Annotated in this window: 56 protein-coding genes (1 of these 56 running past the window's edge); 27 read left to right on the top strand and 29 right to left on the bottom strand. The window is 37.7% G+C overall.

All coding sequences use genetic code 11. The features are described from left to right. The 7 genes in view from EHE21_RS00280 to EHE21_RS00250 are tightly spaced (at most 25 nt apart) and all read left to right on the top strand, a layout consistent with a single transcriptional unit that may run on beyond the window. Positions 1-470, top strand: the end of a protein-coding gene (locus EHE21_RS00280) for a nucleotide sugar dehydrogenase (RefSeq protein ID WP_194951573.1). The gene continues 697 nt to the left of window position 1, outside the view; 470 of the gene's 1,167 nt are visible here — the last part of the coding sequence; the start codon falls outside the window, past its left edge; it ends in the stop codon at positions 468-470. Between the two features lie 25 nt (positions 471-495). Next, positions 496-1,506: an NAD-dependent epimerase gene (locus EHE21_RS00275; RefSeq protein WP_194951572.1), complete on the top strand. Its 1,011-nt coding sequence runs from the start codon at positions 496-498 to the stop codon at positions 1,504-1,506. 3 nt (positions 1,507-1,509) lie between these two features. Beyond that, entirely contained in the window at positions 1,510-2,010 is a 501-nt protein-coding gene (gene trmL / locus EHE21_RS00270; protein WP_194951571.1) for a tRNA (uridine(34)/cytosine(34)/5-carboxymethylaminomethyluridine(34)-2'-O)-methyltransferase TrmL, read from the top strand. 5 nt (positions 2,011-2,015) lie between these two features. Continuing rightward, a complete protein-coding gene (locus tag EHE21_RS00265; protein ID WP_201161569.1) occupies positions 2,016-2,480 on the top strand; it encodes an acyltransferase in 465 nt (154 codons plus the stop codon). Positions 2,481-2,487: 7 nt separating this feature from the next. Next, positions 2,488-3,714 (top strand): oligosaccharide flippase family protein, encoded by a 1,227-nt coding sequence (locus tag EHE21_RS00260; RefSeq protein ID WP_194951569.1) that lies wholly within the window; start codon positions 2,488-2,490, stop codon positions 3,712-3,714. After that, on the top strand, positions 3,711-4,808 hold the full coding sequence (locus tag EHE21_RS00255; RefSeq protein ID WP_194951568.1) for a glycosyltransferase: 1,098 nt from the start codon (positions 3,711-3,713) through the stop codon (positions 4,806-4,808). The genes EHE21_RS00260 and EHE21_RS00255 overlap by 4 nt, the downstream gene beginning before the upstream one ends. Before the next feature lie 5 nt (positions 4,809-4,813). Further along, positions 4,814-5,764, top strand: a complete 951-nt coding sequence (locus EHE21_RS00250) for a glycosyltransferase (protein WP_194951567.1) — start codon at positions 4,814-4,816, stop codon at positions 5,762-5,764. A 157-nt stretch (positions 5,765-5,921) separates the two neighbouring features. Here EHE21_RS00250 and EHE21_RS00245 read toward each other — a convergent pair whose 3' ends face one another. From EHE21_RS00245 to EHE21_RS00225, 5 genes are all read right to left on the bottom strand, one after another. Further along, the gene (locus tag EHE21_RS00245; RefSeq protein WP_194951566.1) at positions 5,922-6,479 is read right to left on the bottom strand and encodes a serine acetyltransferase; all 558 of its coding nucleotides are present in this window, start codon (positions 6,477-6,479) and stop codon (positions 5,922-5,924) included. After that, complete coding sequence (gene cysE / locus EHE21_RS00240) at positions 6,479-7,300, bottom strand: serine O-acetyltransferase (RefSeq protein ID WP_088494105.1); 822 nt, start codon at positions 7,298-7,300, stop codon at positions 6,479-6,481. Before cysE ends, EHE21_RS00245 begins: the two co-directional genes overlap by 1 nt. Before the next feature lie 90 nt (positions 7,301-7,390). Next, entirely contained in the window at positions 7,391-8,407 is a 1,017-nt protein-coding gene (gene gpsA / locus EHE21_RS00235) for an NAD(P)H-dependent glycerol-3-phosphate dehydrogenase (protein ID WP_194951565.1), read from the bottom strand. Next, entirely contained in the window at positions 8,407-8,877 is a 471-nt protein-coding gene (gene secB / locus EHE21_RS00230; RefSeq protein ID WP_006534205.1) for a protein-export chaperone SecB, read from the bottom strand. Before secB ends, gpsA begins: the two co-directional genes overlap by 1 nt. Before the next feature lie 69 nt (positions 8,878-8,946). Next, the gene (locus EHE21_RS00225) at positions 8,947-9,384 is read right to left on the bottom strand and encodes a rhodanese-like domain-containing protein (RefSeq protein WP_023583406.1); all 438 of its coding nucleotides are present in this window, start codon (positions 9,382-9,384) and stop codon (positions 8,947-8,949) included. A gap of 359 nt (positions 9,385-9,743) precedes the next feature. On the opposite strand from EHE21_RS00225, the gene rimO reads away from it, so the two are divergent. The 3 genes from rimO to EHE21_RS00210 all read left to right on the top strand — a co-directional run bounded on the left by rimO (position 9,744) and on the right by EHE21_RS00210 (position 13,548). Then, entirely contained in the window at positions 9,744-11,072 is a 1,329-nt protein-coding gene (rimO, locus tag EHE21_RS00220) for a 30S ribosomal protein S12 methylthiotransferase RimO (protein WP_088494108.1), read from the top strand. A 215-nt stretch (positions 11,073-11,287) separates the two neighbouring features. Continuing rightward, a complete protein-coding gene (gene envC / locus EHE21_RS00215; protein ID WP_194951564.1) occupies positions 11,288-12,580 on the top strand; it encodes a murein hydrolase activator EnvC in 1,293 nt (430 codons plus the stop codon). A gap of 53 nt (positions 12,581-12,633) precedes the next feature. Next, positions 12,634-13,548 (top strand): divergent polysaccharide deacetylase family protein, encoded by a 915-nt coding sequence (locus EHE21_RS00210; protein ID WP_228766793.1) that lies wholly within the window; start codon positions 12,634-12,636, stop codon positions 13,546-13,548. A 50-nt stretch (positions 13,549-13,598) separates the two neighbouring features. Here EHE21_RS00210 and tdh read toward each other — a convergent pair whose 3' ends face one another. Next, complete coding sequence (tdh, locus tag EHE21_RS00205; RefSeq protein WP_075674078.1) at positions 13,599-14,624, bottom strand: L-threonine 3-dehydrogenase; 1,026 nt, start codon at positions 14,622-14,624, stop codon at positions 13,599-13,601. 9 nt (positions 14,625-14,633) lie between these two features. Continuing rightward, on the bottom strand, positions 14,634-15,833 hold the full coding sequence (locus EHE21_RS00200; protein WP_194951562.1) for a glycine C-acetyltransferase: 1,200 nt from the start codon (positions 15,831-15,833) through the stop codon (positions 14,634-14,636). Positions 15,834-16,103: 270 nt separating this feature from the next. Between EHE21_RS00200 and rfaD the strand changes: the two genes are divergently transcribed. The 4 genes from rfaD to EHE21_RS00180 all read left to right on the top strand — a co-directional run bounded on the left by rfaD (position 16,104) and on the right by EHE21_RS00180 (position 20,086). Continuing rightward, a complete protein-coding gene (rfaD, locus tag EHE21_RS00195) occupies positions 16,104-17,042 on the top strand; it encodes an ADP-glyceromanno-heptose 6-epimerase (protein WP_194951561.1) in 939 nt (312 codons plus the stop codon). Positions 17,043-17,051: 9 nt separating this feature from the next. Then, positions 17,052-18,104, top strand: a complete 1,053-nt coding sequence (gene rfaF, locus EHE21_RS00190; RefSeq protein ID WP_194951560.1) for an ADP-heptose--LPS heptosyltransferase RfaF — start codon at positions 17,052-17,054, stop codon at positions 18,102-18,104. After that, a complete protein-coding gene (gene rfaC, locus EHE21_RS00185) occupies positions 18,101-19,057 on the top strand; it encodes a lipopolysaccharide heptosyltransferase RfaC (RefSeq protein ID WP_194951559.1) in 957 nt (318 codons plus the stop codon). The genes rfaF and rfaC overlap by 4 nt, the downstream gene beginning before the upstream one ends. A gap of 123 nt (positions 19,058-19,180) precedes the next feature. Next, positions 19,181-20,086, top strand: coding sequence for a glycosyltransferase family 2 protein (locus tag EHE21_RS00180; RefSeq protein WP_194951558.1), 906 nt, complete (start codon positions 19,181-19,183; stop codon positions 20,084-20,086). Positions 20,087-20,520: 434 nt separating this feature from the next. Here the strand turns inward: EHE21_RS00180 and EHE21_RS00175 are convergent, their stop codons facing one another. The 5 genes from EHE21_RS00175 to rfaQ are packed head-to-tail and all read right to left on the bottom strand — an operon-like array spanning position 20,521 to position 25,701. Then, a complete protein-coding gene (locus EHE21_RS00175) occupies positions 20,521-21,396 on the bottom strand; it encodes an antimicrobial resistance protein Mig-14 (protein ID WP_228766718.1) in 876 nt (291 codons plus the stop codon). Positions 21,397-21,407: 11 nt separating this feature from the next. Beyond that, positions 21,408-22,373 (bottom strand): polysaccharide deacetylase family protein, encoded by a 966-nt coding sequence (locus EHE21_RS00170; RefSeq protein WP_194951556.1) that lies wholly within the window; start codon positions 22,371-22,373, stop codon positions 21,408-21,410. A gap of 39 nt (positions 22,374-22,412) precedes the next feature. After that, entirely contained in the window at positions 22,413-23,513 is a 1,101-nt protein-coding gene (locus tag EHE21_RS00165) for a glycosyltransferase (RefSeq protein ID WP_194951555.1), read from the bottom strand. Continuing rightward, positions 23,510-24,640: a glycosyltransferase family 4 protein gene (locus EHE21_RS00160; protein ID WP_194951554.1), complete on the bottom strand. Its 1,131-nt coding sequence runs from the start codon at positions 24,638-24,640 to the stop codon at positions 23,510-23,512. The genes EHE21_RS00165 and EHE21_RS00160 overlap by 4 nt, the downstream gene beginning before the upstream one ends. Then, a complete protein-coding gene (rfaQ, locus tag EHE21_RS00155) occupies positions 24,637-25,701 on the bottom strand; it encodes a putative lipopolysaccharide heptosyltransferase III (RefSeq protein ID WP_194951553.1) in 1,065 nt (354 codons plus the stop codon). Before rfaQ ends, EHE21_RS00160 begins: the two co-directional genes overlap by 4 nt. 201 nt (positions 25,702-25,902) lie before the next feature. Between rfaQ and waaA the strand changes: the two genes are divergently transcribed. From waaA to coaD, 3 genes are read left to right on the top strand one after another with little or no spacing between them, the layout of a single operon-like run. After that, positions 25,903-27,180 carry a lipid IV(A) 3-deoxy-D-manno-octulosonic acid transferase gene (gene waaA / locus EHE21_RS00150; protein WP_075673244.1) on the top strand — a complete coding sequence of 426 codons (1,278 nt, stop codon included), beginning with the start codon at positions 25,903-25,905 and terminating at the stop codon, positions 27,178-27,180. Continuing rightward, positions 27,180-27,959, top strand: coding sequence for a glycosyltransferase family 2 protein (locus EHE21_RS00145; protein WP_194951552.1), 780 nt, complete (start codon positions 27,180-27,182; stop codon positions 27,957-27,959). Before waaA ends, EHE21_RS00145 begins: the two co-directional genes overlap by 1 nt. Continuing rightward, positions 27,949-28,434: a pantetheine-phosphate adenylyltransferase gene (gene coaD / locus EHE21_RS00140; RefSeq protein WP_194951551.1), complete on the top strand. Its 486-nt coding sequence runs from the start codon at positions 27,949-27,951 to the stop codon at positions 28,432-28,434. The genes EHE21_RS00145 and coaD overlap by 11 nt, the downstream gene beginning before the upstream one ends. Here coaD and mutM read toward each other — a convergent pair. Continuing rightward, a complete protein-coding gene (mutM, locus tag EHE21_RS00135) occupies positions 28,431-29,255 on the bottom strand; it encodes a bifunctional DNA-formamidopyrimidine glycosylase/DNA-(apurinic or apyrimidinic site) lyase (protein ID WP_194951550.1) in 825 nt (274 codons plus the stop codon). The genes coaD and mutM overlap by 4 nt on opposite strands. A 98-nt stretch (positions 29,256-29,353) precedes the next feature. Here mutM and rfaL point away from each other — a divergent pair, with 98 nt between their 5' ends. Continuing rightward, on the top strand, positions 29,354-30,610 hold the full coding sequence (rfaL, locus tag EHE21_RS00130; protein WP_194951549.1) for an O-antigen ligase RfaL: 1,257 nt from the start codon (positions 29,354-29,356) through the stop codon (positions 30,608-30,610). 1 nt (position 30,611) lies between these two features. Here rfaL and EHE21_RS00125 read toward each other — a convergent pair whose 3' ends face one another. The 7 genes from EHE21_RS00125 to radC form a co-directional block, all read right to left on the bottom strand. Continuing rightward, positions 30,612-31,781, bottom strand: a complete 1,170-nt coding sequence (locus EHE21_RS00125) for a glycosyltransferase family 4 protein (protein WP_194952563.1) — start codon at positions 31,779-31,781, stop codon at positions 30,612-30,614. Continuing rightward, on the bottom strand, positions 31,781-32,884 hold the full coding sequence (locus tag EHE21_RS00120) for a glycosyltransferase family 4 protein (RefSeq protein ID WP_194951548.1): 1,104 nt from the start codon (positions 32,882-32,884) through the stop codon (positions 31,781-31,783). The genes EHE21_RS00125 and EHE21_RS00120 overlap by 1 nt, the downstream gene beginning before the upstream one ends. 3 nt (positions 32,885-32,887) lie before the next feature. Further along, positions 32,888-33,889, bottom strand: a complete 1,002-nt coding sequence (locus tag EHE21_RS00115; protein ID WP_194951547.1) for a glycosyltransferase family 9 protein — start codon at positions 33,887-33,889, stop codon at positions 32,888-32,890. 138 nt (positions 33,890-34,027) lie between these two features. Beyond that, a complete protein-coding gene (locus EHE21_RS00110; protein ID WP_194951546.1) occupies positions 34,028-35,155 on the bottom strand; it encodes a glycosyltransferase family 4 protein in 1,128 nt (375 codons plus the stop codon). A gap of 149 nt (positions 35,156-35,304) precedes the next feature. Continuing rightward, entirely contained in the window at positions 35,305-35,472 is a 168-nt protein-coding gene (rpmG, locus tag EHE21_RS00105; protein WP_006534250.1) for a 50S ribosomal protein L33, read from the bottom strand. Between the two features lie 11 nt (positions 35,473-35,483). Continuing rightward, the gene (gene rpmB, locus EHE21_RS00100; RefSeq protein WP_036914542.1) at positions 35,484-35,720 is read right to left on the bottom strand and encodes a 50S ribosomal protein L28; all 237 of its coding nucleotides are present in this window, start codon (positions 35,718-35,720) and stop codon (positions 35,484-35,486) included. Between the two features lie 247 nt (positions 35,721-35,967). Beyond that, positions 35,968-36,639: a RadC family protein gene (radC, locus tag EHE21_RS00095; RefSeq protein WP_194951545.1), complete on the bottom strand. Its 672-nt coding sequence runs from the start codon at positions 36,637-36,639 to the stop codon at positions 35,968-35,970. A gap of 302 nt (positions 36,640-36,941) precedes the next feature. Here radC and coaBC point away from each other — a divergent pair, with 302 nt between their 5' ends. The 3 genes from coaBC (at position 36,942) to slmA (ending at position 39,310) form a co-directional block, all read left to right on the top strand. After that, complete coding sequence (gene coaBC, locus EHE21_RS00090) at positions 36,942-38,153, top strand: bifunctional phosphopantothenoylcysteine decarboxylase/phosphopantothenate--cysteine ligase CoaBC (protein ID WP_194951544.1); 1,212 nt, start codon at positions 36,942-36,944, stop codon at positions 38,151-38,153. Then, on the top strand, positions 38,137-38,595 hold the full coding sequence (gene dut / locus EHE21_RS00085) for a dUTP diphosphatase (protein ID WP_006534255.1): 459 nt from the start codon (positions 38,137-38,139) through the stop codon (positions 38,593-38,595). The genes coaBC and dut overlap by 17 nt, the downstream gene beginning before the upstream one ends. A 112-nt stretch (positions 38,596-38,707) precedes the next feature. After that, positions 38,708-39,310, top strand: a complete 603-nt coding sequence (slmA, locus tag EHE21_RS00080) for a nucleoid occlusion factor SlmA (RefSeq protein WP_075673256.1) — start codon at positions 38,708-38,710, stop codon at positions 39,308-39,310. A gap of 308 nt (positions 39,311-39,618) precedes the next feature. Here the strand turns inward: slmA and pyrE are convergent, their stop codons facing one another. Together pyrE and rph are read right to left on the bottom strand one after the other, a co-directional pair. After that, positions 39,619-40,263 (bottom strand): orotate phosphoribosyltransferase, encoded by a 645-nt coding sequence (gene pyrE / locus EHE21_RS00075; protein ID WP_088494131.1) that lies wholly within the window; start codon positions 40,261-40,263, stop codon positions 39,619-39,621. Between the two features lie 80 nt (positions 40,264-40,343). Next, entirely contained in the window at positions 40,344-41,060 is a 717-nt protein-coding gene (gene rph, locus EHE21_RS00070; protein WP_069366895.1) for a ribonuclease PH, read from the bottom strand. A gap of 125 nt (positions 41,061-41,185) precedes the next feature. Between rph and EHE21_RS00065 the strand changes: the two genes are divergently transcribed. Further along, positions 41,186-42,049, top strand: coding sequence for a YicC/YloC family endoribonuclease (locus tag EHE21_RS00065; protein WP_075673259.1), 864 nt, complete (start codon positions 41,186-41,188; stop codon positions 42,047-42,049). A gap of 102 nt (positions 42,050-42,151) precedes the next feature. On the opposite strand, the gene murQ is transcribed toward EHE21_RS00065, so the two are convergent. After that, positions 42,152-43,051 (bottom strand): N-acetylmuramic acid 6-phosphate etherase, encoded by a 900-nt coding sequence (gene murQ / locus EHE21_RS00060; RefSeq protein ID WP_194951543.1) that lies wholly within the window; start codon positions 43,049-43,051, stop codon positions 42,152-42,154. 108 nt (positions 43,052-43,159) lie between these two features. On the opposite strand from murQ, the gene EHE21_RS00055 reads away from it, so the two are divergent. Further along, on the top strand, positions 43,160-43,897 hold the full coding sequence (locus EHE21_RS00055) for a tetratricopeptide repeat protein (protein WP_194951542.1): 738 nt from the start codon (positions 43,160-43,162) through the stop codon (positions 43,895-43,897). Positions 43,898-43,987: 90 nt separating this feature from the next. Here EHE21_RS00055 and EHE21_RS00050 read toward each other — a convergent pair whose 3' ends face one another. Then, complete coding sequence (locus EHE21_RS00050) at positions 43,988-44,446, bottom strand: GNAT family N-acetyltransferase (protein WP_088495978.1); 459 nt, start codon at positions 44,444-44,446, stop codon at positions 43,988-43,990. A 127-nt stretch (positions 44,447-44,573) separates the two neighbouring features. Between EHE21_RS00050 and EHE21_RS00045 the strand changes: the two genes are divergently transcribed. Then, the gene (locus EHE21_RS00045; RefSeq protein WP_194951541.1) at positions 44,574-46,061 is read left to right on the top strand and encodes a PLP-dependent aminotransferase family protein; all 1,488 of its coding nucleotides are present in this window, start codon (positions 44,574-44,576) and stop codon (positions 46,059-46,061) included. Positions 46,062-46,116: 55 nt separating this feature from the next. Here the strand turns inward: EHE21_RS00045 and EHE21_RS00040 are convergent, their stop codons facing one another. After that, positions 46,117-46,686, bottom strand: coding sequence for a class I SAM-dependent methyltransferase (locus EHE21_RS00040; protein ID WP_194951540.1), 570 nt, complete (start codon positions 46,684-46,686; stop codon positions 46,117-46,119). A gap of 473 nt (positions 46,687-47,159) precedes the next feature. Between EHE21_RS00040 and asd the strand changes: the two genes are divergently transcribed. The 3 genes from asd to pepT all read left to right on the top strand — a co-directional run bounded on the left by asd (position 47,160) and on the right by pepT (position 51,552). Then, positions 47,160-48,266 carry an aspartate-semialdehyde dehydrogenase gene (gene asd / locus EHE21_RS00035; protein WP_088494138.1) on the top strand — a complete coding sequence of 369 codons (1,107 nt, stop codon included), beginning with the start codon at positions 47,160-47,162 and terminating at the stop codon, positions 48,264-48,266. A gap of 461 nt (positions 48,267-48,727) precedes the next feature. Then, complete coding sequence (locus EHE21_RS00030) at positions 48,728-50,275, top strand: AbgT family transporter (protein WP_194951539.1); 1,548 nt, start codon at positions 48,728-48,730, stop codon at positions 50,273-50,275. Positions 50,276-50,316: 41 nt separating this feature from the next. Continuing rightward, positions 50,317-51,552: a peptidase T gene (gene pepT, locus EHE21_RS00025; protein ID WP_165121981.1), complete on the top strand. Its 1,236-nt coding sequence runs from the start codon at positions 50,317-50,319 to the stop codon at positions 51,550-51,552. Between the two features lie 75 nt (positions 51,553-51,627). On the opposite strand, the gene gyrB is transcribed toward pepT, so the two are convergent. The 4 genes from gyrB to dnaA are packed head-to-tail and all read right to left on the bottom strand — an operon-like array spanning position 51,628 to position 57,671. Next, positions 51,628-54,042: a DNA topoisomerase (ATP-hydrolyzing) subunit B gene (gene gyrB / locus EHE21_RS00020; RefSeq protein WP_194951538.1), complete on the bottom strand. Its 2,415-nt coding sequence runs from the start codon at positions 54,040-54,042 to the stop codon at positions 51,628-51,630. Positions 54,043-54,062: 20 nt separating this feature from the next. Then, positions 54,063-55,151 carry a DNA replication/repair protein RecF gene (gene recF, locus EHE21_RS00015; protein WP_194951537.1) on the bottom strand — a complete coding sequence of 363 codons (1,089 nt, stop codon included), beginning with the start codon at positions 55,149-55,151 and terminating at the stop codon, positions 54,063-54,065. An 11-nt stretch (positions 55,152-55,162) separates the two neighbouring features. After that, positions 55,163-56,266, bottom strand: coding sequence for a DNA polymerase III subunit beta (dnaN, locus tag EHE21_RS00010; RefSeq protein ID WP_088494143.1), 1,104 nt, complete (start codon positions 56,264-56,266; stop codon positions 55,163-55,165). Between the two features lie 4 nt (positions 56,267-56,270). After that, complete coding sequence (dnaA, locus tag EHE21_RS00005) at positions 56,271-57,671, bottom strand: chromosomal replication initiator protein DnaA (RefSeq protein ID WP_098941507.1); 1,401 nt, start codon at positions 57,669-57,671, stop codon at positions 56,271-56,273.

Genomic DNA, 57,671 nt, shown 5'->3' with positions numbered 1-57,671 from the left:
GTTTAGATCCTCGTATCGGCAACCATTATAATAATCCATCGTTTGGTTATGGTGGTTACTGTCTACCAAAAGACACCAAACAACTGTTAGCAAACTACGACTCTGTTCCTAATAATATTATTAGTGCCATCGTTGAAGCTAACCGCACTCGTAAAGATTTTATTGCCGACTCAATTATCGCTAGAACACCAAAAATTGTAGGTGTTTACCGTTTAATTATGAAGTCTGGTTCTGATAATTTCCGCTCTTCTTCTATCCAAGGCATTATGAAACGTATTAAGGCCAAAGGTATTGAAGTGGTGATTTATGAGCCTGAAATGCAAGAAGAAACCTTCTTTAATTCAAAATTAGTTCGTGATTTAAATGAATTTAAATCAATCTCTGATGTTATTATTACCAATAGAATGTCATCAGTGCTAAACGACGTTGAAGAAAAAGTTTATACTCGAGACCTATTTGGTAACGATTAATTAATAAATACGGGTTAATTACGTAATGAAATATTTAGTCACTGGCGCTGCAGGATTTATTGGTTTTCATCTAATAAAAAAACTAATCCAACAAGGTGAAACTGTTGTTGGTATAGATAATCTCAATGATTATTATGATGTCTCCTTAAAAGAATCTAGGCTTAACATTCTGAATAAACTACACAATTTCTCATTTTCTCTTATTGATTTAGCAGATAGAGAGAAAATGGCTCATCTATTTGCAACTGAGAAATTTGATAAAGTTATTCATTTAGCTGCACAAGCTGGGGTTAGATATTCACTAATTAACCCATTTTCTTACGCTGATAGCAATTTAACTGGCTTTCTGACAATCTTAGAAGGTTGTCGTCACAATAATATTAAGCATCTTGTTTATGCTTCTTCTAGTTCTGTTTATGGCTTAAATGATGAATTGCCATTTTCACCTCATGATCAAGCTAATCACCCTGTTTCTTTATATGCGGCAACGAAAAAAGCTAATGAATTAATGGCTCATAGCTATTCTCATTTATATGGTATACCAACAACTGGATTACGCTTTTTTACCGTTTATGGTCCTTGGGGTCGTCCTGATATGGCATTATTTAAATTTACTAAAGCCATTATCAACAATGAGCCAATTGATATTTATAATAATGGCCAAATGAAACGTGACTTTACTTATGTTGAAGATATCGTGGAAGGTGTTGCTCGTATTGCAAATGTAATACCGACGCCACAACAAGATTGGAAAGTAAGTATAGGAACTCCGGCTAACAGTTCTGCACCTTATAAGGTTTATAATATTGGTAATGGTTCTCCAGTTAATTTAATGGATTACATTAGTGCATTAGAAACTCACTTAGGAAAAACTGCAGATAAAAACATGTTACCAATGCAACCTGGTGATGTTTACACCACATGGGCAGATACTGAGGATTTATTTAAAGCAACTGGCTATAAACCTCAAACAAGTGTAGATGAAGGTGTAAAACAGTTCGTTGATTGGTATAAAAGCTATTATCAAGTTAAATAAACCATGCTCAATATCGTCTTATTTGAACCCGAAATTCCACCCAATACGGGTAATATTATCCGCCTGTGTGCTAACACAGGCTTTCATCTTCATCTAATCCAGCCATTGGGTTTTACTTGGGATGATAAACGTCTACGTCGTGCAGGGCTTGATTATCGTGAGTTTGCTGATATTAAACAGCATCACGATTACTATGCTTTTTTAGAAAGTGAAGGTTTAAACCCTGATAATGCACAATCACCAACGGGTGCACGTGTATTTGCGTTAACGACAAAAGGTACACCAGCACATAGCAATGTGAGCTATCAAGATGGAGATTATCTCCTTTTTGGACCTGAAACTCGTGGTTTACCGCCTTATGTATTAGACAATATGCCAACACAGCAGAAAATCAGAGTTCCAATGCTTGCTGATAGCCGTAGTATGAACCTATCGAATACTGTGGCTGTTGTAGTTTTTGAAGCATGGCGTCAACTAGGCTACCCAGGTGCATTATTGAAATAATTTTTATGAAAACATTTTTCCTAAAAAAACTAAGTTCTCTTATAGTAAAAATTTATGTCTTCATTTTTTACAATGAATTAATTTACAACAAAAATGTTATATATTTTGGTTTTTTTACTATTAAAAATATAAAGAAATTATCTATCAAAGGGAGAATAAATATTAATGATCATGTATATATTAATGCCAAAGGGGGTATTACTCTCGGCAATAAAGTGACACTCTCAGCTGGCTCAAAATTAATTTCAACGGGATTGTTGATTAATGATAATGGAATTACTACTGAACATATAGATAAAGAAATTATAATTTCAGATAATGTACAAATAGGTGCTGGTGCCATCATACTCGCTGGTGTATCTATATGTGAAAATGTTATTGTAGGGGCTGGCTCTATTGTAACTCGCAATATTGAAAAACCTGGTGTTTATGTAGGAGCCCCAGCTAAATGCATAAGACTATTTAAATAATTTAAGAATGATTATTAAAAATGTTTTTTATCTACAATTCATTAAAGCAATCGAATTACTAATTCCCTTAATTGCGATTCCTATAGTTATAAAGTATCTTGGTATATCTAACTATGGCATTATAGCTTTGCTTCAAGCTATTTCAGCGTATATAATTCTTATTGGCGAATGGGGATATAATGCTAATGCAACAAGGGAATTCTCATCTGAAATTTCCATCTTTGAAAAAACATTGTTATATATAGAAATACAAAAAATAAAGATTCTATTCTGTATATTAATATTTATTTTTTTGATCTTATTGAAATTCATTATTGAACTGACTTACTTACAAATGCTCATATTATTTGTATGGTTTTCCACTTCAATACTTCAATGTAAATGGTATTTTCAAGCCACATATAAATTAATAAATTTAGTCGTTATATCTTTATTTTCTAAAATAATATATATTATTTATGTTTTTCTATTTGTTAATTATGATACAAACATAGAAGAATACCTTCTTTTTTTAATACTACCTAATATAATTTTATTTATATACTCTAATTGTTATATTATAAAGAGACTACCTATAAATAAAATAAAAAACAAAAAATACTTTAATCTATCAACAAAAAGTAAGTTCTTATTGAAAGAAGGTTGGCATCTCACATCAATGAGGCTGATTACGGGCGCTATAAATCCCGTAGCACTAATTATAGCAAAATCAATATATGGTATTGAGTTTGTTGGTTTTATTGGTGTAGCACAACGTATTGTATCAGCCTCAGTATCTATATTAACACCAGTCATCGATGTTACTTTTCCCAAAATGAATTATTTTTATTTAAATAATAAAAATAATTTTTATAAATTTATAAATGTTATCTTATTATTTTTCATATTTGTTCAAATTTTAGGCATGTTAACCTATGCAATATTAGACCAATATATTTTTCATATATTAAACATTAAATACTCTGAAGAACTATCACTGATACTATCCTTTTATTTACTAATTATATTTTTTAGCTTAGCAAACTCTTTTTTAGTACATATGTTAGTTATAATGAAAAGATCAAAGTATATAAGCCCATTTTCTTTACTAAGTGGGATATTAACAATATCATTTATGTTATCAATTGAAAACTTCAATCATTCTCAATACAACTTTGTTTTTTCTATTTTATTAGGTCAACTATTCTTATTTATCTCAATATTATATTTAAAAGGTAAAAATAATATTTCATGAAAAATATTTTAATTTTATCAAACTCTCTTTCTAATGGTGGTGGTGAGAGAATAGCTTGTAACTTAGCCAATGGACTAAAAGAAAATAATTATAAAGTATATTTCTATATAATAGAAAACAATATCAGCTATGCTTTACATGAAGATATAATATTAATAAAAAACCCTATAAACATTAAAGCCCCTTTTATTGGAAAAATAATAAATAATTTCTCAGCAGCTATTCATTTATTTTTTATCCTTAGAAAAGAAAAAATAAATACAATTATTAGTCACTTGTTTAGAGCAAACTATATTAATATATTCCTATCACTATTTAAAAAACATAAAAGTATAGTTGTTACACATGGCTCAATTTTAAAATATTCTAATAAAAGTTTAAAATCAAAAATAAATGTATTTATAATAAAGAATATATTTAAACACGCCACTAAAAAAGTATTTCTTACTCAGAGAATGTTAAATGATTATTTACCTATTGTCGGTGAAAAAAACAACTTTGTTATCCCCAATTGTTATAATTTAGATAATATTCTTGAATTATCTAGAGTAATTGTAGATGACAATCCATTTTCTTCTGGTGAATACTTCATATTTGTAGGAAGATTTCACCCTGTTAAAAATATTTCTTTCTTATTAGACACATTTAAAAAAACCAATTACAAATTATTATTAATTGGAGATGGAGCTCTGTATGAAGATTATAAAGAAAAATATAAGAGTAAAAACATAAAGTTCCTAGGAAATAAAGAAAACCCTTACCCTTATATAAAACATGCAAAATATACAGTACTTACATCTATATCAGAAGGTTTTCCAAATGTATTAATTGAATCTCTCTATCTTGGTGTACCTGTTATTAGTTCAGATTGTAGAACTGGCCCAAGAGAGATATTAAAAATAGATAATGAAATTATATCAGGAAGTATTACATCTAATCAATTTGGTATATTGTTTAACATAAATGATGAAAAAGGATTTATATTATCATTACAGGAAACAAATACTAAGGTAATAGAACCTAATTATTTAACAAAAGAAACAAAGCAATATAATATAAATCACATTGTCAAAAAGTATATTGAGTTAATTTAGAAAATATGAAAACCGATAAAATATCTGTATTACTTTCCATATATAATGAGATAGATGAATGGATTATACTATCTATTAATTCAATAATCACTCAAAATACATATAGTAAATTTGAAATTCAATTAGTTATTGTTATCGATAACCCTAATAAATGTGAACATTATAAAAATATAATTAATAATCTAGAAATAAAAAACATTGAAATAATAATTGTAGAAAATAGCATAAATCTTGGGTTAGCAAGTTCACTAAACAAAGCATTTGAACATAGCGATGGTAATTTTATTGCTCGGCTAGATGCTGATGATATTGCCGATCCAGAACGCTTAAATGTACAACTAAGATATTATAAATCTAATTCTTTTGCATTAATTGGTACAGGCATAAATAGAATTGATGAACATGGTAAATTTATATCTACCTCCTGTTTGTCAAATGATTTTTTAAAACTAAAAAGTACCTTAGGTTATAAGTCTGTTTGTTATCACCCCACATGGTTCATGTCGAGAGATATTTTTGAAAAAATGCAAGGATATCGAAATTACCCCAATTCACAAGATTTTGATTTTATTTCGAGGCTTATTGCTAAAAATTATACAATTTCAAATATTGAAAAACCATTAGTAATGTATAGAATAAATACGCAATCTTTATCTTTTAAAAATTCGTTAAGACAAAGAAAATGCCAATATCACATAATAAAAATGAATAAAATTAGAAAAAAATATGGTATAGATAATTACAATGAACAAAGAATGTTAGATTATATAAAGGTGAATAAAATCATAAATGAATTACATTTTAAAAGTCAACTATTACTAGTAAAAGCACTTAGGATGAATAATGTAAATCCTAGTAAATACCTACTTTTATTATGTTCAACATTTCTTTCTCCATACCAAACAAAACATATTTTAAGAATGAGTTATTTTAAAATAAAAAATTATTTTATATAAATATTTATTAGTTTTTTATAACTACTGTTGTAGTTTTTGAAGCATGGCGTCAACTTGGTTATCCTGGTGCATTACTAAGAGACTGAAATGTAAAAAGCGCTGATCATAAATAATGACTAGCGCTTTTTTAATTTCAAACAACTAAAAATCTAACTTATTACTCTGATGGTTGTCTGATTTCAGCAACGACTTTGGTGATATACCTGCACCCTTCTCCCACATCCTTTAATACCAATGCGTGAGCACCAATCACTGCATTATCACCTATCTCTATCTCACCACCAATAATCGATGAGTTACAACCAATATAAACGTGGTTGCCAACTCGAATATCTGCTTTACCATCCTTCTCTTTTACTCCGATGGTCACACCTTGCATTAACGTCACATTCTCACCTAACTGGCAGTAATTAGTCAGTACGATCCCTATGGGATGAGGTAATGAAAGTCCTTTACCTATGCGAGTTCTTAGTGAAATATCGTTGCAATACTTACGATTATTTTTAGCACCAATACGAATGCCAAGTTTTTTGAGAAAACGGTTTTCAGAGAAATAAAAAAATTGGGCGACACGCCACCAAAATAGATAACGTGAACGTTGGCAGAAAAAAACGCGATGAAAAAGTCTTATCCAACTAAAAGGCTTGTTATCACCGATATATTCAGCGTGTAAACAAGCCTTAAGTTCAGAAAGTGTAACTTCAGTTAAAACCATTAAATACCATCACCACACTCAAAACCAGGCACCACACCATTAAAGTGTTGATCCATATCGAGTGAAGGCTTATCACTAGTGGGTTTACCAACAATACGAGCAGGAACTCCCGCAACAGTGGTATGTGCAGGTACTTCATGTAATACCACAGAGCCAGCACCAATTTTGGCACCGCGACCAATCTCAATATTGCCGAGTATTTTAGCACCTGCGCCAATCATTACACCTTCGCGCACTTTAGGGTGACGATCGCCACAGGTTTTACCTGTACCCCCTAAAGTGACGGATTGTAGAATAGAAACGTCATTCTCAACAATAGCGGTTTCACCAATCACAATACCTGTTGCGTGATCAAGCATAATGCCATGACCAATGCGAGCGGCTGGATGAATATCAACCCCAAAAGTCACAGAAATCTGGTTTTGTAGGTAAATAGCGAGAGCTTTACGATCTTGCCCCCATAGCCAATGCGCTATGCGATAAGCTTGTAAGGCATGAAAACCTTTTAGATAAAGCAGAGGTGTGGAGTACTTATCAACAGCGGGATCGCGTAAACGAACGGCTGAAATATCATAAGCGGCTGATTCAATCATAGAATTATCACTACGATATGCTTCTTCAACAATCTCACGAACAGCAATCGCAGGCATAGTTTGAGTCGCCAGCTTGTTCGCCAGCATATAGCTTAAGGCACTACCTAAATTTTCATGCTTGAGTAATGTCGCATGGAAGAAACTCGCCAAAATTGGCTCGCAATCTGCCAAACATCTTGCTTCATCTTTAATATGATCCCAGACTCTTTTTAGTTCTTCTAGCGACATACTCACTCTCATTCTTTTTACATTGAAGCCTAAGTAAAAACTTAGGCTTCTTATGTTTAAAACAGAAATAAATAACTATCTAAAATAGACTTAGAAAAGATTACTGTCTATCTCATCTTTCGTTGCACGGCCTAATAAAGATAATGCCGCTTCTTTAGCATCTTTATGCTGGTATAAAATTTGGTAGATCTGCTCTGTGATAGGCATTTCAACACCAACTTGCTCAGCTAATGCACGAACCTCTTTGGTATTGCGATAACCTTCAACGACCTGCCCGATTTTCTCTTGGGCTGTATCAACATCAAAGCCTTGACCTAGCATCATACCGAATCGACGATTACGAGATTGGTTATCGGTACAGGTTAAAACTAAATCACCTAAACCCGCCATTCCCATAAAAGTAGCAGCATCTGCACCTAATGCTTTACCTAATCGGCTCATCTCGGCAAGTCCGCGGGTGATCAGCGCTGTACGCGCATTCGCACCAAATCCCATACCATCAGACATACCCGCACCAATCGCAATCACGTTTTTTACCGCGCCACCTAATTGCACACCGATAAAGTCAGGATTTTTATACACACGGAAACTTTTGCCACAATGGAAAAACTGTTGAAGCTCTTCAGAGAACGTATTATCCGTTGATGCCACAGAAATCGCAGTGGGCAAACCCGCGGCAAGCTCTTTAGCAAAAGTAGGGCCTGATAAAACTGCTAGCGGGATTTCATTACCTAATACTTCACGCGCTACATCTTGCAACAAGCGACCAGTATGAGCCTCAAGTCCTTTTGTCGCCCAAACAACACGTGCATCCTGACGTAAAAAGGGTTTGATCTGTTGTAATACATCACCAAAAACATGGCTTGGGATCACAACAAGAATATTACGGCTGGCTTCAATGGCTTTTTGCAAAGAAGCTTCCATGTATAAACTATCAGGAAAGGAAACATCGGGCAGAAATGCCTGATTACAGCGTGCTTGTTCTAATGCAGCAACATGCTCAGGATCATGACCCCAAAGTACAACGTCATGACCATTGCGCGCTAAGGTAATCGCTAAAGCGGTGCCGTATGAACCGGCACCGATAACTGTCATAGAAGCGTTCATTAAGCTTCTTCAGCCCCTTCATTAGCCGCATCAGTTTGTTGCTGTTGTAAATAGTTCATAAACAACGCATCAAAGTTAACAGGTGCTAAGTTCAGTTGTGGGAAAGTACCACGGCTAACTAAGTTAGTGATACATTCACGAGCGTAAGGGAACAGAACGTTAGGGCAATATGCACCTAAGCAATGTGCCAGTTGAGTGCCTTCGATACCTTCAACGGTAAAGATACCTGCTTGTTGAACTTCACACAGGAATGCAGTTTCGTTATCCATTGTTGCGGTTACAGTAACGCGCAGAATAACTTCATAGACGTTTTCAGCTAGAGTATTAGAAGAAGTATCCAGATCTAATTTAACTTCTGGTTGCCACTCTTTTTGGAAAACTTGTGGGGCATTAGGCGCTTCAAAAGAGATATCTTTTGTATAGATACGTTGAATTTGAAAAGTCATCTCTTGGTTTTGCTGTTCTGACATAATAATCTTACCTTTTTATATCCTTATTAATTGAATAGCAGTAAGTATAGAACTCAATCTGCCCGCTCGTTACTTTTTACCTTTAGCCAGTGGTAAATTCTCACCACTCCAGCCTGAAAGACCATCTTTTAAGATAAAGACTTTTTCAAAACCGAGTTTAATTAGGCTTTCTGCAGGTTTTGCACCTTCAATACCTGATGGTGACACAACAATAACTGGCTGTGATTTATATTTCTCCAGCTCAGCAATATTATTATTTTTGATTTCAGAAGGCGTTAAATTGATAGAATCAATGATGTGTCCTTTACGGAATTCATCACGGCTACGGATATCAACACACACCGCATTCTCTTTGTTTATCAAAGAAATCGCTTCTGTACGGGAAATATTTTTCGTCTTAGAAAAAAGCCCTTTAAAGGTCAATACAATGACCGCCACCAGCAACGCGACCCAAACAAAGCTTAACAGGGTGTGCCGGTTGAAAAATTGCATTACTTCTTGCAGCATAGGATGCAATCACTCTCGTTGGTTAAAAATAGTATCAAAGAGCCAAAGTATACCTTTGTCATGGCGCAATTACAGCCTATTCCTGCTTTTCTCTTTCTATTTTTGCGGAAAGTTTCTCAACAATCATTTTTTTTATTGACGGATTTATGTACCATTAGCGCCGGTTCCGTGAAAAATGATGAATTAAAAAGGCCTTACCTTTTTACTCTACAGGATCCCTCTTCAGGCAAGCTATTAATAAATCAGCATCCCTAATAGTGGCTACTTACGTATAAAATCTCCCATATTACGTAAGATTTATACCTGTCTGAGATACAACAACTATCTGTTATTTATTTAAAAGTATTGAGAACACGAGCATGTCGCAAACAAATCAAGTGCCTAAAATTGGATTCGTTTCATTAGGTTGTCCTAAAAATTTAGTGGACTCTGAACGTATCCTAACCGAACTGCGTACAGAAGGTTATCAAGTTGTTCCTACCTATAATGATGCTGATTTAGTCATCGTCAACACCTGTGGGTTTATTGACAGTGCAGTACAAGAATCGCTAGAAGCGATTGGTGAAGCACTCGATGAAAACGGTAAAGTCATTGTTACTGGCTGTTTAGGTGCAAAAGAGAACCAAATTCGTGAAGTGCACCCTAAAGTACTTGAGATCACAGGGCCTCATAGTTACGAACAAGTTTTATCTCATATTCACCACTATGTGCCAAAACCTGATCACAACCCTTTTCTCAGCCTTGTTCCTGAACAGGGTGTAAAATTAACGCCTCGTCATTACGCGTACTTAAAGATCTCTGAAGGTTGTAATCACCGTTGTACATTCTGCATCATCCCATCAATGCGAGGCGATTTAGACAGTCGTCCAATTGGTGAAGTCTTAGGTGAAGCTAAAAGATTAGTTAATGCAGGTGTAAAAGAGTTACTTGTTATCTCTCAAGATACTTCTGCTTATGGCGTTGATACTAAACATCAAACGGGTTTTTGGGATGGAATGCCGGTCAAAACCAGTATGGTCAGTTTATGTGAGCAGCTGGCAAAATTAGGCATTTGGGTTCGCTTGCATTATGTTTATCCATATCCACATGTTGATGATGTCATTCCTTTAATGGCAGAAGGTAAAATTCTACCTTATTTGGATATTCCTCTTCAGCATGCGAGCCCTAAGATTTTAAAACTGATGAAACGCCCAGGTGCTGTTGAGCGTACATTAGAGCGAGTAAAACGCTGGCGTGAAATTTGCCCTGAGTTAACCTTACGTTCTACTTTTATTGTTGGTTTCCCGGGTGAAACAGAAGAAGATTTCCAAATGCTATTGGATTTCTTAACACAAGCACGTCTTGATCGCGTAGGTTGCTTTAAATACAGCCCTGTTGATGGTGCGAAAGCAAATGAATTAGCCGATCAAGTACCTGAAGAAGTGAAAGAAGAGCGTTATCATCGCTTTATGCAATTACAGCAACAAATTTCGACTGAACGCCTGCAAGAGAAAATCGGTAAAGTGTTGCTAGTCATGATTGATGAAGTGGATGAAGAAGGTGCAATTGGTCGTAGTATGGCTGATGCGCCTGAAATTGATGGTGCTGTTTACCTCAATGAGCAATTTGATGTAGAACCAGGACAAATCGTTCGTGTTCTTATTGAACATGCAGATGAATATGACCTTTGGGGTACTATCGTCGAATAATCTCTCTCGTGGACAGCGTGATATTCTATTGCGCTGTCACACAGAAACCCTCTTTTTTCCTCTCTCCTATTATTATTGCTTTATAATCTCTTATTAATTGAATAGATTACCTGTTAGGTATTATCTGAAATTTCGGCTTTATTTCGTGTTAGCTGGTCAGTTGTTTTATGGCATGAAATAATCTTACAAACTGTTATGAAAGGTACGTTGGTCAGATGGCAGAGAAAATGGATCTTCAAAAAAAAACACATCCGCCTTATCGTGTATTTTCTTTACCGTTAATCACGTTGCTTATTAGCACCTCGCTCTTTTCTGCATCCCCTGTTTTTGCTAACACATTAACGGATAACCGCAATCAGCTAAAAGATCTACAAACTACGATTGCGGAAAAAGAAAAACAGGTTCAAGAACAACAAAAACAACGAACAGCTCTTCTTGGTCAATTAAAAACTCAAGAAACCCAAATTTCTAGTGCAGGTCGCTCTGTACACGAAACCCAAAACCGCTTACAAACATTGGGCAAAGAGATAAAAACCATTACCGCAAATATTGCTCGCTTACAAAAGCAGTATCAATCACAACAAGAGTTATTAGCACGTCAAATGGATGCTGCATATCGTCAAGGTAAGCACCAAGGTATCGAACTCTTATTTCGTGGCGAAGAAGGCCAACGTGAAGAGCGTATTTTAGCGTATTACAGCTATATTAATGATGCTCGCAAAGAAACAATGGCAGAGCTTGCTCAAACATCAAAAGAGCTTGAAGCAGAAAAAGCAGCGCAGCAAGCAAAACAGAATGAGCAAAAGCAGGTTCTCACTAAACAACAGCAAGAAAAACAAAAACTCGATAATGCTTTAGCTGCCCGACAAAAAACGCTGACACAACTTGAATCAACTTTAAAAGCAGATCAGAAAAACTTAGCCACCATGCGAGCTAATGAAGCTCAATTAAGAAATAAAATTGCTCAAGCTGAACGTGAAGCTAAAGCACGAGCAGAGCGTGAAGCCCGAGAAGCAGCACGCATTGCAGCCAAACAACGAGAAGCCCAACAGCGCGGTTCAACCTATAAACCGACAGCTGAAGAGCAATCATTAATGTCACGTACTGGTGGTTTAGGTAAACCTGCGGGGCAAGCTATTTGGCCTATCAGAGGCTCTTTATTACACCGTTTTGGTGAATCTATTTCTGGCTCTGGCGAATTACGTTGGAAAGGAATTGTTATACCAGCAGCACAAGGCACTGAGGTAAAAGCCATTGCTGATGGTCGTGTATTATTAGCAGATTGGCTTCAAGGTTACGGTTTAGTGGTTGTGGTTGAACATGGTAAAGGTGATATGAGCCTTTATGGTTATAACCAAAGCGCTTTAGTGAATGTTGGTCAACAGGTTAAAGCAGGCCAATCTATTGCTTTAGTTGGTAACAGTGGTGGACAAGAGCGTTCAGCACTCTATTTTGAAATTAGACGTCAAGGAAAAGCAGTGAACCCTGTTCCTTGGCTTGGGAGGTAGGTTTGAAATTACTTGGCACATTACAACGCAAGCGCTCTTTTTTACTTAGTTTAATGTTGCTAAGTCTGGTTGTAAGTACACCTGCATTTGCAGCCAAATTAGCCATTGTAATTGATGATTTTGGTTATCGTAAAAAAGAAGATAACCAAGTTTTACAACTTCCTACTGCGGTTTCTATCGCTATTTTACCTGATTCTCCTCATGGTAAAGAAGTGGCGACTAAAGCCCATGCACAAGGGCGTGAAATTCTCATCCATATGCCGATGGCGCCCATTAGCAAACAACCTCTAGAGCGCGATACCCTAAAACCATCAATGGATCAGGCTGAAATTAATCGCATTATTCAGCATGCTATTAGTAATGTTCCTTACGCTGTCGGTATGAATAACCATATGGGCAGTGCAATGACATCGGATAGACAAGCAATGGATAGGGTTATTAAAGCGCTTAATCACTCTAATCTCTATTTTTTAGATAGTGTGACCATTGGTAATACACAAGCCGCCATTGCTGCAAAAGCCGCAGGAGTTCCCTCTTTGCGTCGACATGTTTTTCTCGATAACGTACAGACTGAAGCAGAAACAAGGCAGCAACTCGCTCGCGCTATTGCTTTAGCGAGAAAAAATGGTTCCGCAATTGCCATCGGACATCCTCATCCCTCGACAGTTAGAGCATTACAGCAGCAATTACCTTTATTACCGGCTGATATTCAACTTGTGGCACCAAGTGCGCTATTAAAACCACAAACAGAAAAACCGATACAACCAGAACCGCCAAAAGTTGTGCCACTAACAGAACAACCAAAAGAGCCAAAACCTGCATCTTGGTTAAAACCCGCGCAAGAAGCCATTATTTCGATGAAAAAAAGTACGCTAATTAATACATTATCCAGCGGATTTAGCTCATCAGAAAAAAAGAAATTACCTGACACACCTGATCCTAATGAAATTGATAAAGTAAAAAAATAATGCAATAAAAAAGAGCCTTAAAAGGCTCTTTTTTACTTAAAGATCACGCATTACTGCCAATCTAAAATAACTTTACCTGATTGACCTGAACGCATGATATCAAAACCTTTTTGGAATTCATCAATTGGAAATTGATGAGTAATAATCGGGGAGAGATCAAGGCCAGACTGAATAAGTGCTGCCATTTTATACCATGTTTCAAACATCTCACGACCGTAGATACCTTTAATAAACAATCCTTTAAAGATAACTTGTCCCCAATCAATTGCCATATCAGAAGGAGGAATACCCAATAGCGCAATACGACCACCATGATTCATGGTGTTAAGCATGGTACGAAACGCAGGTGGCGCACCTGACATTTCCAATCCCACATCAAAACCTTCTGTCATCCCCAATTCTTTCATAACATCCATTAGGTTTTCTTTGCTGACATTAACGGCTCTGGTGACACCCATTTTTTTCGCAAGATCAAGGCGATATTCATTAACATCAGTGATCACCACGTGACGTGCCCCAACATGCTTACAAATTGCAGCCGCCATAATCCCAATAGGGCCTGCACCTGAAACCAGAACATCTTCACCCACTAAATCAAAAGATAATGCGGTATGTACAGCATTACCAAAGGGATCAAAAATAGCCGCTAATTCATCAGGAATATTGTCAGGGATTTTAAACGCATTAAAGGCAGGGATAACCAGATATTCAGCAAAACAGCCGGGGCGATTTACACCCACACCAATAGTATTACGACATAAATGAGTACGACCACCGCGACAATTACGGCAATGACCGCAAGTGATATGCCCTTCACCAGAGACACGATCACCAATATTAAAACCTTTAACTTCCTGCCCTATCGCAACAATTTCACCGATATATTCATGACCTACAACCATAGGAACAGGAATTGTTTTTTGTGACCACTCATCCCAGTTATAAATATGAACGTCAGTGCCACAAATTGCTGTTTTACGAATTTTGATCATCACATCGTTATGACCAAGTTCAGGTACTGGAACATCTGTCATCCAAATACCTTCTTGTGCTTTTAATTTTGACAATGCTTTCATAGAGTAACCTTATGCAATCACATTAAGTTCTTTGCCAATTTTGATAAATGCCGTCACTGCACGCTCAATTTGTTCAGTAGTGTGTGCTGCCGACATTTGTGTACGAATACGTGCTTGTCCTTGAGGTACAACAGGATAGAAGAATCCCGTGACATAAATTCCTTCATCAAGTAAGCGTGTTGCGAACTCTTGAGCTAATTTAGCCTCTCCTAACATAACTGGAATAATGGCATGATCTGCGCCAGCCAATGTAAAACCAGCGGCACTCATTTTTTCACGGAAAAGTGAGGCGTTACGCCATAGGCGAGCACGAATTTCATCCCCTGATTTCAACATATCTAAAACAGCAATAGAGGCTGAAACAATTGCAGGAGCTAACGAATTGGAGAATAAATAAGGGCGAGAACGCTGACGCAACCACTCAACCACTTCTTTACGCGCTGCGGTATACCCACCAGAAGCACCACCTAACGCCTTACCTAAAGTACCTGTGATAATGTCGACTCTGCCCATCACATCACAATACTCATGAGTTCCACGACCTTGTGCACCCACAAAACCAACAGCATGAGAATCATCGACCATAACAAGAGCACCAAATTCATCGGCTAAATCACAGATAGATTTTAGATCTGCAATCACGCCATCCATTGAAAATACGCCGTCTGTCGCGATCATAATGTGGCGAGCATTATCTGCTTTGGCTTTTTCAAGTTGAACACGTAGCTCTGCCATATCGTTATTGGCGTAGCGATAACGTTTTGCTTTACATAAACGCACACCATCAATAATAGACGCATGGTTTAAAGCATCAGAAATAATGGCATCTTCAGGACCCATTAGTGTTTCAAATAATCCACCATTCGCATCAAAGCAAGATGAATACAGAATGGCATCTTCCATTCCTAAAAATTCAGCGATTTTATTTTCTAATGTTTTATGTGAATCTTGTGTACCACAAATAAAACGCACAGAAGCCATACCAAATCCGTGGCTGTCCATACCTGCTTTTGCGGCTTCAATTAATTTTGGGTGATTAGCGAGGCCTAAATAGTTATTAGCACAGAAATTAATAACATGGCTTCCATCAGCAACTGCGATATCTGCGCTTTGTGAAGAAGTGATGATGCGCTCATTTTTAAAGAGGCCATCTTGACGAGTTTGTTCTAGTTGTTGATTAATTTGTTGGTAAAACGCGGGAGTAGACATACTTTCTCCTAAGACAGCAATTCGAAAAGAGACAACTTAAATAGTTTGACTACAATATAGTCAGTATTGTTTCTTATTCTATGCCTTTGTTCTATTAAAAACGACAAATGTAAATAATTAATGTTATTTGTGTAATTAAGATCACTAATACGCTCTGCTTTTTTCGAGAATTTCAGTCTGTTGTTCCATGATGAATGCTACCGTTAAAGCTGTTCAGTGTTATTATAGACCTAGAGCTAATTTTTAGATTTTATATGAAGGGGTAGCCACATGATTATCGTCACTGGCGGTGCGGGTTTTATCGGCAGCAATATTGTTAAAGCATTAAATGATGAAGGTTATACTGATATCTTAGTTGTTGATAACCTTAAAGATGGCACCAAATTTGTGAATTTGGTTGATCTGAATATCACTGATTACATGGATAAAGAAGATTTTATAGCAAGCGTTGTTGCTGGTGATGATTTCGGTGAGATTGATGCAGTTTTCCATGAGGGTGCTTGCTCTTCTACTACTGAGTGGGATGGCAAATATATGATGGATAACAACTATCAATATTCTAAAGAGCTACTTCATTTTTGTCTTGAACGCCAAATTCCTTTCTTATATGCCTCTTCTGCTGCAACTTATGGCGGTCGTACAGATAACTTTATCGAAGATAGAAAATATGAAGCGCCTTTAAATGTCTACGGCTATTCAAAATTCTTATTCGATGAATATGTACGCCAGATTTTACCTGAAGCAGATTCAATGATTTGTGGCTTCCGTTATTTTAATGTTTATGGCCCTCGTGAAGGACATAAAGGTGGCATGGCGAGTGTTGCATTCCATTTAAATAACCAAGTCAATGCGGGTCAAAATCCAAAATTATTTGAAGGTAGCGAAACCTTCCAACGTGACTTTATTTATGTTGGAGATGTGGCTGCGGTTAATTTATGGTTCTGGCGCAATAATGTATCTGGTATTTTTAACTGTGGTACAGGACGTGCTGAATCATTCCAAGCTGTTGCAGATGCCGTTATTGCCCATCATAAAGATAAAGATCTCTCTATCGAACATATTGAGTTTCCAGAGAAATTAAAAGGTCGTTACCAAGCATTCACTCAAGCGGATCTGACGAATTTACGTAAAGCGGGTTATACCGCACCTTTTAAAACAGTTGCTGAAGGCGTAGAGCTTTATATGCAATGGTTAAATCAAGGTAAGTAATCGCTGTTTATGAAAATCTTTGTGGTAGGGCCTTCATGGGTCGGGGACATGATGATGTCCCAAAGTCTTTATCGTACATTGAAAGCATTACATCCTGCGGCAACGATTGATGTGATGGCACCTGCGTGGTGCCGTCCATTATTAGAGAAGATGCCAGAAGTTGATAATGCAATCCCGATGCCATTAGGTCATGGGGCTTTAGCCATTGGTGAACGTCGCCGTTTAGGAAAACAATTAAAAGAGAATGGTTATACTCACGCTTATGTATTACCTAACTCGTTAAAATCTGCCTTAGTCCCTTTTTTTGCAGATATTCCTAAGCGCACAGGTTGGCGTGGAGAAATGCGTTATGGGCTATTAAATGATTTGCGACCTTTAAATAAAGAAGCATTTCCTTTGATGGTTGAGCGCTATGTTGCGCTAGCTTATGACAAGCAAAAAGTCCAAAAAGCGACTGATTTACCACAACCTTTGTTATGGCCGAAGTTATCAGTTACCGAAAATGATATTGCTACCACATTAAGTCAATTTTCATTATCGACTCAACGCCCTGCCATTGGTTTTTGCCCCGGTGCTGAATTTGGCCCTGCAAAACGTTGGCCTCATTATCATTATGCTGCTTTAGCGCAAAAACTTATCACAGAGCAAGGGTATCAAATCTTCTTGTTTGGCTCTCAAAAAGATAAAGAAGCAGGCGAAGAGATAAAACAAGCTTTAACACCTGATGCCCGAGAAGCGTGTTTTAATCTTGCTGGTGAAACCAGTCTTGAACAAGCGGTTAATCTTATTGCATCTTGCAAAGCTGTTGTTAGTAATGACTCTGGTTTAATGCATGTTGCTGCCGCGTTAGAGCGTCCTTTAGTGGCGCTTTATGGTCCAAGTAGCCCTGACTTTACACCACCTTTATCACATAAAGCACGTGTGATCCGTTTAATTACGGGTTATCACAAAGTACGTAAAGGGGATGCTGAACAAGGCTATCACCAAAGCTTAATCGATATTCAGCCAGAGAAGGTTTTTGCTGAGTTAGCAAATTTACTATCAACGGAGCCATCAGCGTGAAGCGGGTATTAATCGTTAAAACCTCTTCCATGGGTGATGTTTTACATACGTTGCCAGCATTAACTGACGCAATAGATGCTTATCCTGATATCCGTTTTGATTGGGTCGTTGAAGAAGGTTTTGCACAGATCCCAAGCTGGCATCAAGCCATTGATACAGTTATCCCTGTCGCAATACGCCGTTGGCGAAAAAGCTGGTTTAGTGCCCCTATTCGTGCTGAACGCGCGCAATTTCGTCGCGCTATTCAAGCTCATCATTATGATGCGGTTATTGATGCACAAGGTTTACTGAAAAGTGCATTTTTGGTCACTCGATACGCCAAAGGCACCAAGCACGGTTATTCACGTCAATGCGCTCGAGAGCCTTTGGCGAGTTTCTTTTACGATATTCGCCACAACGTCAGTAAAGAGATGCACGCCGTTGAGCGAATTCGCCAACTGTTTGCTTTAAGCTTAAATTATCCAATTCCACAATCTCAGGGTGATTATGGAATTGCACAGCATTTTCTCTCACTTCCCGCCTTCGATGAGCGCCCTTATTTAGTCTTTTTACACGCAACTACACGTGATGAGAAACATTGGCCTGAATCTCATTGGAGAGAGCTAATTTCACTGCTTGCCGATTCTGGAATACGCATTAAATTACCTTGGGGTGCCGAGCATGAACATCAACGTGCAATACGTTTAGCAAAAGATTTTGACTACGTTGATGTGTTACCGAAGATGTCATTAGCCCAAGTGGCTCAGGTTATTGCTGGTGCTAAAAGCGTCGTTTCTGTGGATACAGGATTAAGCCATTTAACGGCTGCATTAGATAAACCCAATATCACCCTATTTGGCCCTACCGATCCCGGCTTAATTGGCGGTTACGGTAAAGCTCAAACGGCTGTAAAAGCAGAAGGTGGGGATATTGGGGAGATAAGTGCGCATGATGTGTTTCAATACTTTAACTAATCTTAGTTTCAGTAAACAAAAAAGTAATTTTAATTGACTCTATTGACGTTATGATTACACCTAAAAATATATTTCTGATTCTATGCATTACATCTTACCATCAAGATTATTTTAGGATTTATTATGATTTTATCTATTATCGTTAATATAAAAAATTTAGAAGCATTAATAGAAAAATGTGTTAATTCAATTAATTACGCTCTTAGAAATTGTAATCAAAATGACTATGAAGTGCTTCTTATTGATGATAACTCAACCGATAGAACAGAAGAAATATTAAAAGAATATGTAAATACACACCCTTCTTTTTACTATAAAAAAGTTTGTTTTAATAATGTTGGTAAAGCAAGAAAATACACTATTCCCTTATGTAAAGGTGAATATATTACTTTTGTAGATGGTGATGATTTTCTTTCTAATTTTGATATGCTGGATATTTTTTCTATTCTAAGTAAAGAAAAACCAGATCTTCTTATAACAAAAATACAAGAAGTATTTAATAATAAACAAATAATAGAAAAACAAGAAAATATAAAATATAAAATAGAAAGTAAAGATGAGATTATATCTGAATTTTTAGTTCATAAAAAATTTCAAGCTCATCTTTGTAGTAAATTTTTCTTAAGGGAGCTGATGTTAAAAATAGAGTTTCCTGATGTTTTTTGCTATGAAGACGTTTTTTTCTTCCCAAAATATCTAAATCTATCCAATAGATTCCTATACTCTGATAGTATTTTATATAACTATATAAAACATCCAAGTAGTCTATCAAATAATTTAAGTAAAGAAAAAATAGAGTTGATGGCTGAAGCTATAATCTCCATGCTAGACACACTACCCAAAAAACACCTCCATTTAAATATATCGCACTGTATAATTCATTTATATAAATATAAAAAGGAACTAAAAAAAGAAACTATCGAAAAATTAAAAAATAGGATTAATGAAGTCAATATGCTTAGTTTTATTCTTGATAAAAAAATAAGACTAAGTATAAAGAAAAGATATTTAAAAATTAAATTCAGTTAATTAAGATAAGGGTTAAGTCCCTTATCTTTTTTAGTTAATGTATATAATACTTCATCAAGTTTACTTTGAATAACATGGCTAGATGCTGGCAACAATCCATTTTTTAAACCAAATGGAGGATTACATCATAAGTATTACGTAAAGTGTACTGACAACCAGCCATTACTATGCTGTCTATTTGATTATCATTTTCAACTAATAACTTATTTTCGCTAGAAAACAATATGATATGTGCATCAAAATAGTAAGCTCAGGTCACAGAAGTATTACACATAAAGTTCCCCAAGCATTGTCGTAGAGAAAATAAAAATACTATTAAATTGAATATCAGAATAAAATGTACCTATTTTCTTCATTTCACCCCAAAGTAGATTGTAAAGATTAAAAAAATAGAATTTAATTTTAAGGCATTATGCATAAAAAAATCAATCTAACTATATTGATATTACTCTTTGTAGAGAAGAACGGTTACACCATCTTTCTTTGTAATCAAATGTTGGTCTACCAAAACAATATCTTAATTCTAAATTTCTTTTATTTGTATATTCAATTGCATCACGGACATTTACCCAGGCAGCTATTGTTCCTAGAGATAAATCAGGATAACTCATATCCATTCCGCTATTAATATAATCAAAACAAACCCAGTTTGGTGATTCTTTCTTTATAACATATTGCATGGCAACTGGATTATTCTCTAACCATAATATATTACCAAAGACTAAATTAGGGAATGTATTTAATATTTCTTGTATCTCTTTTTTATTTGAGTGTTCATTTCGTCTTTTGAAATAAAGCTCATCATAAATATCCGTAAATTCTTCTACTGAATATTTAGATACATTAACAACACTCCCTCCTTTTTTAATAAATTTATTTAATTCTCTATTTCTAGTGCTAATTGTTTTTTTAGAAAATGATTTCACTAAACATATCTCGCGATGGGCATTAATTTTTTTAAATGCATTTATTACTTGCTCTTTATGTTTTTCGGATAAAAATTTACTTTTTGCAGGTAAAAATACTTTTTCCTCTGTCGACAATGGTAATATAATTTCATCGAAATTTAGCATATAACGATAAAGTCCTAAATTATGTGCTATTTTCTGTTCTCCCGCTAAATACTTATCATTCCAAGTACAGAAAGCACCCATAATTTGATTATTTCTATCTTTTCTTATATAAAACTTCTCATCTAAATTAAAGCGTTGATGAATAAAATTAAGCAAGTCAGGGGAAGTAATTACACTACCTCCAAATTTAGTATATGCTTCTCGGTATTCCGATTCTGAACCTTGTTGCCAACCCATCTTAAAAAACATTATAATGATGCCTTATTTTTTATTTTATAATACTCAGCTAACGTCATTCCCTGCACTTTATCTGACAAGAAACTAAATAACGTTTCTAAATCGTTATATAACCCTTCAATATCTTTTTCGGTACGAAATGTTGGGCTGCCACCCGGCATAAATTCAGATGAATGCAACATAAATTCAATATGAGAGTGGCCTTGAGCTAAAGATTTTTCAGCAACTTCAATCATCTGTTGGGCATTTCCGCCTTTAGGGCGAAGCCAATTCACTGAAGGGGCTCTTTGTTTACCTCTTAATTTATCGTAACCCTGCTTAACTTTATTCATTAAAGGAGAGTGCTTATATTGAATACTCATCGGCACTTCTAGTAGCGAAGAATTTCCCGCTTTAGTAATATCCTGTAAGTCCATAAAATAAGCATGGCTTGGAAAATCGGTGTAATTTGTTCCACCTACTTGTGCTGGATCACCTTTAGTAAAACGCCAATCCACTTTTGGTGTCACAGAACAATCGACTTGGTAACCAAACTCAACTAAAAGTTGTGCATAAATCTCATTAAAAGCCCAACGACCTGCACGATGACTTAACATTTTAGTTTGCAGCTTATCTTCAAGTAAGTGCGTCATTAATGCGATTTTTTCTCGCATTTGATCTTTGGGATATTCAATTAAATAAGGCTGATAATGTAAATCATCATCCGTTAAAGGTGTTAATGGTGGGCTATTCCATGCATGCAAGTGCATACCAATTTCACCGGTATTACGCGCAATAACATCACGAGCAAATTCAATATAGGCTTCATCCATAACCATTTCATAGTTTGTTAGCCAAACAGGTTTAAAATTAAAGCGCTCACAAAGTTGCTGAAAACGAGGAAGAAAGTGTGTATTTTGAGTGGTGATCTCACCCTCATTTTCCCAAAGATTATCGCCTTCGGTATCTAATGTGATAATAAATGCTGGTTTAGTCATTGAAATACCTTACGTCTTCTTTAGAAATAAATAACTTTATTACTTAATAAGTGATATGTACTGATCAATCACTTCATCAATATCAAATTTTTGGTACATTTCTGGTCTAATTTTAGGTGGCGTAAAATAAACCAATCGCATCTTTTCTGCTAACGATGCTGCATTTAGTTCCGCTTTATAATTAGCAAGCTCACCTTCCATAATTTCACTAATGCCACCAGGACAGTTGGTACTCACAATCGGTGTATTACAAATCAAAGATTCAACTAACACATTACCTAAACCTTCGCTGTCAGAGCTTAAAACAACCGCTTTTGCATCTTTAATAACAGCAAATGGGTTTGATAAAAAACCAATTAAACTCACCTTATCTTCTAAATTAAGATCTGCTATTTTATTTTTAATTTTAGTTGTCACTTCAGAAGAGCCTTGCCCTGCAATAAATAATTTACAAGGTAGATCTGCTAACGCAAATGCCTCTAACAACCTGTCATGTCGTTTAACTTCATGAAAACGACCAATATGCAGTAAATAATCTTGCCCTTGATAAGAATTACTTTCTAAAGCCAGATTTCTAATTTCTTGAATATCAAACGGATTATAAATTGTTTTTAATTGTTGTGGTGATATCCCCACATTTTGGATCAAATCCTGCCCAGCCGCATTGGAAACCGTAATAATATTCTTCCCTTGGTATACTTTTTGGATCTTCTTTTGTTTTAACCAACGAGAAAAACCGGTTTTATTACCTAAATAAGATTGGGAAAATATGCCATGAATGCAATACCACGTATTTTTATCCATCAACTCTTTAGATAAAGCAACAATCCTATCAGTCTTATGCAAATTTGAAACAACAAGCGATGGAATACCTTTACGTGCAAATAGTGATTTCAACGTATTATCCATCGATTTTGCTCGACGTTTTAGTTCAGTTTGCCGATGAAATAATCCTCGATAGCTGTCTGCATCAATCAATAACTCAATATTAGCGGGGATAGAATAATCACATTTTTCGGCTAAAGAGAGTAGCGTCACGGTATAACCACGCTGGCTTAAGCCATGACACAGCCTGATAGTGACATTTTCAGCACCACCACCCGGTAATCCATCAATAATAAAAAGGATATGTTCCTTCATAAACTAAGAACCTTTTGGTAAAGCCCAATCAGTTGTTGAGATAAATGCTCTGGCGTATAAGGCAATATCTTATTTCGGGCGGCTTTAGACATTCTATTATCAAGATTATCGGCAGAAATTGTTTCTATTGCACTTATCATTGCAGAAATATCTAAAGCATCTGTGACAAAACCATTAATACCTTGTTCAATAAATTCAGAACCACCACAAGTATAACTGGTGATAACAGGTAAACCACATGCCATTGCTTCTAAAACAACATTAGGAAAAGGATCATATAAGGTCGGCAACAGTAAACCATCAGCCATTTGATATAAAGGTAGAGTATCTTTTTGCATACCTAAAAAATGAACTCTCTCATGGCTTTTTAATTGATAAGCGAGTTGTTGATACTTTTTCTGCTCTTTATCTTGCCCAACAACAATCAAATGTGCATGAGTACAACTAATGGCTTCAATGGCCGCTTTTAAGCCTTTACGTTCAAATCCTGAACCTACATAAATAAAGCATTTTGCTTCTATTGGGATCTGGTATTGCTGACGTAACTGTTCACGGTAAAGTGCTGTGGCAGGAAAAAATCGCTGATTATCAATCGCATTATAAATTACACTAATACGCTCACTTTCAACACCAAAGTCTTCCATCACTTCACGTTTTACCATCTCTGAATTACAGATAACCCGTTTCAGTTCTGATGAATGATACATCTCTTTTTCAGCTTTCATTACATAGCGGTGATAGCAGCTGTTAAGCAGTAATTGACTACGCAGTGGGCTTAATACTCGTGAACGTTGTAATAACCAGCGATGATGAACACCATCTCCTGCACGATAAATATCGCATCCAGCAATACGCTCATGGCTTTGTACTAAATCGAACTGTTCTTTTTGCCAGCATTGCCTTGTACCTTGAGCAAAACCTTTCTCACGACTAATCCGTCCCCATTTCATTGGATTGACAATATGAATATGCCATTGGGGTTGTACAGCACCAATCCATGAACGCGTGATCACATTAAGTTCTACCGCTTGATTATCCAATGCTTCAAGCGCCCGAGAAACAAATCGTTCAGCGCCTCCATCAGGTCGGTATTTTTGACGCACTATAGCCAATCGGAATGAATTCATTTTAGTTGTCCTCTTACGGCATTCAGTACATCTTCGACAGGTATTAAACTGAGATAACGCGTTTGTGTGTTAGTATTGACATCATCAGGATCTGGGAGTTCACCATAATTTCCTGCCCATAATACTTCGCCAATATGTTCCCATGGTGACCAATGAAATAATTTTGATGGTCCAAAGAGGGCAACAAGTGGTGTTTTAAGCGCCGCAGCCATATGCATAGGAACAGAATCAACCCCAATAAATAAACGTGCATCATCAATTAATGCCGCAAGTTGAGGTAAAGAAAGCTGCCCCGATAATGAGACTAGATTTTTTGAAGTACTCTTTTCAATTATAGTATTAACCATCTCTTGCTCTTTTGGATCAGGACCTGATGTTAAAACAATTTGTTTTCCTTCCTGTTCCAACGTATCAATTAATTCTGACCATTTACCTTCATCCCAACATTTAAAAAACCATCGAGAGGTCGGTTGAATAACAATATAAGAACTCAACACGTTATGTTCTTTTAATTTTGCGATAACAATTTGTTTATCTTGATGGCTATACGTCATTGATACTTGAGTATCTGTTTTAGGCAATTGTAATGGCTGTAAGAGTGCTAAATTTTGCTCAACAATATGTTTTTCATCTACAGAGCCTAGTGGGATCAAATGCGTAAAACATTTTTTCCAAATAGGACTTTGGCGTTTATAAATATCATACCCAATACGAATTTTGGCTCCCGTAAAACGGGTTACTATCGCGCTATTCCACTGATCAGCTAAGTTTATAACAACATCATATTGTTGATTTCTTAAGTCTGTTAGTAATTTCCACTCATGACGTAATCTTGCCAGCTTTCCCTCTTTTTTCCATGCCTTATCTAGTACAAAGATATGATGAATAGAAGAAAAATGTTCAATCATTGGCATGGTTTCTTTATTGATGAGGACATCAACTTTCGCATTTGGAAAATTAGCTTTTAATGTATTAATAACAGGGGTAATCAATAAAGTATCACCATGATGTCGTAACTTAATAACAAGAACCCTTTGTATTAACTTCATTTTTTCACTCATAACATTCCAAATGGACTTGAATAATTAGTAATGTGATTTGATTATAAAAAAAATTCTATCAAGTTTCCTGAATAAAGCCTGTTAAAATTAATAAAAAAGCATTATACCGTGTTGTTTATCGCCACAACGTTTGTTTTTACACACTTTCTACTACACAGTGTGATACTATAAGCGTTCGTCCAGATAAGTGAATTTGATAGCATGTTGTTGCGTTTATATCAGGTACTTCTTTACCTTATTCAACCTCTGATTTGGTTGCGTCTTTTATTACGCAGCCGTAAAGCACCCGCCTACCGCAAACGGTGGGGAGAGCGCTATGGCTTTTGCAAAGGCAAAGTCGTACCTCAAGGGATATTATTACATTCAGTTTCTGTTGGTGAAACACTCGCCGCAGTGCCACTTGTTCGCGCCCTTCGTCATCATTATCCCGATTTGCCTATCACGGTCACAACCATGACACCAACAGGCTCAGAACGTGTACGTTCTGCATTTGGTGATGATGTTTACCATGTCTATCTTCCTTATGATTTACCCGGTTCAGTTAATCGTTTTCTTAAAACGGTTGATCCGAAATTAGTTATCATTATGGAAACCGAACTATGGCCTAACCTAATTTCAAAACTACATCAACGAAAAATCCCGTTGATTATTGCCAATGCACGTTTATCAGAACGCTCTGCGGCGGGTTATCAGAAATTAGGTAGTTTCGTCAAAACGATGCTCCAAAAAATCACCTTAATTGCGGCTCAAAACCAAGAAGATGGTGAGCGTTTTATCGAATTAGGGCTCAAACGTTCACATTTACATGTAACGGGTAGCCTAAAATTTGATATTTCTGTCACCCCTGAGTTAGCAGCAAGAGCCGTTGCTTTACGTCGCCAATGGGCTGCCCATCGCCCTGTTTGGATTGCAACCAGTACTCATGAAGGTGAAGAAACCATTATCTTAGAAACACATAAAAAGCTACTGACACAATTCCCACAACTTTTACTAATTTTAGTTCCTCGACACCCAGAACGTTTTCCTAAAGCTGAGCAATTAACACGAGAAGCGGGATTAAAATATACGTTACGAAGCACTGATGCTGTTCCTGATGCACAGACCCAAGTCGTTATTGGCGACACTATGGGCGAGCTGATGTTGCTCTATGGTATTGCTGATCTGGCTTTTGTGGGAGGGAGTTTAGTCGAACGTGGTGGTCATAATCCTTTAGAAGCAGCCGCACACGCTATCCCTGTTATTATGGGACCTCATACTTTTAATTTTAAAAATATCTGTGCCAAGCTCGATCAAGCTGAAGGGTTAATTACTGTTACAGACAGTGAATCGATGGCAACTGCTATTGCTTCATTGCTTAATGATGAAGATTATCGCCGTTACTATGGTCGTCATGCTGTTGAAGTACTTCATGAAAACCAAGGTGCATTATTGCGTCTACTCACCCTACTTTCACCTTATCTTCCCCCTCGGAGCCACTGATGAGCCAAAGCAAGCGCCTTTCTGTCGTGATGATCAGTAAAAATGCTGCTGATATCATTGGTGAATGCTTAGACTCTGTGCAATGGGCTGATGAAATCATTGTATTGGATTCAGGAAGCCAAGATAACACCTGTCGTATTGCGACAGAAAAAGGGGCAAAAGTCTTTGTGAACAGTGAGTGGCCAGGTTTTGGCAGACAGCGCCAATTGGCGCAGCAATATGCCACAGGTGATTATATTTTTATGATCGATAGTGATGAACGTGTCACACCTGAACTCAAAACCAGTATCCTCACGATATTGCAGCAACCTGAAGAAAATGTAGTTTATAACTGTGCTCGCCGTAACTTATTTATGGGGCGATTTATGAAGCACAGTGGTTGGTATCCCGATAAAGTGACGCGTTTATATGCCCGTGAACGTTATCAATATAACAATAACCTGGTTCATGAGTCGTTAGAAACTCAAGGTGCAATAGTTAAAACGCTGCAAGGTGATCTCTTGCATCTTACCTGCCGTGATTTAATGGAGTTTCAGCAAAAACAGCTAAAATATGCTACCGAGTGGGCTAAAGAACGCCATCAACAAGGTAAAAAAACCAGTTATGGCTCCATCTTAAGTCATACATTAGGTGCCTTTTTTAAGACTTGGTTGTTAAGAATGGGTTTTTTAGACGGGAAACAGGGATTAGTACTGGCATTTGTTAATGCACAGTATACCTTTAATAAATACGCTTCTTTATGGGAACTCAGCCAGAAGACGGTAAATCATGAAAAATAAAGCTATCTACCCCGGAACCTTTGATCCTATCACTTATGGTCATATCGATATATTAACTCGTGCAGCAGGTATGTTTGATACCGTTTTATTAGCTATTGCTGATAGCGCCCGCAAAAACCCAATGTTTACCTTAGAAGAGCGAGTTAATTTAGCCAGAGAGGTGACGAGCCATTTACCGAATGTTGAAGTCGTTGGTTTTAGTGAGCTAATGGCAAATTTTGCCAAACAACAACAAGCGACTATTTTAATTCGTGGTGTTCGTAGCGTTTCTGACTTTGAATATGAATGGCAACTGGCAAATATGAACCGGCACTTTGCGCCTGATCTTGATAGTGTGTTTCTACTGCCATCCCAAAATTTTTCATTTGTCTCTTCATCTTTAATTAAAGATGTGGCGCGCCATGACGGTGATGTTTCTACATTTTTACCTGAAGTTGTGACCGCAGCAATGCTAAAAAAGTTAGGTAAAATTTAGCTCTCATTCTCACCATGTTGGCAATGTCGGCAGAAAAACGTGCTACGTTGCCCTTGTTTAATGCTTTCAATCTGTTGCCCACAAATCAAACAAGGCTTATCTTTACGCCCATAAACAAAGAGTTCTTGAGCAAAATATCCTGGCTTGCCATCAGACTGTAAGAAGTCTTTAAGTGTTGTGCCACCTTGCTCAATAGAGCGCGTCAATACTCGTTTAATCGCAGCCACCAGTACCGTACTCTCTTCTTGTGTTAAGCTATTAGCTTTTCTATCTGGCATAATTCCCGATGAAAATAGCGCCTCGTTAGCATAAATATTACCTACACCCACAACTAATTTATTATCCATTAACCACGGTTTGATAGCTGTTTTTTTATTTTTCGACTGTTGATATAGATATTCAGCATTAAATTCATCAGAAAGCGGCTCTGGCCCTAAATGGGCTAATACAGCACTAGTTTCTAAATCTTCACACCATAACCAAGCACCAAAGCGTCGTGGATCGGTATAACGCAATACTTTGCCATCACGAAAAATCAAATCGATATGATCATGTTTCTCTTCAGGTTGTTCTTCTAATAAAATACGCACACTTCCTGACATTCCTAAATGGATAATGATCCATCCAGTATTAAGCTCTATTAACAGATACTTAGCGCGACGCTTTACACTTAAAATCGGCTCATCCAGTAACGTTTTTATTTTCTCTGAAACAGGCCAGCGTAATCTACTATTGCGCACAATGGCATAGTGCAACACATTGCCCACAAGATGAGGCTCAATACCTCGGCGACTGGTTTCAACTTCTGGCAATTCAGGCACAGGTGGCTCCATTATTATCAGATAAGAGATACAGCGATAACATCATTTTTATTGTATGATCAGCTTCCCTAAAGTAGAAAGGACGATAGCAGATTATTATGATGTTGTTTAAAGACTATAGTAAAAAATCCCTCTGGAACTTATCCATTATTGGGCTTTACATTATATTGATCTACTTACCGGATATCACCCGTTATAAAAATATTGTGATGGGATTAATTGGTGCAACAGCGCTGTGGTATTTGGTGCGTGATTTTAAGACTATCTGTAAGATATTTAAAAATAATCTGTCATTCTCACTGCTGTTTTTATTGCTGGTGATTGGTTATTCCATTGTGATTTCGGTTGAGCCCAGTATCAGTATAAAAGAGATTAATAAGCCGATACTCAATGGATTACTGCTTTTTGCCGTTACCTTTCCAATTGTATTATATAAAGAGAAACCTGCCGATATAGCGAAGATGGTGATGGTCGCTTTTGCGATTGGGCTATTGGTGATTATGGCTAAAGAGTTGGTGCAGTATTATTTGGAATATCCTCAAGTAAAACCATTTACATGGCAAAGCCAACGACTGCACCGAGAAATAACCTATGCATTATTATTTTTTTTTCCTGTAAACTTAATTTATTGGACATATAAAAAGAGACCAAGTATTTATGAGTGGTTGTTTTTTATAGTGTTCAATTGCCTAATTATATTTATTATACTTGGAACATTAGCAAGAGGAGCTTGGGTTACATTGATAGTAATTGTATTATCAATAATAATTATTGAAAAGAATTGGTTACTTGTAAAAATAAGTATAATTACAACTATAATTTTATATATAGTCATCATACAATCATCACCGAATATTATTATTAAAGCTAAGCTGAAGCAAAAACTAACTCAAACAAGTAGTGGCCTACGCTTTGATAATGGAAGTAATAGCTCAGCATTAAACCTTATTTTAGAAAAACCTATTAAAGGTTATGGTTATGGTAATCAGCTTTACCATAATATTTATAATGAACGAGTTAAAGACCACCCCAATTGGATATTTAAAAAATCCATTGGTCCCCACAATATCTTTTTAGCCTTCTGGTTTGCTGGCGGTATTTTGGGGCTATTTAGTATTCTTTATTTCTGCTCTTCAATGATTGCCCAAAGTATCCAGTTAATAAGAAAAAACCAAGGGGTTATTCGTCAAGCTGCTCTTGTATTACTGATGTCCTTCTTAGGGGTTTATGTATTACGAGGATTATTTGAAAATGCCTATATCAATCAGGTGGGTATTTTGGTGGGATTAATGTTGGCGTTACGCCACTCATTATTAAATCATCAATCAGCAACACCATCAGATAAACAACAATAGGTTACTTAATTAGTTTCTCTATTGTTTTTAGAATGGTTTCTGCCCGCTTATCCCAATTGTAATAATTTTCAACGAGAGAGCGGGCATGGGTTGTTTTTTCTTTAGCTCGTTGTGGGTTTTCTCTTAACTGCACTATCTGTTTTGCAAAACTCTGTGCATTCCCACTATCAGCAAAGCTTACCGCTTTATCATCTACAACATCACGGATTGAAGGGAAATCTGAAATCACCACCGGTTTTTCCATCGCCATGTATTCAAATAACTTTAATGGAGAAGTATAACGGCTTCCAATACTCGTTAAAGTAAGCGGGAGTACACAAATATCATGTTGACCAATTGCTTCAAAACGTTTTTTTGGATCAATAAACCCTAAGAAATTCACTTTATCTTTTACATCCATTTCTTGAGCTAATAAAGTTAATCCTTCAATTTGCTCAGATGTACCACCAGCAATATTCAGCCTTGCATTATCAAGATATTTCATGGCTCGCATCATGGTAGGAATGCCTTTCCATTTATGCAAACTCCCTAAATACAATACCTCAGTAAAGTTTTTCTCAGAAATTAACGGCTTGACCTGATAATCAGCCACAGCATGTAAATCAACTCCATCAGGAACCACGGTTATTGGCGTAGTAACTTGATACTGCGAAACAATATCATCTCTTAATAATGAAGTAAGAACAAAAATGCCCGTCGCTCGGTTGTAAACTAATTTCTCCATTTTTAATAGCTTATGATATTTAGCACGATTCTTTTTTTTCTCAAATGAATGAGATTCTGCAAAAGATTGAGCGAAAATTTCATGACTCTCAAAAAAGAGAGGAATTTCTGGGTAATTTTCACAAAGATAACAAGCTAGTTTTAAATTACGGGTAAACAACGCATCAACGTTATTTTGCTTTACCCAGCGAGTAATCTGTAATGAGAAAAGTTTTTGTGAATTAAATGGAAAATACCATTTACGGCGAATATCTCTTAAAGAAACTAAACTCGCATTAGTATGAATTGAACGACCTAATATATCACTATCTCGATATTGCCCTTTAGGTGTGACTAATGTCACTTGAGCGCCTGCTCGAGCAAATGCATCCACATTTTGTAAAATTTGTAATGAAGCCACACGTAAGTCAGGCACTGGGTAAGGATCAAGATAGGCAATTTTCATAATTATGACGCCAATGCCTGTAATAAACGTTGTGCTGAGTGTTGCCAAGTATAACGTGTTTCTATACGGACACGCGCCAGCTCTCCCATCGCCTTACCTCTGTCTGGTAATCCACGAAGATGATTAATCGCTATCACAATTTCATCTGCACTACCTGATGCGACTAAAAGCCCTGCGGTACCTTCATTACCCACAACTTCAGGAATACCACCGATATGGCTCGCAATCACCGGTTTTGCACATGCCATCGCTTCGGCAATCGTAATACCGAAGGCTTCATCTCCAGTACTTGGGAAAATACCCACGTCACTTGCTGCATAAAATTCAGGTAATACGTTATGCTCGACAGGCTGATGAAAAATGACTTGCTCTGCAACACCTTTAGAAATCGCTTTCTTTTTTAATCGCTCAAGATCATCACCCGCACCGATAATCAAGAGCTTAACATCTTCACCTTTTAACTGTTCGATGGCATCGATGACAACACTCAAGCCTTTCCAACCCACTAATCGCCCAGCAAATGAGAGTAAAAAAGTAGATCCAGCTATTCCTAATTGCTCACGTAACGAGGTAGTCATAGGTCTAAATTTTTCAATATCCACACCATTATAAATCACACTAGGGAATTGCTTAAAATGATGTTGAATTTGCCAAGCATTAAAATGGCTACATGCCACCCATGCTGAAATCTTTTTACCTAACCAGCGATCACCTTTGAAAAAACTGGTTCCCCCACTCATATAGCAAAAACGCGTTGAGGATGATTTAGGCATCATAGAAGGCCAAAAAAAGTCAAAAGGCTTCGTTAAAATAACCCAATCAAAATTTTGACTGATAACATCTTTTTTAGCGTGTCGTGCAAAAGTGTAACGCTCAACAATACGACGAAAACGCCCACCGAGATCGATAACTTTATCTCGTGGTGTATAAGGGTAAGTGTGAATTTGTATTTGGCGTCCTGCCAGATTGTGTCGAATATCGCCATTGCCACCATAAAGATGAACTTCATGCCCAGCATCATGCAATTGCTTAGCCAGTTCCCAAACTGCTGTTTGGATCCCGCCATAAGACATGGTGATTGTGACATCAATTATACCGATCTTCATGGATTACTTTTTCACCTTCATTCCATTCATGATATTACTCACTGCATTCCACACATTCTCAACTGAGATTTCAGCCATATTATCTTCACGACGTGCTTTTTCTAATGGTGTAGGGTGTTGGATAACCTGACAACAAGAATGTTGTATAGGGGCTAAATAGCACCCGGGATGATAGCTATGATATAGCGCCACCATCGGGATATCTAAAGCACCGGCTAAATGTGTAGGACCGGTGTCAACACCAACATAAAGCGATAAATTTGCCATAATCGCCGCATTTTGACGCATCGAAACACGCCCCGCTAAAGCTAAACATCGCTCTTCACCTATTTTTTTAGCTAAATCAATAGATAATTGCGCACTTTCCTTACCACCTAATAGCAAAAAATACGTACTCGCGTCATGGGAAATAATCTGCTTTGCTAATTGCAGAAAGTTCTCCACTGGCCAATCTCGATAGGCTTTAGCAGGAAAGCTTTGTAACTGAAAACCAATAATATTCTTATTAATTAATGAATTATCTTTTAAAAACTGTTGTGCAAAAGTCACTTCTTCCTCACTGATAAAGTAACGTAATTGCCAACAACTCGGATAAATCCCTAATGCATTAATTAATAAGGCACGCTCTTTTTGTGCAACCATCGGCGACTTAGGACGCTCAACCCAAGTAACATTACCTTGCTGTTCAGATATATCAGCAAAAGCAACGGTATGATGAGATTGGCGACGAGCATAGTTCACTAATTCACGATCATTACCATATACCAAAGCTAAATCATAAGGTTTATTAGGTAACCAACCTGACCAAACAGCGCGTTTTTTAGAAAAATGTCTAATACTATTAATATCAGGATTATGCTCAAGAATGCATGCACTACGCTTATGTGCAAATACATGAATATGAGCATTGGGCCAACGCTGTTTTAAGGCATGGATAACGGGGGTGATAAGTAATGTATCACCAAAACGTGCTACCGCTATAACCAATATATTTTTTGGGTCCATGTGCTTTTTATTTGGCTTAAATGATACATTTACTTCTCAGACTATACACTAAAAAGTATTACAAATATTCATCAATAAGATGAATACACCAAGTTGATAATAGAGATAATCGTTTCACGACTTTATTATCAACATTAATCATACTGATTTATTTTTATCGTTAATTGCCTGAATAAAGATCCTTTCCATCTTATCTAACATATTATCCAAACCAAATCGTGAGACAGCGTGTTCAAGCGCGGCTTTTCCCATCTGTTCACGTAATTCACCTGAGCTCATTAATTTAGCTAAATGACTCGTGAATATTTCTTGTATTTGTGGTGCTAATGTAAATCCTGTTTTACCGTCAATAACCGCTTCACTAATCGCGCCAACTGTAGTCGATACAACAGGCAGACCACATGCCATTGCCTGCATAATACCTTGCGGCACACCTTCATTACCAAAAGAAGGTAACGCAAAGAGATCCATTGCATTTAAACAATCAGGCACATCATTACGATTACCAAGGAAGAAGATACTTTGCTCTAATCCTGCCGCTTTCACCATCGGTTCTAAATTTTTACGTTGAGGCCCATCACCAACAAAAATTAATTGCCAATCAGGAAACTGCTGATGTAATGATTTCCATGCTTCTACTAAATATTTATGTCCTTTCCACACTCGCATAGTTGCAACAATACCTAATGTCGGTTTATTCGGTATTCCAATTTTTTCTCTAGCTTGTTGTTTGTCTTGTGGAAAAAAACGTTGTAGATCAATTCCCGTAGGCACTGATGTCATTTTTTCTAATGGAAATTTATTATGCTGATGGAGAGTCTGGCGTAATTTCTCACCTGTTGTCACAACATGGGCACTAGACGAAAGATAAAGCCATCGTGTTGGGAATGAACGTGAAACATCCGTAGAAACATGTCGAGTTCGAACAACCACAGGAGAATGACGTAATGTGGCACAAGAAGCGGCAACTAACCATGCATCGGTTGAGCTATGAGTATTGATAACATCAAATTGGTGATGATGTAATTTCAGCCATTGGCGAAGTACTTTTAACGCTGAACCGCGTTTTTTCTCAATGGGTAATGTGAAAACCTCAATACCATAATCAGGCGCTGCCTTGGCAATTTTGGATGTAGGGCAGCACACTAATGCAACTCGGTGCCCTCTACGGATCATACCTTGAGATTCCGTCAGTATACGGATTTCCTGACCACCCCACCCACAAGATGATTCTGTATGTAATATTGATAATACTGACTTACTCATCCGCAATCCATTTACCTGATGGTTTAAAAAGAGCCATAGTATAACTAAAGAGTAAGCTAAGATCACAATAGCTTTACTTTGTTATACTTAGCAGACTCCAGATAACAAAAAACCCGACACTAAGGTCGGGTTTTTTAAGAAAACTAAAATTATTTAATTTTAGCTTCTTTATAAAGCACATGTTGACGAACAACTGGATCGAATTTTTTCATTTCCAGTTTTTCTGGCATAGTGCGTTTGTTCTTCGTAGTGGTATAGAAGTGACCTGTACCAGCAGAAGAAACGAGTTTAATTTTCTCGCGAATACCTTTAGCCATTTTTCAGCTCCTTAGAACTTCTCACCACGGGCACGTAAATCTGCTAATACAGATTCGATGCCTTTCTTATCAATCACACGCATACCTTTAGCAGATACACGCAGAGTTACGAAACGTTTCTCAGACTCAACCCAGAAACGGTGAGAGTGCAGGTTTGGCAGAAAACGGCGTTTAGTCGCGTTTAATGCGTGAGAGCGGTTGTTTCCACTCACAGGACGCTTGCCGGTAACTTGGCAGACTCGGGACATGTCTATTCTCCAAAAATCTAATCAGCTCGAGCTTTAATATCAGGTTTGACCGCCTCGTCAGGCTTTGGAGCCCATCTCAGCAACTTTTAACGATTGAAAAACTGTGTAAACACCTCAGAAAAAACTTGCTGAGATAGGCTCTTCTCGCCAAACCCAAGATCCTCAAAGGTGGCGTAGTATACGCCCAATGGCCTCAACGCTCAAGACCCGTACAAATAAAGATTGACAATAATTACAAAAATATTTGCTACAACCAACCTCGTTCTGCGAAAGAAACACAATTATCATGCCCTATCACAAGGTGATCGAGTACATTTACACCCACTAATTGGCAAGCAGTAAAAATTTTTTCCGTTAATTCTTTATCTGCGAGACTTGGTTCGCAAACACCAGAAGGGTGATTATGAGCAAGAATGATGGATGTTGCATTCTTTTTTATTGATTGACGGACAATTTCTCTAGGATGAACCTCTACTCTGTTAATTGTTCCTTTAAACATCTCTTCGAATGCAATCAATTGATTTTGATTATCAAGAAACAGTACCACAAACACTTCTCTGTCTCGCCAATGCAATAATTTTTGTAAGTAATGCTTTGTATCTTCTGAAGAAGATAATACATTTTTATACATAAATTGTGTTGTAGAAAAGCGCTGTGCCATTTCATTAATCGCTTGTAGCTGGGTAAACTTTCCCACACCAACGCCTTTAAAACGCCCTAAAGTTTCATAATCAGCATTAATAACATGATAAAGAGAACCGCACTCTTTAAGTAAAAAAGCCGCCAATTCTAATACCGATTTTTCATAAGTACCGGTGCGTAAAAAGAGCGCCAATAACTCAATATCGGTGAGTGATTCCACGCCATAAAGTAATAATTTTTCTCTAGGTAAAAGTTCACTAACCGATTGATTTTCCATCCATGGACTCCTTAATAAGCAAAGGCAGTGGTATTAATGATCTATTTTATTCATTTACATAAGCATTAGGATTTAGGTGAAGCATCACTCATCATTAAATGCTAATCACAAAACAACTGTTGTTTTATACAGTTAATTTACTATAAACTGCTAATCTTGTATAAAAAAGACACATATCAAATTTATGCGAGATAAATCGCAAAAATTTAATCTATAAAACATGAAGTTACATAGAATTCCGAATTCACGATGACCTTGTGGTAAAATTACGGGCAATTATTTATGTACTTAGGCATTTCATCATGACTACACTTCACGACAAAAAGATTATTCTTGGTATCAGTGGTGGTATTGCGGCCTATAAAGCACCTGAACTTGTACGCCGTTTACGTGAGAAAGGTGCAATTGTGCGAGTTGTAATGACACCCGCAGCTCATGCATTTGTGACACCTTTATCACTACAAGCTGTTTCTGGTTTTCCTGTTGCGGATGATTTACTTGATCCAGCGGCAGAAGCCGCTATGGGGCATATTGAATTAGGTAAATGGGCTGATTTAATTCTACTTGCACCTGCTACTGCCGATCTTATTGCACGTTTACGAGTGGGTATGGCAAATGATTTACTTACCACACTCTGTTTAGCGAGTAACGCACCTATCGCTATTGCGCCAGCAATGAATCAGCAAATGTACAGAGCCACGATTACACAAGAAAATTTATCAGCTTTAGAGCAACGTGGCTGTTTAATTTGGGGGCCTGACTCTGGTAGTCAAGCTTGTGGTGATGTAGGACCGGGACGAATGTTAGATCCTTTAGCACTTGTCGCATTAGCTGAAAAACAACTTGCTTTACAGCCACAAGATTTTGCAGGTAAAAAAATCACGATAACCGCAGGTCCAACTCGTGAAGCCTTAGATCCAGTGCGTTTTATCAGTAATCATAGCTCAGGGAAAATGGGGTTTGCGATTGCGCAAGCAGCCGCATTACGCGGAGCTGATGTCACACTTATCGCAGGGCCTGTCACATTACCGACACCCGCTTGTGTTAAACGTATTGACGTTGAAAGCGCACAAGAAATGTATGAACAAGTGATGTTAATCGCACCTTCGCAAGATATTTTTATTGGTTGTGCGGCTGTTGCTGATTACCGCGCTAAACTTATCGCGGCTGAAAAAATAAAAAAACAAGGTGATGAAGTCACCATCACTATGGTAAAAAACCCCGACATTGTCGCGAGTGTCGGAAAAATGGTTGAACACCGTCCTTTTGTTGTTGGATTTGCAGCCGAAACCCAGAATGTGGAAGAATATGCCCGCAAAAAACGCGAACAAAAGCAGCTCGATTTAATCTGTGCCAATGATGTTTCAATAGAAAATCAAGGCTTTAACAGTGACAACAATGCATTACACCTTATTTGGGCTAATGGAGAAACGCGCTTACCACACAGTAGTAAAGCACAACTTAGCCATCGCCTACTTGACGAGATAGCCAAACATTATGATGAAAAAAATTGATGTTAAAATCCTTGATGCACGTATTGGTCAAGAATATCCACTTCCTGCTTATGCCACGACAGGCTCTGCTGGTTTAGATTTACGCGCTTGCCTTGATGCACCATTAGTTCTTGAACCAGGGCAAACCGAATTATTACCTACAGGTCTTGCTGTACATATTGCCGATGAAGGATTAGCAGCAATGGTACTTCCTCGTTCAGGTTTAGGTCATAAACACGGTGTTGTATTGGGTAATTTAGTTGGACTAATTGATTCTGACTACCAAGGTCAACTGATGGTATCGGTTTGGAATCGTGGTCAAACAGCGTTTACCATCGAACCGGGTGAGCGTATTGCTCAAATGATTATCGTACCCGTAGTTCAAGCTGAATTTAATATTGTTGAAGATTTTACCGCAACGGAACGCGGTAGCGGTGGCTTTGGTCACTCCGGCCGCCAATAATAACGACGTCTTGCATTAATTATATCAATGACGATATCACTCCCTTTGTACTAAAAACCTTAGTGCAAAGGTTTACTGATTTGTTTTGCTTTTAGCAGGGGCCTTATCAGTCATGGCAGAAGAAAAAGAAACCAAAAAGAAAAGAAATAGACGGGATGAAATCTTACAGTCACTTGCCCAAATGTTGGAATCAAGTGATGGTAGTCAGCGCATCACAACGGCAAAGCTTGCCGCCACTGTTGGTGTATCTGAAGCTGCGCTCTATCGACATTTTCCCAGTAAAACCAAAATGTTTGATAGCTTGATTGAGTTTATCGAAGATAGCTTAGTCTCCCGTATTAATTTGATTTTAAAAGACGAAAAAGAGGCTGTTGCAAGAATTCGCTTAATTCTTATCTTGATCCTCGGTTTTGCTGAGAAAAACCCGGGACTATCTCGTATTTTGACTGGTCATGCATTGATGTTTGAACAAGACAGATTGCAAGGGCGAATAAACCAGCTTTATGAGCGTATTGAAGTTCAGCTACGACAAGTCATTAAAGAGCGTAAAATTCGTGAAGGTAGTGCTTTCTTGCATGATGAAGCGTTACTTGCTTCACAACTACTCGCTTTTTGTGAAGGTATGTTAGCGCGCTTTGTACGCACAGAATTTCGCTATCAACCTACTCAAGAATTTGAAGCTCGCTGGCCATTAATTTTGGCACAGTTACAATGAAATGATGGACTCGTGATTTAACTCAACAATTTGAAATTTACAGATATGCCGTTTTTTTCTTATTTGTGTTAACATGCGTCCTCTGGTACATAGTTACCTAAATGTATTTATCAGGAATAGCACTCGTGCAGTTCCTACATTGTGGCATTAGCGACTCGCTTTGCCCCTGCTGTAAAAGTCCTTTTTATATTTCAATATCTGTGATAATTGTCGCAGAAGATTCATTGTACTACTCACCCCGCCCATAATTGGGCGAGGGCTTTTTTTTATCTCTAATCGACCAACTCGTTTATCGCGTATTCACTTTATTAATTCACGCCATAGCGCTCACGATAAGCTTTAACCGCAGGTAAATGCTCAGACAGTGTTTCATTCTCACTTAGGTAACTAATTAAATCATCTAAGGTAATAATCGAATACACTTGGCATTGATAGTCACGTTTTAACTCTTGTATTGCAGAAAGTTCTTCTCGCCCTTTCTCTTGTCTATCCAAACTTAATAACACGGCAGAAAGCGTTGCATCATGCTGTTTTATGATTTCCATTGATTCACGAATTGCGGTACCAGCTGTAATGACATCATCGACAATCACAACATTACCTTTCAATGGGCTTCCTACTAATGTTCCTCCTTCACCATGATCTTTAGCCTCTTTGCGATTAAAACAGTAAGGAATATCGATATCATGATGTTCAACCAATGCGACTGCCGTTGTGGTTGCAATAGGTATCCCCTTATAAGCGGGTCCAAACAGCACATCACAAGACACATTATTATCTAATAATGTTTGCGCATAGAACTGCCCCAGTAAAGCCAAATCACGCCCTGTATTAAATAAACCGGCATTAAAAAAGTAAGGACTCACCCTTCCTGATTTCAGTGTGAACTCACCAAATTTCAGGACATTTTTTGCTAATGCTAGTTCGATAAAGCGGCGTTGGTAGGCTTTCATTTCTTTCTCCTCTCTACGTTACTTGATGACAAATTTTAGGCATAAAAAAGGCGACTTCTCAGTCGCCTTAAAAATATAATTTATTGCTTAAGCGCCTCTTTTTGCGCTTCAAATATTTTCTCTAACCCCCCCTTTGCAAGGGCGAGTAAAGCAAGTAATTCTTCGTGACTAAATGGTGCACCTTCTGCCGTACCTTGAACTTCAATCATACGACCATCATCAATCATCACCACATTCATATCCGTTTCTGCGGCAGAATCTTCAACATATTCAAGATCGCATAATGGTTCACCATCAACAATCCCCACAGATACCGCAGCGACCATTGATTTAAGAGGGCTCTTTTTCAGTTTACCTTCTTCAACCATTTTATTTAAAGCATCAACTAATGCGACGCAAGCACCAGAGATAGAGGCCGTACGTGTACCACCATCAGCTTGAATAACGTCACAATCAACAGTGATAGTGAATTCACCTAATGCTTTTAAATCAACAGCGGCACGTAATGAACGTGCAATTAAGCGTTGAATTTCCATAGTACGGCCAGTTTGTTTACCACGAGCCGCTTCACGTGCATTACGACTATTTGTTGCGCGAGGAAGCATACCATATTCTGCGGTTACCCAACCTTGCCCTTGTCCTTTAAGAAAACGTGGTACACCCTCTTCTACAGTGGCGTTACACAAGACTTTAGTATCACCAAATTCGACTAATACAGAACCCTCAGCGTGTTTTGTATAATGGCGAGTGATGGTAATAGGACGTACTTGGTCTGCTTGTCTGTCTGCTGGACGCATGGTGTTATCTCCGCTTTCTCTGACATATTGGGGGCGCATTATACGACCTAAAATGGCTTATGCCTATCCTGTATCGATGCCTAGGGTTATAATCGTATCATCTTTTACACTATTGAGACCCTATTATGATCCGTAGCATGACCGCTTTTGCTCGCCGAGACATCAAAAAAGACTGGGGTAGCGCTGCATGGGAACTGCGTTCCGTAAACCAACGCTATCTTGAAACTTATATTCGTTTACCTGAGCAATTACGTAGTTTAGAGCCAGTTATTCGTGAACGTCTACGTAATCGCTTAACGCGCGGTAAAATTGAATGTAACTTACGTTTTGATCTTAATGCTCGTTTTCAAGGCGAACTTAATCTTGATGAAAATTTAGCAAAACAACTGATTGTTTCTGCCAACTGGGTAAAAAGTCACAGCCATGAAGGCACTATCAGCCCATTTGATATTTTACGTTGGCCAGGTGTTATTTCAGCACAAGAGCAAGATTTAGATGCCATTGGTACTGAACTTTTAGCTGAGTTAGATCTGGCTATTGATGCCTTTATCGCAAGCCGTGAAGCTGAAGGACAATCACTGAAAGTACTTATTGAACAGCGTTTAGATGCTGTTTGCGAAGAAGTTGTTAAGGTGAGAGCACAGATGCCTGAAGTTTTACAATGGCAACGTGAACGTTTAACGAGCAAATTAGAAGAAGCTCAAGTCCAAATTGATAATAATCGTTTAGAACAAGAGTTAGTGATGTTAGCACAACGTTTAGATGTTGCTGAAGAGCTTGATAGATTAGAAGCCCACGTTAAAGAAACACGCAAAATTCTTGTGAAAAAAGAGGCGGTAGGTCGTCGTCTTGATTTTATGATGCAAGAATTTAACCGTGAATCCAATACATTAGCATCAAAATCAATTAATACTGAAGTCACTAATTCAGCCATTGAATTAAAAGTTTTAATTGAACAAATGCGTGAGCAGATCCAAAACATTGAGTAAGATTTCTTAGCGATTTACAGCCGACTATCAAGCCAGTAGATACCTTGTATTTGCTGGCTTTAATCAAGAATAAAATTTAACTCTCTATTTAATAAATGAAAATCACTCACCCAATGCCTTTCTAATAAATCCTTTGTTTTGATTAAGCATCTGTGTGGCTTGCTGTGCATCTACATTTGCTAAGATCATTAGAATTGCCGTTTTACAGTGACGATGACATTGTGATAATGCTTCTTCAGCGATAGCTCTTTCACACTCAGTTGCTTGCATTACAATACGAATTTGGCGTTCAACCAATTTGGCATTGGTTGCTTCAACATCCACCATTAAATTACCAAAAACTTTGCCGATTTTTATCATCGCGCCAGTTGTTATCATATTTAAGATAAGTTTTTGTGCTGTGCCAGCTTTCATACGCGATGAGCCTGTTACCACTTCAGCACCCACAATCGGTGTAATGGTAATATCAGCAAGTTTGGCAATCGGGCTTTCTGGATTGCAACTTATCGCCCCTGTTGTTGCACCTAATGATTTTGCATACTGCAAAGTACCTATCACATACGGTGTTCTACCACTTGCAGCAATACCTACTAAAACATCTTTCTCGTTAAAATTAAGCTGGCGTAAATCTTGTTCGCCTAGTTGAATATTGTCTTCTGCATTCTCGACAGCTTGTAAAATAGCCTTGTGTCCACCAGCAATTAATCCAATCACCATTTCATGAGGTGTACCATAAGTTGGAGGACATTCACTGGCATCTAAAATCCCTAATCGCCCCGATGTACCAGCGCCACAATAAATAAGACGACCACCTTGAGAAAAAGCGGTCGCAACTTTATCAACTAATTGAACAATCTCAGGTAACGTTTTTTCGACGGCTAATGGCACTTTTTTATCTTCATTATTAATAACTTTTAGCATATCCAAAGTTGAAAGTGTGTCTATATTTTCACTGTTATGATTTCTACTTTCCGTGACAAGATTGCTAAGATCAATCGCCATTATCGCGCTCCCAATATTGTTATTTATTTGATTAAGCCGAAGAAATAAACTGCTTTTATACCATTATTATTGGTAAGATTTTCAAAATCATTACAAACGGTACCCTACATGACATTTATTAAATATATTTCGACCTTTATCAGCCTAATTACACTTTTTTTCTCCTTTTCTTTGCATGCTAATTTTGAAGAGCAAGACAAAAGAAAATTTGAAGATACTCGCAAAGAAGCACTAAACCATAATGCACAAGCTCAATATCAGTTAGCTGAAATGTATTCGATGGGAACAGGCGTAGAAAAAAACCTTCTTAATGCACAACTGTGGGCAAATGAGGCAATAAAAAACGACTATGCCGATGCCTATGCATTACTTGCTGATATTTACTTATTTAATGCCGACCCTTATTTTAAAAATTATTATGTTGAAGCAAAAAAATTAGCTACTCTCGCAGTAAATAAAGGAAGCATAAGAGGAAAAATAAGTTTAGCAACAGCTCTCATTGCGCCATTATCTGGAGAAACAGATCATAAAAAAGCGATTGTATTATTAGAAGAAGTTGCAGCGACTCATCAACCAGAACTTGTTTACGCTCCGATTTGGTTAGGTGTTCTTTATAGTGGGGTTGACAATGTGCCTGTAGATACTGAAAAAGCGAATATGTGGTTTGCAAAAGCTAATGAAATGACTTTTGAAGGATTCGCTCAAGCAATGGCTTCTTTTATGTTCTCTGGCCAATATTATATTATTGAGCCTAACAAGCAAAAAGCAGATGAATTAATGAAACAGGCTTGTGAAGAAGCAAAAAAAGTTGGCAATGAGTTTTATTGCCAACAAGAGTTTAATTAACCCAAAATCAAATAAATAACCCTAACTCAGAAAAGAGAGGGCAAATATCGCCATCTCTTTTATACCCTGTCTGTCCTACCTAATATTCTTTTATAGCGCCATACGGTATTCAATCACACCCGGTTTTTCTGCTACCCAATTATATAAGCGCTGACCACGTAAATTAGTTTCCTGTGTATGCCAATATAGACGAGCACAATCACGCTCTTTGGCTTGTTGATTAACAAACTCAATAAGTTGCTTACCTACATGGCGACCACGTGTATCTGGTGAAACAAATAAATCTTCTAAATAACAAAAATCGCTTTCAGCCCATGTTGAGCGATGAAAAAGATAATGTACAAAGCCTAATACCTTTTCACCTTCCATCGCTACAGCACAATAAACAGGTTCTTTTTCATCAAAAAAACGTGCCCATGTTTTTAATGTTGTCTCTTCTGATAACTCAACTTTATAAAATGCTTGATAACTTAACCAATGTGGCAACCATTGAGCATAATGCTCTTGTTCAACAAACTGAATTGAAACAGTTATTGGTGTTGTGCTCATCTCTTCACTTCCTTCTACTTTCATAAATGCTATAAAAAGGTATCACCTGCCTTTAATCGTGGTCATGGTACGTTTAATTTTGGTTCTCAATAAGGTACACTTTTTGTGTTTTTATAGGGTCCACTTTATGAAACAGAAAAAAACAGCGTATTTCCCTAATCTTGTTTTAGAAGAAGGGCCCATTGGCTCTCAGGTTTATCACGCGATTAGAAAGGCGATTTTAGATGGGCGTTTATCGTCAGGTAGTCGTTTACCATCAAGCCGTACCTTAGCTGAAATGATGTCGATTTCCCGCAATTCTGTTATCGCAGGATTTGAACGTTTAATTGATGAAGGCTATTTATTTACTCGACGCGGTGCAGGTACTTTTGTTGCAAGCACAATCCCTGATGCCATTATTTCGGATAAGTGGATCAAAACAACTCACTCTTATTCATTACCAGCAATCGAAAGCCCATTAGAAACACTAAACCCCAATATGCAAAAAGCACAAGCTTTTTGGCAACAGTCGCAACCCAATATCAATAGTAACCCGATATTTCATGTCGGTATTGGATGTGTTGATCTTTTTCCACATGAGCTTTGGGGAAGATTATTAGGGCGAGTTTGGCGACAATCGAAAAAAGCACTCGCAACATTTAATTCGCCAACAGGTTACACGCCTTTAAAAGAAATGATATGCCAATACATGCAATCAACTCGTGGACTTTTTTGCCAACCTGAGCAAATCATTATTGTGAATGGAACACAGCAAGCGATTAATCTCACCACCAGAGTATTATTAAAAGAAGGTGGTGCTGTTTGGTTAGATGATCCTGGTTATGACAGTGCTCGGGGGATCTTCACATCTTATGGTATAAAATCACATCCAATAAATTCAGATATTGATGGAATGGATATTTATCAAGGAATAGAGCAGTGCCCTGAAGCAAAACTTGTTTTTACCACACCTTCTCATCAATTCCCTTTAGGTAATACGCTCTCACTTTCACGCCGTATTGCGTTGTTAGAGTGGGCATCATCCAATAATGTGTGGATCTTCGAAGATGACTACAATAGTGAATTTCGCTATCACTCTAAACCCATTCAATCTCTCCAAGGATTAGATAAATACCAGCGCGTTATTTATGCCGGCACATTCTCAAAAATGATGTATCCCGGATTTCGTTTAGGTTTTTTAGTGGTTCCTTTACCTTTAGTTGATGCCTTTAAAGCTGCTAAATACTATACCGATTCACATTCTGGCTTTTTAGAGCAAGCTACATTGGCGCTGTTTATTTCTCAAGGGCATTATGCACGTCATGTTAGACGAATACGAAAAGCCTGTTATGAACGCTATCAAGTGTTAACTAATGCTATAAAAACACATCTATCTCATGTTTTCCGTGTTGAACCGACAGACTCCGGTATCCATATTGTCTGCTGGTTACAGGCTGGCTATACAGAAGAATATATTGTGAAAAAATCACGAGAGATTGGATTAGCTATACAGCCTTTATCCCGTTACTGCATCCAAACTTACCCAAAAAAAGGCGTATTATTAGGGTATGCGGCTCATGATCCTATTGAAATTGAAAAGAGTATTATTTTGCTTGCTCACACATTATCTAAATAAATAACATCTATTCTTATTTGTTATTTGCAATATAAACGTCGAGCAAGCTTTGTATTTACCCTATCTTATGTTTTGGTGTGCAATAATAAACCCAAGCAGGAGGAACATTCAGCATTACCAATTTTTTTTCTAAATGAAAATAACGAGATAACGTTTTTTCATATCGAGTTGTATATTGGAATAATACAAAACAACCTTGTGTTTTTAATAATTCTTTATGTACACGTTTTAAAACTCTTAAACCTGTTTTTCTAGGAATAGATAAAAAAGGTAGCCCTGAAATAATCATATTATAATGGCTATTTAATTTCTCCGCTGATGCGGTATAAACCCTTAATCGTTTATCGTTAATTTTATCTAATTCTGTCGCAAAGCTGGGTTCTATTTCAAAAACATCTAATGAAGAATTCAACGACATTCTTTTTAAGATCTGTTGAGTAATAACACCCGTACCAGCACCTAACTCAGCAACCTGAAGATCCTGTTGCCAATTGAGTTTATCTAACATTTCGTAGCATAACCAACGAGATGAAGGCGCGATAGTACCCATCGTGGTTGGTGAGATCACAAACCGTTTTAAATATGAGTAGTATGTAGATAATGGAATGAATGTGGATATATCCATCTTCGCCTCCTAGTGCCTTTTAATTAAGGTAAAATAAAAATTAGATTAAATGAAGAACATTCATCATTATTTTTTATTTATGAAAATACATCATCTATTGAATAATGACTTTCAGTATAAAGCTTGGAGTCATCTCTAAGTAAATACGTTTTTCTTATATATTACACTATTTTACATTTTTCTATTTTTACTCTATTTTCTTAAACAAGAATATATTTTTATTTATCCTAAAAAAGAAAATAAGATATAGCAGATTATTCTTACACTTTTATGGTTGGTTCATTTTCTTTTTTAACAACTCATTGATATTTGTTCGTTCTGCGGCTTTCTTTTGTTAACTCTACGAAGACTATAAGAAACACTTCTAATTCTTTGGTAAATAATCAATAAATTAACTTGCACCCATCTCTATATTTTGTCAGGTTAGTGTGAGGTCTCTCACTATTCCTACAGATAAAGACAGGGTAATTACAATGAAAAATGTTGGTTTTGTGGGCTGGCGTGGTATGGTCGGCTCCGTTTTAATGCAAAGAATGGTTGAAGAACGCGATTTTGATGGGATAAACCCTGTTTTCTTCACCACATCTCAATTAGGTGAAGCAGCACCCGCTTATGGTAATCACCGTAGCACTCTGCAAGATGCTTATGATATTGATACCTTAGCATCACTCGATATTATTATTAGTTGCCAAGGTGGTGACTACACCAATGAAATCTATCCAAAACTTCGTCAAGCAGGTTGGCAAGGTTACTGGATTGATGCAGCATCCGCACTGCGTATGAATGATGATGCCGTGATTATTCTCGATCCTGTTAATGGACAGCATATTCAAGACAGCTTAAATAAAGGTATTAAAGCCTTTGTTGGCGGTAACTGTACCGTCAGTTTAATGCTGATGTCATTAGGTGGTCTGTTTGCTAACAATTTAGTGGAATGGGCAAGCGTATCCACTTATCAAGCGGCTTCTGGGGCGGGGGCTCGCCATATGAGAGAGTTACTGTCACAGATGGGCTCTTTACATAATCAAGTGGTTAAAGAGCTAGAAAACCCAGCATCAGCAATCTTAGATATTGAACGTAAAGTCACTAACTTTACGCGCAGTGGTGCGATGCCAACTGAGCAATTTGGTGTTCCTCTAGCAGGTAGCTTGATCCCTTGGATTGATAAACAATTAGAAAATGGCCAAAGCCGCGAAGAGTGGAAAGGGCAAGCAGAAACCAACAAGATCCTCAATACAGGTTCAAATATCATTCCTGTAGATGGTCTTTGCGTTCGTATTGGTGCATTACGTTGCCATAGCCAAGCATTCACTTTAAAACTGAAAAAAGACTTACCCGTTGCTGAAATTGAACAATTACTTGCAAGCCATAACGATTGGGTAAAAGTCATTCCTAATGATCGTGAATTAACTATACGTGAATTAACACCAGCCGCAGTTACCGGTACATTGAGCACACCAGTTGGCCGTATTCGCAAACTGAATATGGGCCCTGAATTTATTTCAGCCTTTACAGTGGGTGACCAGCTGTTATGGGGTGCCGCAGAGCCTTTACGCCGTATGCTGAATATTCTGCGTTAATATTAATTATTTAGAATATCGGCCATTTTTAGATAATAGAAATGGTTGATATTCTTATTCTCAATAGTCATTCTCTTCATTTCTTATTTCCCCCCTCTTCTTTCTTCATAAAACTATTTTTTAATTTTTCATATTTTATTTATTTTTAATTTTATGGCGCTTTATAAAATACGTTTCCTACAATAGTTTCAAAAATAACTCTAAAGAATTCAGGCAGATTATTCAGCATAATCCACCTGTTTTTATTCAAAATAGAGTGCAAAAATAAATAAAGCATTTTTTAACAACTGAAAAGTAATGATGAAGAAAATCTAAATATAACGATTTCTAATATATTATTCCTTTTCTCTCCATTTTATAGAAACTGCGGTAACTACTTATTATTTAAAAATAAATTTACTTTGTATTGTCATTTATTTATGGTGATTTTTATTACTTTTATAAAAAGATGCATTATAAATATGACAACACAAACACAACCCAATAAAAAAGGTTTTTTAAACCGAGTAGAACGTATTGGTAATATCATGCCTGATGTTACGATGCTGTTCGTTTACGCCTTAGTGATCTGCTGGATATTTTCATTTCTCCTCTCTTTTGTACATTTTGATTATTTCCACCCAGTGACTAAAGAGAAAATCACTGTCATTAATATGTTTCAATATGAAGAAATTATATTATTTGTGACAAGTGCAGTGAAAAATTTCATTAGTTTTCCACCTCTTGGGATAACAATTGTTGCAACATTAGGGATTGGTATTGCAGAAAGCAGCGGTTTTATTAAAACAGCGTTAAAAAAGATGCTTTCGTTTATTTCTCCTAGAATGCTAACACCAACCGTTGTTTTTGTTGGTATTGTTGCGCACTTAGCGTCTGACTCTGCTTACGTTATTCTTATGCCAGTCTCTGCGATGATGTTTTATGCCAGTGGTCGTCATCCTTTAGCCGGTATCGCTGCCTCATTTGCAGGTTTAGCGGGTGGATTTACCGCAAGTTATACACCGTCAATTATTGATCCAATAATGCAAAGCTTTACTCAAGAAGCAGCGCAAATTATGGCTCCGGGATATAGCGTTAACGTTTTATGTAACTACTTTTTTAGTGTAGGCGGTACATTTGGTGTTATTTTAACTTGTTGGTATATCACTGAAAAAATTGTAGAGCCTTGGCTAAACAAAAACTGCCCTGTCTCTTCAGGGATTGATACCAAGGATGCAGAGTTAGGTGAAATCACACCAATAGAAAAACGTGCATTCCGTTTTGCAGGTTGGGCGGTTGTATTGATGGGTATTGGTTTATTTGCCCTGCTATTACCAGAAACCTCACCATTACGTTCACCAGAAGGCAGTTTAACCAGCCCTAAAGCGCCAATTATGCAAATTGTGGTGCCTTTACTGTTTATCTTCTTCTCTGTACCCGGCTTAATCTATGGCTATATGGCCAAGTCTTTTGCTTCCACAAAAGATATCGTCAAAGCAATGGAAAATATCACTAAATCGCTGATCCCATTTATCGTTTTTGCCTTTTTTGCGGCTCAGTTTCTTTACTCTTTCCAACACTCGAATTTAGGGACTCTATTAGCGTTATCGGGTGCAGAGTTACTGCGTACGCTTAATATGCCTTCAGGTATGACGGTATTAGGTGTGATTTTGCTGACTGCGATTTTAAATATTATGATCACCTCAGCAACATCAAAATGGGCTGTTATTGCTCCGGTATTAGTGCCAATGTTAATGGCTGTCGGAATTTCACCTGAATTAACGCAAGCTGCGTTCCGTGTCAGTGATTCCGCAATGAATGTGAGTACACCGATGTTCCCCTTCTACCCACTGATTTTGATGTATTGCCAAAAATACTATAAAGGGGCAGGTATCGGCACACTGTGCTCAATGATGATCCCGTTCACTATTGGCTTGCTTATTGTATTAACGACGACACTGTTTGTCTTCTGGGGACTCGATATTCCTCTTGGCTTTGACAGTGGATATACATGGCAACCGGCATCATAACTCACGCTTATAAAAACAACTGTATTAGGAACAACATTATAATGAACACCCTAGGTCAAAAGTTAGAACAGCGTTTCTTCCGTTATCTGGCAATTGAAAGCCAAAGTGATGCATCTGCTTCTGTGGTGCCTAGCACGCAGGGACAACTTGAGTTAGCAAAGTTACTGGCTAAAGAGCTAGAAACTTATGGATTAAAAGATATCTATATCGATTCTCATGCCATTTTATATGCAATGAGACCGGGTACTAAACCCAATGCCCCTAAAGTTGGGTTTGTTGCTCACCTTGATACCGTTGATGTGGGCATTTCACCTGATATTCACCCTCAAACACTGCGTTATGAAGGAAAAGATCTCTGCTTAAATAAAGAGAAAGATGTCTGGTTTAAAGCACAAGAACATCCTGAAGCAGAACCTTATATTGGTGAAGAGATTATCTTCAGTGATGGTACAAGCGTATTAGGTGCTGATAATAAAGCCGCGATCACCGTAGTTATGGAGTTGATGGATAAACTTCAACATGCTGATTTTGATTGTGGCGATATCTATGTTGCGTTTGTACCTGATGAAGAGATTGGATTACGCGGTTCTAAACTGATGGATTTATCTCGCTTCAACGTTGATTTTGCTTACACCATTGATTGCTGTGCATTAGGCGAGGTGGTGTATGAAACCTTTAATGCGGCATCAATTAAAGTGTCTGTAAAAGGTATTACTGCGCACCCAATGTCAGCGAAAAACGTATTATTAAACCCAATTCGCGTTGCTCATGATTTTATTGGCTGTTTTGACCGCTTTGATACACCAGAGCACACCGAACACCGCGAAGGTTATTTCTATGTCACTGATTTAATCGCCAATCCTGATAATGCAGTGATTAAAATGGCTATTCGTGATTTTGACAAGCAAAGTTATGAAGCCCGTAAACAGTTTATTAAGCAATCTGTTGCGTTGATCCAAGCTCGTCACCCTCGTGCGCAAATCGATTATGAGATTGTCGATGTGTATAGCAATATCAGTGATTCGATTGGGGAAGATCGCACCGCTATCGAACTTATTTTTGAGGCATTAAAACGATTAGATATTCAACCTAATGTGATCCCAATGCGAGGAGGTACAGATGGCTCAGCACTTTCAGCAAGAGGATTACTAACACCAAACTATTTCACTGGTGCATTGAATTTCCACTCTCGTTTTGAGTTTTTACCTGTTAGCTCATTTGAAAAGAGCTATTTAGTAACAGAGATGCTGTGTCGTTTGGTCGGACAACGCGGATAAGCGTAATTATTTACGCCAACAAAAAAGCGGAACCATTTTCATGGCTCCGCTTTTTTTATCTAACTTAATCTAAAACTAGATATCAATATTTGCCGCTTTCAGTGCATTCTCTTCGATAAAGGCACGACGAGGTTCAACCGCATCACCCATTAAGGTGGTAAATAATTCATCAGTTGCAATCGCATCTTTCACGGTCACTTGCATCATACGGCGTGTATCTGGATTCATGGTGGTTTCCCATAATTGCTCTGGGTTCATTTCACCAAGACCTTTATAACGCTGTACAGCAAGACCACGACGTGATTCTTTTGTTAACCACTCAAGTGCTTCTTCAAAGCTTGAAATTGGCTGACGACGCTCTCCACGCTCAATAAACGCCCCCTCTTCAATCAGGTTACCGATAATGTCACCTAAATGAGTAATACGTTGATATTCGCTACTGTGGATAAAGTCATAATCCAGTTTGTAGTCTGTATCCACACCATAAGTACGAATACGTAACACAGGTTCAAACAGACGGTTTTCATCGTTTTGAGCGATAGTGTAACTATAAGTACTGCCTTGATCTTCCGCTTCATTTAGACGGTTAACCAAGCCACTCATCCACTCTTCAACTTTAGTTTTATCAGATAACGCATCTTCTGTCAGCGTTGAGTGATACACCAAGCTGTTTAACATACTAAGAGGATAGATACGCTCCATACGACGAATAATCTTGTGCGCTGCATGGTAATCAACAACCAGTTTTTCGAGTTGCTCACCGTGCATTGCTGGTGCGTGTTCACTCACATAAAGTGCTGCACCATCAAGCGCGATCGACATCAGATATTCGTCCATTGCGTCGTCATCTTTGATGTATTGCTCTTGTTTACCTTTCTTCACTTTGTAAAGTGGTGGCTGAGCAATAAAGATATGACCACGTTCGATAATTTCTGGCATTTGACGATAGAAGAATGTCAGTAGCAAAGTACGAATGTGAGAACCATCGACGTCCGCATCCGTCATGATGATAATGCTGTGATAACGCAGTTTATCTGGGTTATATTCATCACGACCGATACCACAACCTAATGCAGTGATTAACGTTGCAACTTCTTGAGAAGCCAACATTTTATCAAAGCGCGCTTTTTCAACGTTTAGGATTTTACCTTTTAACGGAAGAATAGCCTGTGTTTTACGGTTACGACCTTGTTTTGCCGAGCCGCCCGCAGAGTCCCCTTCCACTAAGTACAGTTCAGAGAAAGCAGGGTCACGTTCAGAACAGTCCGCTAATTTACCCGGTAAACCACCTAAATCTAATGCGCCTTTACGACGTGTCATCTCACGAGCTTTACGCGCAGCTTCACGAGCACGAGCGGCATCAATGATTTTACCAACAACAATTTTCGCGTCGTTTGGATTTTCTAACAGATATTCCACCAGCTTCTCATTCATCAGCGTTTCTACCGCTGTTTTCACTTCTGAAGAAACCAGTTTATCTTTTGTTTGTGATGAGAATTTAGGATCAGGTACTTTAACAGAGATAACCGCAATCAGGCCTTCACGAGCATCATCACCCGTTGCACTGATTTTCGATTTCTTATTAAACCCTTCTTTATCCATATAGTTGTTTAACGTACGTGTCATTGCAGTACGGAAACCAACTAAGTGAGTGCCACCATCACGTTGTGGGATATTGTTGGTAAAGCAATAAACATTCTCTTGGAAACCATCATTCCACAGCATCGCCACTTCAACACCAATACCATCTTTTTCAGTAGAGAAATAGAATACATTTTGGTGAATTGGCGTTTTATTACGGCTTAAGTATTCAACGAATGCTTTAATACCGCCTTCATAGTGGAAATGATCTTCACGGTTATCACGTTTATCAATTAAACGGATAGAAACGCCTGAGTTTAAGAATGACAACTCACGAAGACGTTTTGCTAAGATTTCATACTGGAATTCAGTCTCGCCTTTAAAGGTTTCAAGACTTGGCCAGAAGCGTACAAATGTCCCTGATTTTTCAGTATCGCCAATGACTTTTAAGCGATCATCAGGCACACCATGACGATAAATTTGCTGATGGATATTTCCATCACGATGGATTGTCAGTTCAAGTTTTTCAGACAACGCATTAACAACAGAAACCCCTACACCATGAAGTCCACCAGAGACTTTATAGGAGTTATCATCGAATTTACCCCCCGCATGCAGAACGGTCATAATAACCTCTGCCGCTGAGACACCCTCTTCTGGGTGAATGCCGGTTGGAATTCCACGACCATCATCTCGAACAGAGACGGAGTTATCTGAATGGATAGTGACAATTATCTCATCACAGAAACCCGCGAGGGCTTCGTCGATTGCGTTGTCGACCACCTCGAAGACCATGTGATGCAGACCGGTTCCATCATCTGTATCCCCGATATACATCCCCGGGCGCTTACGCACCGCATCCAGCCCTTTTAATACTTTGATACTTGAGGAGTCATATGTATTCGACATCAACGTTTCTCGCTTTATTCCTATGGTTTAACCTCTATTTTGCCACGTTCTACGCTAAATAGCCTGCTATTTACATCTAGCATATCTTTCACTTGCCCTTGTGTTATCGCACTGACAAACACTTGAGCTTGCGTAGACTTTAGACGCTCGGCTAACAACTGACGCCGACTTGCATCTAATTCGGAAGCAAAATCATCGAGCAGATACAGGCATCTTTGCCCATTCTTACGAGTGAAATATTCACCTTGTGCCAGCCTCAAAGCACACATCAATAACTTGAGCTGGCCTCGTGACAACATATCTTCTACTGGCGTGCCGTTTGCTCTAATACGTAAATCCGCTTTATGAGCACCAAGTGAGGTATACGCTAGCATTTTATCACGTTCAAATTGACGTGCTAGCAACTCACCATAATCTGTTTCTTTATCCCATCCCCGTTGAAAGCTCACTTTCAACGAAAACTCAGGCAAAAACAGACGACACGTTTCTTCAATATCTTTAGCGATATCTTCGGTATATTGAGCTCGCCATTCACTTATCTGTTCTGTTAATGAGATAAGTTCTTTATCCCAAGGCATCAGTTGTCGATAAGACGTTGCTTGCCTTAGTGCTGCATTACGTTGTTTTAATACACGTTTTAAATCTGACCATGCAGCAAAAAATCGAGGTTCATTATGAAAACAACCCCAATCAATAAAAGCGCGACGATATTTAGGCCCACCATTCAGTAGTGTAAAGCCTTCAGGTGTTATTAATTGCATGGGTAACAATTTTGCTAACTCTGCAATTTTATGACCATCGCTGCCATCAATACGAACTGTGCTATTACCTTCGCGATCTTTACTTAATCCAATCGCATAACCACGGCTCTCTTCATTGAGCCCACTTAAACGCCCATGAAGAATAAATTCACTTTCATCATGCTGGATCACGCGATTAGCTTGCGAGCTACGAAATGCGCGTCCATGACCTAAAGTGTAAATCGCTTCAAGTATACTTGTTTTACCACTCCCGTTAGGTCCAACAAGGAAATTAAAGCCATCCGCTAATGGCAGATCCGCCTGTTCAATATTTCTAAAATGACGGATCAATAAACGGGATAAAATCATGTTAGTGACTATTATAAACGCATTGGCATAACAACATAAGCAGCCGCAGAACTTGCCACATTCTCCACTTGAACACTTGAAACAGCATCTGTTAGCAGAAGCTTAACTTCCTCACATTTCAATGTATTAAGTACATCAAGGAGATAACTGACATTAAAGCCAATTTCCATTTCTTCACCTTGATATTGAACATCAACAATCTCTTCTGCTTCTTCTTGTTCAGGGTTATTCGCTGTAATCTTCAATTGACCATTGGTGAGATTTATACGCACACCACGGAATTTTTCATTAGATAAAATTGCAGCACGAGAAAATGCCTGTTTAAGAATATCACAACCCGCTGTTACTGTTTTCGTTGGGTTTTTCGGTAATACACGACGATAGTCAGGGAAACGACCATCAACCAACTTCGAGGTGAAAATAAAATCACCTACATGGGCACGTATATTGTTGCTACCGATTTGTAGTTGCAGTGAGCTTTCACCACCGCCATCAAGTAAACGCATCAATTCAATGACACCTTTACGAGGAACAATAACAGAATGCCCCGGTAAAGATTGTCCAATATCCATTGAACATACCGCTAAACGGTGTCCATCTGTTGCAACTGTGCGTAACTCTGTATTTTCAGTTTCAAACAACATACCGTTAAGATAATAACGTACATCTTGATGCGCCATTGAAAATTGAGTGGACTCAATCAGACGTTTTAATGTTGCTTGAGGCAAAGTAAATTCAACTTCACTTTGCCAGTCATCTAAATTAGGAAAATCAGATGCAGGTAATGTTGATAAAGAGAAACGACTACGACCTGAACGCACTAAGAGACGATCACCGTCGAGCTCAACACTGATTTCAGCACCTTCTGGTAGCCCACGCCAAATATCAAAAAACTTACGCGCAGGAACAGTTGTAGCACCCATTTCATGAGATTGGCTAAGATTAACTCTTGCCACCATCTCCATTTCAAGGTCAGTCCCTGTTAGCGATAAGGTGTTTTCAGTAACCTTAAGCAATAGGTTACCTAAAATAGGTAATGTTGGACGACCACCTAAAGGGCCACTTACTTGTTGTAGCGGCTTAAGAAGCTGTTCACGTTCAATGATAAATTTCATAGCGCTAGGATGATAATGTTCTGATTAAGTTAGAAAAATCTTCTTTGATGTCATGACTTTCTTCACGCAATTGCTCTATTTTTCGGCACGCATGAAGTACAGTTGTATGATCACGCCCCCCAAAGGCATCCCCGATTTCAGGCAAGCTGTGGTTTGTTAATTCCTTCGCCAGCGCCATTGCCATTTGCCTCGGACGGGCAACCGATCGAGATCTCCGCTTTGACAGTAAATCAGCGACTTTAATTTTATAATATTCAGCAACCGTTTTTTGAATATTATCAATAGTGACTAATTTTTCCTGCAAAGCGAGCAGATCACGTAATGCTTCACGTACAAAGTCGATAGTAATCGCACGACCTGTAAAGTTTGCGTTAGCAATCACTCGGTTTAATGCACCTTCAAGCTCACGGACGTTAGAACGAAGTCTTTTGGCAATAAAAAAGGCCACTTCGTCAGGTAACTGAATTTGGTTTTCATCCGCTTTTTTCATCAAAATCGCTACTCGGGTTTCAAGTTCAGGTGGCTCAATGGCAACCGTTAATCCCCAACCAAAGCGTGATTTTAATCTGTCTTCAACACCATTTATCTCTTTCGGATAACGGTCTGACGTTAAAATGATTTGCTGATTACCCTCTAACAATGCGTTAAAGGTATGAAAAAATTCTTCTTGTGAACGCTCTTTATTGGCAAAAAATTGAATATCATCAATTAATAGTGCATCCACAGAACGGTAATAGCGTTTAAAGTCTTCTATCGCGTTATTTTGTAACGCTTTTACCATATCTTGTACAAAACGTTCAGAATGCATATAAACGACTTTTGCATTCGCTTTACGTTCCATAATGCTGTTACCCACCGCGTGCAATAAGTGCGTTTTACCAAGCCCCGTTCCACCATATAGAAAGAGTGGGTTATAAGCACCACCAGGGTTATCAGCAACTTGTCTTGCCGCAGCTCTTGCTAACTGGTTTGATTTACCTTCGACGAAGTTATCAAACTTATGTTTAGGGTTAACGTTAGAACGATAATTAAGTTCAGGCAGTTGAGACGCAGGTTGATTATCCCAACTTGGGCGAATAGGTTGACTATGCGTTGGAGCTGTATTCACCGTTGGATGTACAACTGCTTTAGGAATACTTTCCGTAGTACGTGTTGATGCGGGTTTATTACCGACTTCAAAACGTAAAGAAGGGACTTCAGAGCCACAAAAATCCACTAATAATGCGTTGATATTATTAATGTATTTTTCTCTCACCCAATCTAAAACAAAACGATTAGGTGCATACAGCGCCAGCGTATCATCGCTTAGTTCTGCCTGCAAGGGACGTATCCACATACTAAATTCAGTGGCAGGTAACTCATCCTGCAATCGGGCAAGACAATGCTGCCAAAGCGAAAGTGACAC

Origin of the sequence: Proteus sp. GOKU (assembly GCF_015475555.1) — a bacterium.
Taxonomy (GTDB): Bacteria; Pseudomonadota; Gammaproteobacteria; order Enterobacterales; family Enterobacteriaceae; genus Proteus; species Proteus mirabilis_B.
Note: the sequence above shows the minus strand (reverse complement) of the source record. Positions and strands in the feature narration are given on the sequence as shown.

Excerpts from the sequence above, each read along its gene's own strand:
- EHE21_RS00275 (WP_194951572.1), top strand. The coding sequence starts at position 496 with ATGAAATATTTAGTCACTGGCGCTGCAGGATTTATTGGTTTTCATCTA.
- trmL (WP_194951571.1), top strand. The coding sequence starts at position 1,510 with ATGCTCAATATCGTCTTATTTGAACCCGAAATTCCACCCAATACGGGT.
- EHE21_RS00265 (WP_201161569.1), top strand. The coding sequence starts at position 2,016 with ATGAAAACATTTTTCCTAAAAAAACTAAGTTCTCTTATAGTAAAAATT.
- EHE21_RS00260 (WP_194951569.1), top strand. The coding sequence starts at position 2,488 with ATGATTATTAAAAATGTTTTTTATCTACAATTCATTAAAGCAATCGAA.
- EHE21_RS00255 (WP_194951568.1), top strand. The coding sequence starts at position 3,711 with ATGAAAAATATTTTAATTTTATCAAACTCTCTTTCTAATGGTGGTGGT.
- EHE21_RS00250 (WP_194951567.1), top strand. The coding sequence starts at position 4,814 with ATGAAAACCGATAAAATATCTGTATTACTTTCCATATATAATGAGATA.
- EHE21_RS00245 (WP_194951566.1), bottom strand. The coding sequence starts at position 6,479 with ATGGTTTTAACTGAAGTTACACTTTCTGAACTTAAGGCTTGTTTACAC.
- cysE (WP_088494105.1), bottom strand. The coding sequence starts at position 7,300 with ATGTCGCTAGAAGAACTAAAAAGAGTCTGGGATCATATTAAAGATGAA.
- gpsA (WP_194951565.1), bottom strand. The coding sequence starts at position 8,407 with ATGAACGCTTCTATGACAGTTATCGGTGCCGGTTCATACGGCACCGCT.
- secB (WP_006534205.1), bottom strand. The coding sequence starts at position 8,877 with ATGTCAGAACAGCAAAACCAAGAGATGACTTTTCAAATTCAACGTATC.
- EHE21_RS00225 (WP_023583406.1), bottom strand. The coding sequence starts at position 9,384 with ATGCTGCAAGAAGTAATGCAATTTTTCAACCGGCACACCCTGTTAAGC.
- rimO (WP_088494108.1), top strand. The coding sequence starts at position 9,744 with ATGTCGCAAACAAATCAAGTGCCTAAAATTGGATTCGTTTCATTAGGT.
- envC (WP_194951564.1), top strand. The coding sequence starts at position 11,288 with ATGGCAGAGAAAATGGATCTTCAAAAAAAAACACATCCGCCTTATCGT.
- EHE21_RS00210 (WP_228766793.1), top strand. The coding sequence starts at position 12,634 with ATGTTGCTAAGTCTGGTTGTAAGTACACCTGCATTTGCAGCCAAATTA.
- tdh (WP_075674078.1), bottom strand. The coding sequence starts at position 14,624 with ATGAAAGCATTGTCAAAATTAAAAGCACAAGAAGGTATTTGGATGACA.
- EHE21_RS00200 (WP_194951562.1), bottom strand. The coding sequence starts at position 15,833 with ATGTCTACTCCCGCGTTTTACCAACAAATTAATCAACAACTAGAACAA.
- rfaD (WP_194951561.1), top strand. The coding sequence starts at position 16,104 with ATGATTATCGTCACTGGCGGTGCGGGTTTTATCGGCAGCAATATTGTT.
- rfaF (WP_194951560.1), top strand. The coding sequence starts at position 17,052 with ATGAAAATCTTTGTGGTAGGGCCTTCATGGGTCGGGGACATGATGATG.
- EHE21_RS00180 (WP_194951558.1), top strand. The coding sequence starts at position 19,181 with ATGATTTTATCTATTATCGTTAATATAAAAAATTTAGAAGCATTAATA.
- EHE21_RS00175 (WP_228766718.1), bottom strand. The coding sequence starts at position 21,396 with ATGGGTTGGCAACAAGGTTCAGAATCGGAATACCGAGAAGCATATACT.
- EHE21_RS00170 (WP_194951556.1), bottom strand. The coding sequence starts at position 22,373 with ATGACTAAACCAGCATTTATTATCACATTAGATACCGAAGGCGATAAT.
- EHE21_RS00165 (WP_194951555.1), bottom strand. The coding sequence starts at position 23,513 with ATGAAGGAACATATCCTTTTTATTATTGATGGATTACCGGGTGGTGGT.
- EHE21_RS00160 (WP_194951554.1), bottom strand. The coding sequence starts at position 24,640 with ATGAATTCATTCCGATTGGCTATAGTGCGTCAAAAATACCGACCTGAT.
- rfaQ (WP_194951553.1), bottom strand. The coding sequence starts at position 25,701 with ATGAGTGAAAAAATGAAGTTAATACAAAGGGTTCTTGTTATTAAGTTA.
- waaA (WP_075673244.1), top strand. The coding sequence starts at position 25,903 with ATGTTGTTGCGTTTATATCAGGTACTTCTTTACCTTATTCAACCTCTG.
- EHE21_RS00145 (WP_194951552.1), top strand. The coding sequence starts at position 27,180 with ATGAGCCAAAGCAAGCGCCTTTCTGTCGTGATGATCAGTAAAAATGCT.
- coaD (WP_194951551.1), top strand. The coding sequence starts at position 27,949 with ATGAAAAATAAAGCTATCTACCCCGGAACCTTTGATCCTATCACTTAT.
- rfaL (WP_194951549.1), top strand. The coding sequence starts at position 29,354 with ATGATGTTGTTTAAAGACTATAGTAAAAAATCCCTCTGGAACTTATCC.
- EHE21_RS00120 (WP_194951548.1), bottom strand. The coding sequence starts at position 32,884 with ATGAAGATCGGTATAATTGATGTCACAATCACCATGTCTTATGGCGGG.
- EHE21_RS00115 (WP_194951547.1), bottom strand. The coding sequence starts at position 33,889 with ATGGACCCAAAAAATATATTGGTTATAGCGGTAGCACGTTTTGGTGAT.
- EHE21_RS00110 (WP_194951546.1), bottom strand. The coding sequence starts at position 35,155 with ATGAGTAAGTCAGTATTATCAATATTACATACAGAATCATCTTGTGGG.
- rpmG (WP_006534250.1), bottom strand. The coding sequence starts at position 35,472 with ATGGCTAAAGGTATTCGCGAGAAAATTAAACTCGTTTCTTCTGCTGGT.
- rpmB (WP_036914542.1), bottom strand. The coding sequence starts at position 35,720 with ATGTCCCGAGTCTGCCAAGTTACCGGCAAGCGTCCTGTGAGTGGAAAC.
- radC (WP_194951545.1), bottom strand. The coding sequence starts at position 36,639 with ATGGAAAATCAATCGGTTAGTGAACTTTTACCTAGAGAAAAATTATTA.
- coaBC (WP_194951544.1), top strand. The coding sequence starts at position 36,942 with ATGACTACACTTCACGACAAAAAGATTATTCTTGGTATCAGTGGTGGT.
- dut (WP_006534255.1), top strand. The coding sequence starts at position 38,137 with ATGATGAAAAAAATTGATGTTAAAATCCTTGATGCACGTATTGGTCAA.
- slmA (WP_075673256.1), top strand. The coding sequence starts at position 38,708 with ATGGCAGAAGAAAAAGAAACCAAAAAGAAAAGAAATAGACGGGATGAA.
- pyrE (WP_088494131.1), bottom strand. The coding sequence starts at position 40,263 with ATGAAAGCCTACCAACGCCGCTTTATCGAACTAGCATTAGCAAAAAAT.
- rph (WP_069366895.1), bottom strand. The coding sequence starts at position 41,060 with ATGCGTCCAGCAGACAGACAAGCAGACCAAGTACGTCCTATTACCATC.
- EHE21_RS00065 (WP_075673259.1), top strand. The coding sequence starts at position 41,186 with ATGATCCGTAGCATGACCGCTTTTGCTCGCCGAGACATCAAAAAAGAC.
- murQ (WP_194951543.1), bottom strand. The coding sequence starts at position 43,051 with ATGGCGATTGATCTTAGCAATCTTGTCACGGAAAGTAGAAATCATAAC.
- EHE21_RS00055 (WP_194951542.1), top strand. The coding sequence starts at position 43,160 with ATGACATTTATTAAATATATTTCGACCTTTATCAGCCTAATTACACTT.
- EHE21_RS00050 (WP_088495978.1), bottom strand. The coding sequence starts at position 44,446 with ATGAGCACAACACCAATAACTGTTTCAATTCAGTTTGTTGAACAAGAG.
- EHE21_RS00045 (WP_194951541.1), top strand. The coding sequence starts at position 44,574 with ATGAAACAGAAAAAAACAGCGTATTTCCCTAATCTTGTTTTAGAAGAA.
- EHE21_RS00040 (WP_194951540.1), bottom strand. The coding sequence starts at position 46,686 with ATGGATATATCCACATTCATTCCATTATCTACATACTACTCATATTTA.
- asd (WP_088494138.1), top strand. The coding sequence starts at position 47,160 with ATGAAAAATGTTGGTTTTGTGGGCTGGCGTGGTATGGTCGGCTCCGTT.
- EHE21_RS00030 (WP_194951539.1), top strand. The coding sequence starts at position 48,728 with ATGACAACACAAACACAACCCAATAAAAAAGGTTTTTTAAACCGAGTA.
- pepT (WP_165121981.1), top strand. The coding sequence starts at position 50,317 with ATGAACACCCTAGGTCAAAAGTTAGAACAGCGTTTCTTCCGTTATCTG.
- gyrB (WP_194951538.1), bottom strand. The coding sequence starts at position 54,042 with ATGTCGAATACATATGACTCCTCAAGTATCAAAGTATTAAAAGGGCTG.
- recF (WP_194951537.1), bottom strand. The coding sequence starts at position 55,151 with ATGATTTTATCCCGTTTATTGATCCGTCATTTTAGAAATATTGAACAG.
- dnaN (WP_088494143.1), bottom strand. The coding sequence starts at position 56,266 with ATGAAATTTATCATTGAACGTGAACAGCTTCTTAAGCCGCTACAACAA.